53 protein-coding genes, 1 pseudogene and 1 other annotated feature (1 of these 55 cut by a window edge) are annotated in these 52,275 nt (G+C 36.4%); of the genes and pseudogenes, 23 read left to right on the top strand and 31 right to left on the bottom strand.

What is annotated here, in order from left to right; translation table 11 throughout:
• The 7 genes from DET63_RS30740 to DET63_RS20450 all read left to right on the top strand — a co-directional run.
• Positions 1-574 (top strand): BclA C-terminal domain-containing protein (locus tag DET63_RS30740; protein ID WP_483861226.1); only part of this gene is annotated, 574 nt, incomplete at its 5' end.
• Between the two features lie 123 nt (positions 575-697).
• Positions 698-1,543, top strand: coding sequence for a TylF/MycF family methyltransferase (locus DET63_RS20475; protein WP_113937689.1), 846 nt, complete (start codon positions 698-700; stop codon positions 1,541-1,543).
• A gap of 224 nt (positions 1,544-1,767) precedes the next feature.
• Complete coding sequence (locus DET63_RS20470; protein ID WP_002134979.1) at positions 1,768-2,526, top strand: class I SAM-dependent methyltransferase; 759 nt, start codon at positions 1,768-1,770, stop codon at positions 2,524-2,526.
• 6 nt (positions 2,527-2,532) lie between these two features.
• Positions 2,533-3,459 carry a glycosyltransferase family 2 protein gene (locus DET63_RS20465; RefSeq protein WP_002134977.1) on the top strand — a complete coding sequence of 309 codons (927 nt, stop codon included), beginning with the start codon at positions 2,533-2,535 and terminating at the stop codon, positions 3,457-3,459.
• Between the two features lie 130 nt (positions 3,460-3,589).
• Complete coding sequence (locus tag DET63_RS20460) at positions 3,590-4,750, top strand: FtsW/RodA/SpoVE family cell cycle protein (RefSeq protein ID WP_113937688.1); 1,161 nt, start codon at positions 3,590-3,592, stop codon at positions 4,748-4,750.
• Positions 4,751-4,829: 79 nt separating this feature from the next.
• The gene (gene prpE, locus DET63_RS20455; protein WP_113937687.1) at positions 4,830-5,570 is read left to right on the top strand and encodes a bis(5'-nucleosyl)-tetraphosphatase PrpE; all 741 of its coding nucleotides are present in this window, start codon (positions 4,830-4,832) and stop codon (positions 5,568-5,570) included.
• A 223-nt stretch (positions 5,571-5,793) separates the two neighbouring features.
• Positions 5,794-7,188 (top strand): peptidase G2 autoproteolytic cleavage domain-containing protein, encoded by a 1,395-nt coding sequence (locus DET63_RS20450; protein ID WP_113937686.1) that lies wholly within the window; start codon positions 5,794-5,796, stop codon positions 7,186-7,188.
• A 45-nt stretch (positions 7,189-7,233) separates the two neighbouring features.
• Here DET63_RS20450 and DET63_RS20445 read toward each other — a convergent pair whose 3' ends face one another.
• Genes DET63_RS20445 through DET63_RS20430 form a run of 4 tightly spaced genes read right to left on the bottom strand, consistent with a single transcriptional unit; the run spans position 7,234 to position 9,999 of the window.
• A complete protein-coding gene (locus tag DET63_RS20445) occupies positions 7,234-8,127 on the bottom strand; it encodes an RluA family pseudouridine synthase (RefSeq protein ID WP_113937685.1) in 894 nt (297 codons plus the stop codon).
• 15 nt (positions 8,128-8,142) lie between these two features.
• Entirely contained in the window at positions 8,143-8,940 is a 798-nt protein-coding gene (locus DET63_RS20440; protein ID WP_002011365.1) for an NAD kinase, read from the bottom strand.
• 18 nt (positions 8,941-8,958) lie between these two features.
• Complete coding sequence (gene yjbM, locus DET63_RS20435) at positions 8,959-9,597, bottom strand: GTP diphosphokinase (protein WP_002125951.1); 639 nt, start codon at positions 9,595-9,597, stop codon at positions 8,959-8,961.
• Between the two features lie 30 nt (positions 9,598-9,627).
• Positions 9,628-9,999, bottom strand: coding sequence for a UPF0738 family protein (locus DET63_RS20430; protein WP_002149812.1), 372 nt, complete (start codon positions 9,997-9,999; stop codon positions 9,628-9,630).
• 144 nt (positions 10,000-10,143) lie between these two features.
• Between DET63_RS20430 and DET63_RS20425 the strand changes: the two genes are divergently transcribed.
• From DET63_RS20425 to DET63_RS30340, 4 genes are all read left to right on the top strand, one after another.
• Positions 10,144-10,722 carry a CYTH domain-containing protein gene (locus DET63_RS20425; protein ID WP_002064261.1) on the top strand — a complete coding sequence of 193 codons (579 nt, stop codon included), beginning with the start codon at positions 10,144-10,146 and terminating at the stop codon, positions 10,720-10,722.
• 185 nt (positions 10,723-10,907) lie between these two features.
• Positions 10,908-11,306, top strand: coding sequence for a globin domain-containing protein (locus DET63_RS20420; RefSeq protein ID WP_113937684.1), 399 nt, complete (start codon positions 10,908-10,910; stop codon positions 11,304-11,306).
• Entirely contained in the window at positions 11,306-12,199 is an 894-nt protein-coding gene (locus DET63_RS20415; RefSeq protein WP_113937683.1) for a ClpXP adapter SpxH family protein, read from the top strand. The genes DET63_RS20420 and DET63_RS20415 overlap by 1 nt, the downstream gene beginning before the upstream one ends.
• 230 nt (positions 12,200-12,429) lie before the next feature.
• Positions 12,430-12,603 carry a hypothetical protein gene (locus DET63_RS30340; protein WP_002086970.1) on the top strand — a complete coding sequence of 58 codons (174 nt, stop codon included), beginning with the start codon at positions 12,430-12,432 and terminating at the stop codon, positions 12,601-12,603.
• 146 nt (positions 12,604-12,749) lie between these two features.
• Here the strand turns inward: DET63_RS30340 and pepF are convergent, their stop codons facing one another.
• The 4 genes from pepF to mecA form a co-directional block, all read right to left on the bottom strand.
• The gene (gene pepF / locus DET63_RS20410; protein WP_002134970.1) at positions 12,750-14,576 is read right to left on the bottom strand and encodes an oligoendopeptidase F; all 1,827 of its coding nucleotides are present in this window, start codon (positions 14,574-14,576) and stop codon (positions 12,750-12,752) included.
• A 50-nt stretch (positions 14,577-14,626) separates the two neighbouring features.
• The gene (locus tag DET63_RS20405) at positions 14,627-15,862 is read right to left on the bottom strand and encodes a competence protein CoiA (RefSeq protein WP_113937682.1); all 1,236 of its coding nucleotides are present in this window, start codon (positions 15,860-15,862) and stop codon (positions 14,627-14,629) included.
• A gap of 90 nt (positions 15,863-15,952) precedes the next feature.
• Positions 15,953-17,497 carry a cardiolipin synthase gene (locus DET63_RS20400; RefSeq protein WP_113937681.1) on the bottom strand — a complete coding sequence of 515 codons (1,545 nt, stop codon included), beginning with the start codon at positions 17,495-17,497 and terminating at the stop codon, positions 15,953-15,955.
• A 71-nt stretch (positions 17,498-17,568) separates the two neighbouring features.
• Positions 17,569-18,252 (bottom strand): adaptor protein MecA, encoded by a 684-nt coding sequence (gene mecA / locus DET63_RS20395; protein ID WP_002149820.1) that lies wholly within the window; start codon positions 18,250-18,252, stop codon positions 17,569-17,571.
• Positions 18,253-18,688: 436 nt separating this feature from the next.
• Here mecA and DET63_RS20390 point away from each other — a divergent pair, with 436 nt between their 5' ends.
• Positions 18,689-19,363, top strand: a complete 675-nt coding sequence (locus DET63_RS20390; RefSeq protein WP_002011349.1) for a TerC family protein — start codon at positions 18,689-18,691, stop codon at positions 19,361-19,363.
• 50 nt (positions 19,364-19,413) lie between these two features.
• Here the strand turns inward: DET63_RS20390 and spx are convergent, their stop codons facing one another.
• Positions 19,414-19,809 carry a transcriptional regulator Spx gene (gene spx, locus DET63_RS20385; protein ID WP_002011348.1) on the bottom strand — a complete coding sequence of 132 codons (396 nt, stop codon included), beginning with the start codon at positions 19,807-19,809 and terminating at the stop codon, positions 19,414-19,416.
• A gap of 579 nt (positions 19,810-20,388) precedes the next feature.
• On the opposite strand from spx, the gene DET63_RS20375 reads away from it, so the two are divergent.
• A complete protein-coding gene (locus DET63_RS20375) occupies positions 20,389-20,592 on the top strand; it encodes a hypothetical protein (RefSeq protein ID WP_000559981.1) in 204 nt (67 codons plus the stop codon).
• Between the two features lie 29 nt (positions 20,593-20,621).
• Here the strand turns inward: DET63_RS20375 and DET63_RS20370 are convergent, their stop codons facing one another.
• Positions 20,622-22,268, bottom strand: coding sequence for a peptide ABC transporter substrate-binding protein (locus DET63_RS20370; protein WP_113937680.1), 1,647 nt, complete (start codon positions 22,266-22,268; stop codon positions 20,622-20,624).
• A 353-nt stretch (positions 22,269-22,621) separates the two neighbouring features.
• Between DET63_RS20370 and DET63_RS20365 the strand changes: the two genes are divergently transcribed.
• Positions 22,622-24,067, top strand: a complete 1,446-nt coding sequence (locus tag DET63_RS20365; protein ID WP_113937679.1) for an MATE family efflux transporter — start codon at positions 22,622-22,624, stop codon at positions 24,065-24,067.
• 190 nt (positions 24,068-24,257) lie between these two features.
• Here the strand turns inward: DET63_RS20365 and DET63_RS20360 are convergent, their stop codons facing one another.
• The 5 genes from DET63_RS20360 to DET63_RS20340 form a co-directional block, all read right to left on the bottom strand.
• Entirely contained in the window at positions 24,258-25,193 is a 936-nt protein-coding gene (locus tag DET63_RS20360) for an ABC transporter ATP-binding protein (RefSeq protein WP_113937678.1), read from the bottom strand.
• Positions 25,186-26,229: an ABC transporter ATP-binding protein gene (locus DET63_RS20355; RefSeq protein WP_113937677.1), complete on the bottom strand. Its 1,044-nt coding sequence runs from the start codon at positions 26,227-26,229 to the stop codon at positions 25,186-25,188. The genes DET63_RS20360 and DET63_RS20355 overlap by 8 nt, the downstream gene beginning before the upstream one ends.
• Positions 26,230-26,249: 20 nt before the next feature.
• Positions 26,250-27,266 (bottom strand): oligopeptide ABC transporter permease, encoded by a 1,017-nt coding sequence (gene opp3C / locus DET63_RS20350; protein WP_113937676.1) that lies wholly within the window; start codon positions 27,264-27,266, stop codon positions 26,250-26,252.
• A complete protein-coding gene (gene opp3b, locus DET63_RS20345; protein WP_000534164.1) occupies positions 27,263-28,192 on the bottom strand; it encodes an oligopeptide ABC transporter permease in 930 nt (309 codons plus the stop codon). The genes opp3C and opp3b overlap by 4 nt, the downstream gene beginning before the upstream one ends.
• Before the next feature lie 127 nt (positions 28,193-28,319).
• Positions 28,320-29,951 carry a peptide ABC transporter substrate-binding protein gene (locus DET63_RS20340; RefSeq protein ID WP_113937675.1) on the bottom strand — a complete coding sequence of 544 codons (1,632 nt, stop codon included), beginning with the start codon at positions 29,949-29,951 and terminating at the stop codon, positions 28,320-28,322.
• A gap of 319 nt (positions 29,952-30,270) precedes the next feature.
• Between DET63_RS20340 and DET63_RS20330 the strand changes: the two genes are divergently transcribed.
• Both DET63_RS20330 and trpS read left to right on the top strand, forming a co-directional pair.
• The gene (locus DET63_RS20330; RefSeq protein ID WP_002125921.1) at positions 30,271-30,651 is read left to right on the top strand and encodes a DUF3899 domain-containing protein; all 381 of its coding nucleotides are present in this window, start codon (positions 30,271-30,273) and stop codon (positions 30,649-30,651) included.
• Between the two features lie 105 nt (positions 30,652-30,756).
• Positions 30,757-30,974: a binding site (T-box leader), on the top strand.
• Between the two features lie 74 nt (positions 30,975-31,048).
• Positions 31,049-32,038: a tryptophan--tRNA ligase gene (trpS, locus tag DET63_RS20325; RefSeq protein WP_000110999.1), complete on the top strand. Its 990-nt coding sequence runs from the start codon at positions 31,049-31,051 to the stop codon at positions 32,036-32,038.
• 388 nt (positions 32,039-32,426) lie between these two features.
• On the opposite strand, the gene DET63_RS20315 is transcribed toward trpS, so the two are convergent.
• The 7 genes from DET63_RS20315 to DET63_RS20285 form a co-directional block, all read right to left on the bottom strand.
• Complete coding sequence (locus DET63_RS20315) at positions 32,427-33,173, bottom strand: YjbA family protein (protein ID WP_002030367.1); 747 nt, start codon at positions 33,171-33,173, stop codon at positions 32,427-32,429.
• A gap of 141 nt (positions 33,174-33,314) precedes the next feature.
• Positions 33,315-34,106, bottom strand: a complete 792-nt coding sequence (locus DET63_RS20310) for a DUF2268 domain-containing putative Zn-dependent protease (protein WP_113937674.1) — start codon at positions 34,104-34,106, stop codon at positions 33,315-33,317.
• Between the two features lie 114 nt (positions 34,107-34,220).
• Positions 34,221-35,459 carry a beta-ketoacyl-ACP synthase II gene (gene fabF, locus DET63_RS20305; protein WP_113937673.1) on the bottom strand — a complete coding sequence of 413 codons (1,239 nt, stop codon included), beginning with the start codon at positions 35,457-35,459 and terminating at the stop codon, positions 34,221-34,223.
• A 31-nt stretch (positions 35,460-35,490) separates the two neighbouring features.
• Entirely contained in the window at positions 35,491-36,423 is a 933-nt protein-coding gene (gene fabH / locus DET63_RS20300; protein ID WP_001100550.1) for a beta-ketoacyl-ACP synthase III, read from the bottom strand.
• 603 nt (positions 36,424-37,026) lie between these two features.
• Positions 37,027-37,203 (bottom strand): ComZ family protein, encoded by a 177-nt coding sequence (locus DET63_RS20295; protein ID WP_002011319.1) that lies wholly within the window; start codon positions 37,201-37,203, stop codon positions 37,027-37,029.
• Positions 37,204-37,267: 64 nt separating this feature from the next.
• Positions 37,268-38,140 (bottom strand): NAD-dependent epimerase/dehydratase family protein, encoded by an 873-nt coding sequence (locus tag DET63_RS20290; RefSeq protein ID WP_113937672.1) that lies wholly within the window; start codon positions 38,138-38,140, stop codon positions 37,268-37,270.
• A gap of 29 nt (positions 38,141-38,169) precedes the next feature.
• The gene (locus DET63_RS20285) at positions 38,170-38,904 is read right to left on the bottom strand and encodes a lipase family protein (protein ID WP_113937671.1); all 735 of its coding nucleotides are present in this window, start codon (positions 38,902-38,904) and stop codon (positions 38,170-38,172) included.
• A gap of 156 nt (positions 38,905-39,060) precedes the next feature.
• On the opposite strand from DET63_RS20285, the gene DET63_RS20280 reads away from it, so the two are divergent.
• The gene (locus tag DET63_RS20280) at positions 39,061-39,243 is read left to right on the top strand and encodes a YjzD family protein (RefSeq protein ID WP_001211111.1); all 183 of its coding nucleotides are present in this window, start codon (positions 39,061-39,063) and stop codon (positions 39,241-39,243) included.
• A 31-nt stretch (positions 39,244-39,274) separates the two neighbouring features.
• On the opposite strand, the gene clpB is transcribed toward DET63_RS20280, so the two are convergent.
• Together clpB and DET63_RS20270 are read right to left on the bottom strand one after the other, a co-directional pair.
• Positions 39,275-41,875, bottom strand: coding sequence for an ATP-dependent chaperone ClpB (clpB, locus tag DET63_RS20275; RefSeq protein WP_113937670.1), 2,601 nt, complete (start codon positions 41,873-41,875; stop codon positions 39,275-39,277).
• Between the two features lie 172 nt (positions 41,876-42,047).
• Positions 42,048-42,227 (bottom strand): YjzC family protein, encoded by a 180-nt coding sequence (locus DET63_RS20270; RefSeq protein WP_002086997.1) that lies wholly within the window; start codon positions 42,225-42,227, stop codon positions 42,048-42,050.
• Between the two features lie 490 nt (positions 42,228-42,717).
• On the opposite strand from DET63_RS20270, the gene DET63_RS20265 reads away from it, so the two are divergent.
• From DET63_RS20265 to DET63_RS20255, 3 genes are all read left to right on the top strand, one after another.
• Positions 42,718-43,527 carry a Cof-type HAD-IIB family hydrolase gene (locus DET63_RS20265; protein WP_002011310.1) on the top strand — a complete coding sequence of 270 codons (810 nt, stop codon included), beginning with the start codon at positions 42,718-42,720 and terminating at the stop codon, positions 43,525-43,527.
• 105 nt (positions 43,528-43,632) lie between these two features.
• A complete protein-coding gene (locus DET63_RS20260) occupies positions 43,633-43,773 on the top strand; it encodes a hypothetical protein (protein WP_000516816.1) in 141 nt (46 codons plus the stop codon).
• Entirely contained in the window at positions 43,774-43,971 is a 198-nt protein-coding gene (locus DET63_RS20255) for a DUF3813 domain-containing protein (RefSeq protein ID WP_002011309.1), read from the top strand.
• 26 nt (positions 43,972-43,997) lie between these two features.
• Here the strand turns inward: DET63_RS20255 and DET63_RS20250 are convergent, their stop codons facing one another.
• A complete protein-coding gene (locus tag DET63_RS20250) occupies positions 43,998-44,855 on the bottom strand; it encodes a YitT family protein (protein ID WP_113937669.1) in 858 nt (285 codons plus the stop codon).
• 100 nt (positions 44,856-44,955) lie between these two features.
• On the opposite strand from DET63_RS20250, the gene DET63_RS20245 reads away from it, so the two are divergent.
• Positions 44,956-45,087: a DUF3941 domain-containing protein gene (locus DET63_RS20245; RefSeq protein ID WP_001120851.1), complete on the top strand. Its 132-nt coding sequence runs from the start codon at positions 44,956-44,958 to the stop codon at positions 45,085-45,087.
• Positions 45,088-45,217: 130 nt separating this feature from the next.
• Positions 45,218-46,075, top strand: a complete 858-nt coding sequence (gene prsA, locus DET63_RS20240) for a peptidylprolyl isomerase PrsA (protein ID WP_113937668.1) — start codon at positions 45,218-45,220, stop codon at positions 46,073-46,075.
• A gap of 153 nt (positions 46,076-46,228) precedes the next feature.
• Here the strand turns inward: prsA and DET63_RS20235 are convergent, their stop codons facing one another.
• The 6 genes and pseudogenes from DET63_RS20235 to DET63_RS20205 form a co-directional block, all read right to left on the bottom strand.
• Positions 46,229-46,933, bottom strand: coding sequence for a hypothetical protein (locus DET63_RS20235; protein ID WP_113937667.1), 705 nt, complete (start codon positions 46,931-46,933; stop codon positions 46,229-46,231).
• Between the two features lie 86 nt (positions 46,934-47,019).
• The gene (locus tag DET63_RS20230; RefSeq protein WP_113937666.1) at positions 47,020-47,505 is read right to left on the bottom strand and encodes a hypothetical protein; all 486 of its coding nucleotides are present in this window, start codon (positions 47,503-47,505) and stop codon (positions 47,020-47,022) included.
• Between the two features lie 139 nt (positions 47,506-47,644).
• On the bottom strand, positions 47,645-48,088 hold the full coding sequence (locus tag DET63_RS20225) for a WapI family immunity protein (RefSeq protein ID WP_113937665.1): 444 nt from the start codon (positions 48,086-48,088) through the stop codon (positions 47,645-47,647).
• A gap of 410 nt (positions 48,089-48,498) precedes the next feature.
• Entirely contained in the window at positions 48,499-48,852 is a 354-nt protein-coding gene (locus tag DET63_RS20215) for a hypothetical protein (RefSeq protein WP_078184084.1), read from the bottom strand.
• 194 nt (positions 48,853-49,046) lie between these two features.
• Positions 49,047-50,819, bottom strand: a pseudogene (locus DET63_RS20210) (RHS repeat domain-containing protein); the annotation flags it as partial.
• Between the two features lie 152 nt (positions 50,820-50,971).
• Complete coding sequence (locus DET63_RS20205; RefSeq protein ID WP_113937664.1) at positions 50,972-51,826, bottom strand: CvfB family protein; 855 nt, start codon at positions 51,824-51,826, stop codon at positions 50,972-50,974.
• Positions 51,827-52,110: 284 nt separating this feature from the next.
• Between DET63_RS20205 and DET63_RS20200 the strand changes: the two genes are divergently transcribed.
• On the top strand, positions 52,111-52,275 hold the 5' portion of the coding sequence (locus DET63_RS20200) for a YajQ family cyclic di-GMP-binding protein (protein WP_002030284.1). 327 nt of this gene lie beyond the right edge of the window; the window shows 165 of its 492 coding nt (coding positions 1-165); the start codon lies at positions 52,111-52,113; its stop codon lies beyond the right edge, outside the window.

Here is a 52,275-nt window from a genome sequence, read left to right as displayed (position 1 = left end):
CACTGGACCTACTGGGCCAACTGGAGACACTGGCGCAACTGGACCTACTGGGCCAACTGGAGACACTGGCGCAACTGGACCTACTGGGCCAACTGGAGACACTGGCGCAACTGGACCTACTGGGCCAACTGGTGCCACTGGACCTACTGGGCCGACTGGGCCATCTGGATTAGGACTTCCAGCAGGATTGTATGCATTTAACTCTGCTACAATTAGCGTAGCTCTTGGAGTTAATGAGCCAGTACCATTTAATACTGTTGGATCTCAGTTTGGTACAGCAATTTCTCAATTAGATGCCGATACTTTCATCATAAGTGAAACTGGATTCTACAAAATTACTGTTATCGCATATACTGCATTAGTAAGTGTATTAGGTAGCCTTGCAATTCAAGTGAACGGCGTTAATATACCTGGCGCTGGAACAAGTTTAATCTCACTTGGAGCGCCTCTCGTTATCCAGGCAATTACACAAATTACAATAACGCCATCAATGGTTGAAGCTGTTGTTACAGGACTTGGATTATCTCTAGCTCTTGGTACAAGTGCATCCATTATTATTGAAAAAATCGCTTAATTTTTTTACTTAGCAGTAAAACTGATATCAGTTTTACTGCTTTTTCAATTATGAATTCAATCATGAAACCTTCACTACCTACATAATCATATTGTTGTATGACATTTCGCAGGAGGCATCTATATGGAAAATAAATCTGCTGTCCGGCTTTATCTCGAGTTGTTAAAGAAAACAATTCTGTTTGAAATATGGCTAGAGTATGAGCCATATTTACCTGCTTCGTTACATATATCTAAGGAACTTCCATACGAACCCGTTACAGTTCCACTCCCTTTATTTATTAAACAATATGCAGAAAATCATAATTTAAAAATTATTAAACCTAATGTTTTAAAAAGCGAACGTCAAGACGGAATGGATTGGCCAAGAGCAGCACACAGTATGATCGGCCGGGAACGCATGAATCAATTACATGAAGCATTAGAAACAGTTGTCCGTGAAAATATAGAAGGTGATTTTATTGAAACAGGTGTGTGGCGCGGGGGATCGTGCATTTTTATGAATGGTTTTTTACAAGCAAACAACATTACTGATCGCAATGTATGGGTTGCCGATTCATTTGAGGGCCTCCCAACACCAAATATAGAACAATACCCGAGAGATTTCGGCGATTACTTACACAGCTTTGATTATTTACGTGTTTCTTTAGAACAAGTACAAGAAAACTTTAGAAAATACGATTTATTAAATGACCAGGTAAAGTTTTTAAAAGGTTGGTTTAAAGATACTTTACCGTCAGCACCGATAGAAAAAATTGCGATTGCTCGCCTTGACGGTGATATGTATGAATCAACGATGGATGGTCTCGTAAACTTATACGATAAAGTTTCTAAGGGCGGCTATATAATTATCGATGACTATGGGCTACCACCATGTGCTGAGGCTGTGACAGACTTTAGAAATCAAAGAAACTTAAAAGCTCCTATTACTAAAATTGATGTATTCGGGGTTTATTGGCGAAAAGAATAGGGCGAAACTTTATTCAGTTAGGGTTTCTCCATCTCACACTAATTATTAGCCTTCGCCAATAGCATGATAAATAAAAACAAAAGCTCCCATTACTATTTCCAGTTGTTCTAGGGAGCTTTTTACATATCACAACAGTTCTAATATCGTTTCCCCTCCCACTATAAAATGTTAGCTGCAGATTAAAAATGTTGGTTCCCTATTTACTACAAGGAAGGAGTGAAATTATGAGCGAGCTTGAAAAAAAAATCGCATTAATCCCACCTCCCGAACTCGTCCAATATGTAGGTGGCGACTTTCAAAAGGTTGGAAAAGAATTCATAAAGCATTTTATTCAAATTGGTAGTTTAAAATCCAATGAAACAGTGTTAGATGTAGGTTGTGGTGTCGGTCGAATGGCGGTTCCATTAATGAATTACTTAGGTGATGATGGAGCTTATTATGGATTTGATTTATTTAAAGATGGCATTACATGGTGCAAAAATAATATTTCAGCTGCCCGTAGCAATTTTCATTTTGAACACGTTGATATATATAATCAATTCTACAACCCAGAAGGAAAAGAAGATGCTTCTCAATACAAATTTCCATATGAAGACGATTCATTCGATTTTGTTTTTTTAACTTCTGTATTTACCCATCTCCTTCCGAAAGAATTAGAACATTACGTATCTGAGATTGTACGTGTTCTAAAAAAAGATGGGAGATGTTTTATTACCTTCTTTCTCATTAACCCTGAATCATCCTATTACTTAAATTCAGGGCTAAGTACATTAGGTTTTTATCATCAAATTGAAAATTGTTATGTTGTGAATAAAGATATTCCTAATTTTGCAGTTGCCTATCCTGAAGAAGATATCCGCATCTTATTAAATAAATATGGCTTAGAGGTAATTAATAAACCGCATTATGGTTTATGGTGCGGCAGAAATGAGTATACAAGTTATCAAGATATCGTTCTTACAAAAAAAGCTTCTGAAAGGTAGTTTCGTATGAATAATGAAAAAAAGCCACCTCTCGTTTCCATCCTTATTCCCACTTATAATCGACCACATTATTTCAAAATCGCTCTAGAAAGTGCATTAGCACAAACTTATCCAAACATTGAAATTATTATAGGAGACGATAGTACAAATGATGAAACAGAAATCTTAATAAATGAACAGTATTTACCTAATTATAAAAACATAACATACATTCGAAATACCACTACTTTAGGACAATTTCATAACGATCTTATGCTCTTAGAGAAATCTAATGGGGAGTATATAAATTTTTTAATGGACGATGATGTGTTTTATAATCATAAAATACAAAAAATGATGGCTTATTTTGAGCAAGACACAAATAAAAATCTCGCTCTTATAACTTCTTATCGAGTACGTATTGATGATCACGGAAATTTAATTGGAGATGCTCATCCAACACAAAGATTATATAGCGAAGACATTCAATTAAACGGAATATTTTTAGGCGACTGGATGTTAAAAGGTGGACATAACATTATCGGTGAGCCTACAACTATTCTGTTTAGAAAACAGTTACTCACTGAACCTTTCGGCACGCTAAAAGGAAGGCACTATTCTTGTAGTGTCGATATGGCATCATGGATTTCCTTACTTTCTAAAGGAAACGCAGTATACATATCCGAACCTTTAAGCCAATTTCGCTACCATACTGGGCAACAAATACACAGCAAGCTCCTTGAAGGATCTGAGGATTTTACGCACCTCGTTATAACTTCAAAAGAATACGGATTTTTACAAGATAATACAGATTATAGACTAGGTCTAATTAGCGCTTATAAATGGTGTAAAAATTCCTTAGAATATTATAGCCAGCTACCAAACCTCATTCCAGATACACATGTACGTCTTTCCCATTGTTTGGACATAATTATAAAAGAGCTACATCATTAGTCTATTCTGCGAAAATAAAATGTGTGAGCTTTACGTGAATAATGCGTATAGTTCATACATTCTTTTTAAACTATGTGATGCACCAACTAAAACCCACTAATATAGAGAGCAGTAGAAAGGAATTCATACAGTGAAAGATCCGAACACTCAATATCAAATAGACTACATATTAATATTCATTTTATTTGCCATTGGGATTGTTAGCTGCTTTGCTATCGCAAGTGCACAAGCTTCTTTACCACCATTTTTACAAAACGTAAATTTTGTATTAAAACAAATCCAATGGTATGCCATTGGATTTATCGCCATTGGTGTTATTATGTTTATTGATTTCGATCGCTATAAACAAATTGCTTGGTATTTATATAGCTTTGCACTCATACTTCTAATTGGCCTAGAACTTCAAGTTCCTGGCGCCGTTACAATTAAAGGGGCTACCGCGTGGTACAGACTTCCAGGCATCGGAAACTTTCAGCCTTCTGAAATTATGAAATTATTTTTGATTATCGTCGTTGGACGAATTATAGCGAATCATAATGAAAAATACCTTTTTCGGACAACTCGTGAAGATTTCATTTTACTTTTAAAAATATTTGCAGCTAGTTTACCTCCACTACTTCTAATCGCAAAAGAACCTGATTTAGGAAACACAATGGTCATTTCAGCGATGCTTGCAACAATGGTTTTAGTTTCTGGTATACGTTGGCGCTTTATCCTCGGATTAACCTCCGGTATTTTCGCCATAGGCTCTACCTTAACATATATTTATTTCACGCATCCAGAGTTCTTTAAAGAGCACATTCTAAAAGAATATCAATTAAATCGCTTCTATGGTTGGCTTGCACCTTATGAATATGACGCACAAGGATACCAATTAAGACAAGCATTTTTAGCTACTGGATCAGGAGAGATGCAAGGAAAAGGATGGGAAAATAGACAAGTATATTTTCCAGAGCCACATACAGATTTTATTTTTACAAATATCGCTGAACAATTCGGTTTTTTAGGAGCAAGTGTTATTATTTCATTTTTTTTCTTACTCATTTACCGAATGATCCATATTGCTTTAGAAAGCAATGAACCTTTCGGTAGTTATATTTGCGCTGGTACAATTGGAATGTTTACGTTCCAAGTATTCCAAAATATTGGGATGACAATTGGTTTACTCCCTATTACAGGAATAACGTTACCGCTTATGAGCTACGGCGGGAGTTCACTGCTCACATATATGGTTGCTATTGGATTTATTTTAAACGTACGCTCAAGAACTAAAATCTTTATGTTTAAATGAACCATATCGAAAAACGGTATGGTTTTTTTCTATGTCCATTTTAGATATACTAATGAAAAAATGAGCTGGAGGTTTAAATATGAAATATGACATTATAGGTGATATTCACGGATGCTTCCAAGAGTTTCAAGATTTAACAACGAAACTAGGGTATAGCTGGGATAGTGGTATCCCAATTCATAACGCAAAACGAAGGCTTGCATTCGTTGGTGATATTACAGACCGAGGTCCTCATTCATTACGGATGATTGAAATTGTATGGGAGCTCGTAATAAATAGAAAAGATGCTTACTATGCTCCAGGGAATCACTGTAATAAACTGTATCGTTTCTTCCTTGGACGTAATGTTACAATCGCTCATGGGCTCGAAACAACTGTTGCAGAATATGAAGTATTGTCTTCTAATAAGCAACAAATAATAAAAGAAAAATTCATTACTCTTTACGAACAATCACCGCTATATCACATACTGGATGAAAAAAAATTAACCGTCTGTCACGCTGGTATTCGGCAAGATTACATAGGAAGACAAGATAAAAAAGTACAAACCTTTGTACTATATGGTGATATTACAGGCGAAAAACACCCTGACGGCTCACCTGTCCGCCGAGATTGGGCGAAAGAGTATAAGGGTGAAACATGGATTGTTTATGGACATACACCTGTCAATGAACCTCGCTTTGTGAATCATACAGTCAATATTGATACTGGTGCTGTATTTGGTGGTAAACTAACTGGACTACGTTACCCTGAGTTGGAGACCGTTTCTGTCCCTTCTTCCCTACCTTTTGTCCCTGAAAAGTTCCGCCCAATTTCATAAAGTGAAACTTTAATCAGTGGGGGTTTTGTTCATCCCCCACTGATTATGAGCCCGCACCAATCGGGATAAATACCTCTACTTAATACAATTCACGATTTGCAGAGGATCATGGTGTTTTCTAGACATATTCCACACTAAAACTAGATAAAGCAATTAAAAAAAGATGCAATAAAGTGCATCTTTTTTTAATTGCACGGCATATACTGTCGCAGGAGGTGACGGAATGAAGAAAAAATCTTCTAAACAAAAAAGAAAATTCCACCCTTTATACCATCCCATGTATGGAATTAACAACTGGTGCAGTATTCGAGCTGCAGCTATAGAAGAAATAGAAGAACAAGAGTCATCAAAAAAAAGCAAACCGAGAGAAAAATATATCTCTTTAGAAAATGCTGTTATGAGGCGAATTATAGATAGCAGGAAAATAAAAGCAAAACAAAAAAAGAAGCTCGCTTCTAATAATGATGAACCTGTGCTTAATTCGGAAAAGATACAAGAAAATATAGAAGAAAACATTCCTGCAGCAATAAAGGAAAAAGTACAACCAGAAATTCCAGCTACTATTATAAATCAAGTAAAAAAAATAAAAGAAGCATTAATCTCGGGCAACGATGTACAAATAGAAGGATCCGCCCCTATTCAGGCTCCTGTACCTACACCTATAAAAAAAGAAAATAACAAAGGAGCTCGTCACGCATATAAAGAAGGACTTCACTCTAAAGCTGATGGAATCGCTTCACATGCAGAAGGGCTTCTTACACATGCAACGGGTCCCTTTTCTCATGCAGAAGGGACAAAAACAAAGGCAACTGGACATAGTTCGCATAGCGAAGGAAGTGAAACGACAGCAGGCGGCTCTTATTCTCATGCAGAAGGAAAACATGCAATTGCTTTGGGAGAAGCAGCACATGCAGAAGGAACCGCAACTATCGCTAACGGATTCTCATCTCATGCGGAAGGAAATCATACATCAACAGCTAATTTTGCAGGCAGCCATATTATGGGGAAATTTGGTACAGCAGAAGAAGCTTATTCCTGGTTTATCGCAAATGGGACAAATGACACTGATTATAATATAGGTGCCAAATGGCTTGCCCATAACGGAGAAATGTATATCGATGGTGCTTCTTACAATGCAGGTGGTACTGATTTTGCACAAATGTTTGAGGCAGCAGATCATAGCCCTATTGATATCGGCTATTTCATTACATTTAGTAGCGAAGAAAAAATTCGAAAAGCTACTTCAAATGATACATTCATATTAGGCATATCCAGCGCTACTCCTGCTCTCATAGGAAATAGCGGTGCCTTAAGTTGGCAAAAACGCTATGAAACAGACAGGTTCGGAAAACGTCAATATACACGTACTAACAAACAAGAAATACAACCCCTTTTAAATACAGAATGGGATCCAGCTTGTAAGTATATATCAAGAAGAGACCGTACTGAGTGGCTTCCTGTCGGATTAATTGGACAAATGTTAGTACGTGATGACGGCACTTGCGAAACACACGGATATTGTCGTCCAAATGATGACGGCATTGCCACAAAAGCTGAAAGTGGCTTTTTCGTTATAAAACGTACTGGTGAAAATCAAATTTTAATATTATTTCGCTAAAAAAAGGGAACAAAATTCTTTTTATGATAAGAATTTTGTTCCCTTTTAATTGTTATGTAAAGCGTATTGCATATCCTCTGGGATACTTACGGTAAAAGTCATTCCCTTTTCTAAAATAGGATGATAAAACGTCAAAGATGTACTATGCAGCGCTTGACGTTTTATCACATCTCTTCGGCCACCGTATAGATCATCCCCAAGTAGCGGATGTCCTATATATGCCATATGTACACGAATTTGATGCGTTCTTCCCGTCTCGAGCTCAAGCGCTACATGCGTCTTATCGGAAGAACTCTCCATCACTCTAAAATGAGTAACAGCTCTTTGACCATCTTCACAGACAGTTCGCTCGATAATACTATCCGATTTTCGTCCGATTGGCGCGTCAATCGCTCCTGCTTCTTCTAAAATAGTCCCATGAACGATTGCCTCATACGTTCGTTTCACCCCTTTTTGTTGATGCTGCTTCGATAAAAGGTGGTGAACGAATCTATTTTTCGCAATTAACATAAGCCCTGAAGTATCACGGTCTAACCTCGTCACAATGTGCACCGTACTTGCAAGATTTTGTTTATCATAATGATATAAAAGAGCGTTTGCAATACTTCCTGACGGGTGCTCCCTAGACGGAATCGTCGACATATTTGCTTCTTTATTTATAACAAGAACCGCATCATCTTCATATACGATACATAAAGGGATCTCTTCCACTTCCATCCCTTCACTTCTTTCCTCCACTGGAAAAAAGATTTGTAACTCTTCACCAGCTTGTAACTTGTGACGAACACTTGTGTGTTGACCGTTTACTTCAATTGCTCCCCCGCGGAACTTTATATCCGTTAAAGCAGCTTTCGAAATCCCTTTTGTTTTCAAAAATTCTCTAACTAAAGTTCCCTCTTCAGCCAGCCCTATATCCCATTTCAATGTAAATCTGTTCAAATATATAAACCCTCTCTATTTATCTGCAACAAACGAGTCACGAACACGTTTCCAGAATGGGAACGGACGGAAACGAACAAATCGTACTTTCTCGTTTGCAACGCGATACTGAATTGATTTCACATCTTGATGAACCATCGTCAAATGATCCACCGTAATTTGCATGTTCATTCCTGCAGCCGGCTTTAAAACGCATGTATGATGCTTCGGCAGTACGAGCGGTGAACCTACCGTACGAAATACACGATTGTTGATAGATGCCATTTCTGCAATTTGAATCGCTTCAATAGAAGGGTGAATAATTGCTCCGCCAAGCGCCTTATTATAAGCGGTACTTCCTGAAGGAGTAGAAATACAAAGACCATCTCCGCGAAACGTTTCGAAATACTCTCCGCGTATTTCCACTTCTGTTACTAATGTACCTTCTGCACTTTTTACAGTCGCTTCATTCATCGCCAAATACTGCGACTCTTTACTACCATTCACATAGCGAATAATCACTTCTAAAAGTGGATATTCAACCACTTGGAACGGTGTTTTAGCGATTGCAATCACCAACTTCTCTACTTCCGTGGGTAACCAATCTGCATAGAAACCTAAATGCCCTGTATGTACACCAACAAATGCGGTTTCATCTAATCGATTATAGTAACGATGGAATGCATATAAAAGCGTTCCATCTCCCCCAACAGAAATTACAATATCAGGTTCCTTTTCATCCATTGTAAACCCAAAATCTAACAAGTATTCTTTCATCGTACTTGCTAGTGTATCTGATGATTGATCTCCCTTTGACATAATTGTAAATTTCATCGCCCAACACCCTTTAGTTTATGATTCAGAATCTTTCGTTTCCTGCTTTCGTGAAAAGACCTTTTGCGCTTCTTGAATTTCAAGACGAATGGAAGACATTTCTTCATCTAATAAAAACGCCGCTTCCGCTGCACGTTGTAAGCGTATTTTAATATCTTCAGGAAAACGTCCACTATATTTGTAATTTAAAGAATGCTCAATCGTTGCCCAAAAATTCATTGCTAACGTGCGAATTTGAATTTCAACTAACACTTTTTTCTCCCCCTGTATCGTTTGAACAGGATAACTAATGACAACGTGGTAAGAGCGATAGCCGCTATCTTTCTTTTGCGTTACATAATCACGTTCTTCTACAATGTCAAAATCATTTCGTTTTCGAAGATATTCTACAACAGGCTTAATCTCATCTACGAATTGACACATCATTCGAAGGCCCGCGATGTCCTGCATATCTTCTCTAATTCGGTCTAGCGGTACATTTCTCTTCTCCGCTTTATCAATAATACTTGCAACCGACTTTACCCTTCCTGTTACAAACTCAATTGGAGAATGCTCCGTTAACATTGCAAATTGAGTACGCATTCCTTTTAGTTTCACTTTCAGCTCCGCCACCGCTTGGTGATACGGTGCTAAAAATTCTTCCCAATTACGATTCATTTCAACCACCACCAAAATCAATCCATTTGCTTATAGAAACACTTTTTCTACAGCAGTTACTAGTTCTTCTCCGTAATTTGCATTACCTTCAATATTTTCAACTAAATATTCTACTTCTTCTTTTAATCCTTCTAATTCTATTTCAACATCATTCACGCGAATAAACATCGCTGTATCTTTATTCATCGCTTCATGCATTGCTTCCCAGCATGTATGCGGAATACTTACATAAATGAAAGATGATTCATTTTCTAAGATATATAAAAATGATAAATTGTCTGAGTCTACAAGTACGTGATTACGCGCACTTAACTCCTTTACCTCTATTTCAGTATTTTCCGCACAAAAAATAAGCGCATTCTCTCTCATTTCTACGCTCTTAACTTGAATTTTATTTTGCATACTCGAACTCCTCCATCTCAACTTCCTGTCTTACTTAACAGTATTATTGTATCATAACATGGACGCAAACAAATAAAACATTGAACCAAATTTGCGAAAAAGCGATAATGTGGAAAGAATTATTTTTCAAAAGGAGCGCATACAATGACACAAGAAATTGAAATTGAATTTAAAAATATGGTTACAGAGGAAGAATTCCAAACATTATGCAAATCTTTTTCTATTGAAGCATTTACAAAACAAGTAAATCACTACTTTGAAACGCCTCACTTCTCTTTAAAAGATACGGGCTCTGCACTTCGTATTCGTCATAAAGATGGAACTTATACATTAACATTAAAACAACCTGCTGAAATTGGTTTATTAGAAACTCATCAGTCTGTAACAGAAAAAGAAGCACAACTTATGATGGAAACAAACACAATCATTCAAGGAACTGTAATGGATCAGCTACACAAATTACAAATTCCCGTTTCCTCTTTAACTTATATGGGTAGTTTAACAACAGAAAGAGCTGAAATATTATTTGAAGGCGGAACGCTTGTCTTTGATCATAGTTTCTATTACAATCACGATGATTATGAAATTGAATACGAAGTGCAAGATGAAAAGACCGGTAAAGCAGCATTTATAAGGTTATTAAAGCAACATAACGTACCAGTTCGTCATACAAACAACAAAGTAAAACGCTTTTTCCTTGCCAAACAAAACGAAGAGCGCTAAAGTAAAATTTCCATCAGTGAAGAAGAGCTGTACTTACGGCTACATTTCACCTTTTTGAAAAGCAAAAGATTTATTAGCAACATATAGAATAAGCAAAGAATGTTATGAAGGCTGTTTAGTTGCTCTTCATAACATTCCATTGCTACAATAGATATACATTTCATGGAAAAAGGAGTTTATAAAGGATGAGCAAGCAACCGATGACACCATTTGAAGCAATTGGCGGTGAACAATGCATTGCAACATTAGTGGATACATTTTATTCCTATGTCAGTGAACACCCTGACTTATCTCCGATCTTCCCGGATGATTTAACAGAAACTGCTAGGAAGCAGAAACAATTTTTAACACAATATTTAGGTGGTCCTAATTTATACACTGAAGAACATGGGCATCCTATGCTAAGAGCACGCCATCTTCCGTTTGAGATTACTCCAAAACGCGCAGAAGCTTGGCTGTCATGTATGGAGCAAGCAATGGATGATACAGGAGTGCACGGTCATATAAGAGAGTTTGTTTTTGAACGTTTAGCATTAACTGCTCAACATATGGTCAATACTCAAAATGAAACAGGTGAAGTGTAATGGATAAGCAGGAAGCAAAGCATATAAATATGCCTTCTCCTTCCACATGCGAGCATAAATCTGTAGAAGCATATTTATTTATTGATCCACTTTGTAAAGATTGCTGGGATATCGAGCCATTTATTATTAAACTATGGCTTGAGTATGGGAAATACTTCTCTATTCGTCATATCGTAACAGGAAAAGTGGACGGAGCAAACGCTTCCTCACACAAATGGAATAAACCTGCTAATATTCGATTTGTGTGGGAAAAAACAACAAGTTTACAAGGTTTTTCATGTGATGGAAAAGTACATATGCAAGAGGCATCGTCAACACCATATTTAGTTTCGATGGCAATTAAGGCGGCGGAATTGCAAGGCCGAAAAGCAGGTTCGAAATTTTTGCGAAAACTCCAAGAATACATTCTTCTTGAAAATGTATCAAACCCTGACTGTGAATTATTGCTTACATGCGCTAAAGATAGTGGCATTGATGTAGAGGAATTTAAAAAAGACCTACACTCAGTTAGCGCAAAAAAAGCTTTCCAATGCGACCTAAAATTCACAAATGAGATGCATATTACAGAAATACCTTCCCTCCTATTTTTTCATGCAAATTCAGATGAGGAAGGTATTAAAATCGCGGGAATTTATTCCTATGATGTATACGTACAGTTATTAAAAGAACTTATAAAGTGCGAGATTGAGCCAGAACCATTACCTCCTTTAGAAGTATTACTAGAAGCAACACAATTTATTTCTTCAAAGGAAATCTCATTTATATATGACTGCCCTCAACAAGAAATAGAGCGTGAACTAAAGAAATTACAACTAAAACGAAAAGTACAAATGATTGAAGTGAAGTGCGAGCGTTATTGGAAATGGATAGCAAAAGAAAAAGACCCGGTGTAAACACCAGGTCTTTTTCTTTACGGCTTATAAAAATATTAAAGGGGATGGGAGAAATTTTCACGTTCAAACAAAGGGGTATATGTTTGTATGTGAATTCGTTCACGCTTATTATATTACAAGATTCGACGTCAGATGACAACCCCTTTTGTCGAATTTCACATTTTTGTCACATTCTAAACGTTTTCATTTTTGAATAAGCTATAAAAAAGAACATTTAGGAGGTTTTATTAATGAAAAAGTCTCATATCGCTCTAATTTTTCTAGCTTTCATTGTTTCTTTTTTCTTGTACATCCTTTCTCTACTACAAGCTTTTCCTAAAATTATTGCCTTCCCTCTTTTATTCGGAGTTATCGTCATCGCTGTCTCTTATTTCAACTATAGAAAACGATTTAAAGGATTTTAACTACAAAAATAAGTCATGAAAATTCCTTCTAATATAGAAAAAGTAAAGAAAATCACCTTAATAATTCGACAAATATCGACATTATGTACTTTTGAGAAAATGTTTCAAACAAAAAAGACGAGGATAAAATCCCTCGTCTTTTCTCATTACTTCTCTTCAAACAATAGCGCTTCTAATTCATTTAACTTCTCTTCAAATACTTGTAATGCTTCTTTTACAGGTTCTGGTGATGCCATATCTACTCCTGCTTTTTTCAACACTTCAATTGGGTAATCAGAGCTTCCAGCTTTTAAGAATTCGTTAATGTAACGTTCTACTGCTGGTTGTCCCTCTTCTAAAATTTGTTTTGACAAAGCTGTCGCTGCACTAAATCCTGTTGCGTATTGATATACGTAATAGTTGTAATAGAAGTGCGGAATACGAGACCATTCTAAACCGATTTCTTTATCGATTACTAAAGCGTCCCCGAAATATTTCTTATTTAAATCGTAGTAGATCTCCGTTAACATATCTGGCGTAACAGCATGTCCTTCTTGTACTTTCTTATGAATGATATGCTCGAACTCTGCAAACATTGTTTGACGGAATACAGTACCACGGAATCCTTCTAAATAATGATTTAATAAATATAGACGCTCTTTTTTATCTTCTGTCGTTTTTAATAAATAATCATTTAGAAGCGCTTCATTACAAGTTGATGCTACCTCTGCAACGAAGATTGAATAATCACCGTATACGTGTGGCTGTGTCTTCCTTGTATAGTAACTATGCACCGAATGACCAAACTCATGAGCAAGTGTATATAAATTATTTACATTATCATGCCAATTCATTAAAATATACGGATTTGTTCCGTATGCACCAGATGAATACGCTCCACTTCGTTTGCCTTTATTCTCGTACACATCTACCCAGCGATTTTCATATGCTTCTTTTAAAATTTCAACATATTCATCACCAAGTACGTTTAAAGATTTTAATAACAGGTCTTGCGCTTCTTCATACTTCACATTCATTTTCACTTCTTGTACAAGTGGTGTATATAAATCGTACATATGAAGCTCATCAAGTCCTAGTGCACGCTTACGAATATCAATGTAACGGTGTAATAAATGTAAGTTGTCATTTACCGTTTCAACGAGTTGATCGTATACTGCTTCAGGAATATTATTATTACTTAATGCTGCTTGGCGAGCAGAGTCATATTTACGAATACGTGCATTGAAATTATTACGTTTCACTGCCCCGCTTAACGTACTTGCAAATGTGTTCTTAAATTTCCCATACGTTTCAAATACAGCTTTGAATGCATCTTCGCGAACACGACGATCATCACTTTCTAAAAACTGAATGTAACGGCCATGTGTTATTTCTACCTCTTCTCCATCCTCACCTTTAATAGATGGGAATTTCAAATCCGCATTATTCAACATACCGAATGTATTACTTGATGCACTCATCACTTCAGATGCTTCTGCTAATAACGCTTCCTCTGCCTCAGATAATACGTGCGGGCGTTGACGTGTAATTTCTTCTAATGCATGCTCATATACACTTAGTTCTCGATTTTCTTGTAAGAATGTTTGCAATGTATCTTCTGAAATAGATAAAATTTCAGGTACGATATACGCTGTGCTACTAGATACTTGTGAGTATAAATTTGTTGCGCGATCATTCAGTGCTTGATACACAGAGTTTGTTGTATCTTGATCGTAACGCATATGTGCATATGTATATAGCTTACCTAATCGCATTGAAATTTCATCTTCATATTGCAATGCCTCAAGCAAATTGTCTGCAGAGTCGCCAAGCTTCCCTTTAAATTCAGTTAACTTTGGCAATAGCTCTTTAATAGCTTGGAATTCTTTTTCCCATTCTGCATCTGTTTGGAAAATATCTTCTAATCGCCATGTGCTTGCTTCTTCAATCTCATTGCGATCTGGTAATGTTTTTGCTTTATTTTGTTCAGACATTCTGTAAGCCCTCCTTTAAATATCTCTACTTAAGTACAATTCTGTTTTTCTTATGTAATTCCTTCACGTTCATTCTTTATTATATCCCCTTTTTCTTCTCTCATGTTGAACTTTGTCTCAAATAGAGATAGTGCGTGCGCTAAGCCAATTTCATCATATTTCATAATTTCTCCCTCTGTTTTTACCAACACAACATCTCTTATTTTTCGATACTTATTACTACCTATTTTTATTAATACACCTGCATAACATAAAAATGTCATATACTCCGCAACTGCTACCTTCCATATATGTTGTGCAAAATACGGAAGTAGACGCCTCTTCGTATATTTTGCTACATAGTTACATGCGTATTGCAGAGAAATATACTCCCCTACCTTAAGCATACCTATACACTTCATATAAAGAGAAGCTTGCCATATAAATGGATTTGTTTGAAAAGCAAACGCGGATGGGAGCGGAACACCGATTTCAGAAGGAAAACTCGCTGGGGTACATTTATATTGATATAAGAGGCGGAGTAGTGACTTATGATTATAATTCCAGATAGATAGAGCGTTTTGCCGAAAATGGTTCTTTTTTCTCTTCCATTCTTGTCCTAATACCTCTTTTTGGAAAGGAACGGGGGAAAAGAGCATGTCAACAGTAGTCGTATCAGTTGGTAAATAAATAGTATGTGAGAAAGAGACGTTTGTAGAAAACGGAGTGATAAAGGCGCATTTCATAAATGATTTTTGTTTCGGACAGAAGAAAATAAGAAATGGCTGAGGATAAGATTGTAAGGAGAAAGCCAGAAGTGAGGAAAATTTCATCCAATATGCAGATTGCTTTTTTAATTGATTTCCACCAATGATCCAGATGACCTGTATACCAGCTTGCCAATACGAGTATGTTCGTTTAGAAAGCTGTTCTATGGAGAGATTGGCGCATTGATATTCAATCGCAATTTCCCTACCTGCTCTCTCTACGAAAACATCTGGTCTTTGCTGGATTTTTGGAAGGTAATGCTCTATATCCACATGAAAATTTTGACGTTTCAACCATCTATATAACAATTCTTTACCGTGCATATGATACATAGATTCTGCTTCATAAAAGGTAAGACATGAATCCACTTTCTTATGAGCAAAATGCCAGCTCTTTTGTTTTCCTAATTTCATTTGCACTTCTTTTCCGCAAGCTGTACAAAATAATTTTTCTCGTTTACGCATTTCGCGTAAAAGCTCTTCATCCCGGTTATATAATAGATGAATTCTCTCTCCGTTTTCTCTCCTTGCAATAAACATCACCATCACACCCTTTCAACTTCTTGTATTCTACAATTTACTACAAATTCCTCTCAAAAAAAGAGATGTCCTAAATTAGGACATCTCTTTCTATAATAAAGGTGATAATAACCGGTACGTCGATTCAACAATCCGCCTATGAAGACGTCTCTTATGAAATCGGTCAACATGAATTTCACTGGATTCTTCTAAATCGTCTTTAAAATCTTGAACGAGCTTTCTAATGCTACCTGTATCATATAAAAAGGCATTTACTTCAAAGTTTAAATGAAAACTTCTCATATCCATATTAGCTGTCCCAATTGATGCGAGATCAGAATCCACGATGACAACTTTACTATGAAGAAACCCTTTTTCATATTCATATATTTTTACTCCTGCATCTAATAACTCCGGAAAGTACGATCTTGATGCATAAAAGACAGTCCGCTTATCTGGCTTACTTGGCATTAACAAACGAACATCGATACCAGCAAGTGCAGCTACTTTTAATGCAGATAAAATATCATCATCTGGAATAAAGTATGGTGTTGCAATCCAAATCGATTTCCTAGCTGAAGCAATCATTGCAAAATATAAATGTTTAATTGTTTCCCATTTATTATCCGGTCCACCTCCAACAAGTTGGACTCCGCCCCAATGATCACCCTCAACTGCTTCCGCTTGTAAATATTCAGGTGCTAATACCGCCTCACCAGTCATATAAAACCAGTCTTGAAGGAAAATTAGCTGTAAACTTTGAACTGCTTCACCGCGTAAATATAAATGCGTGTCTCGCCAAAAACCGAAATATTTATCCTTCCCTAAATACTCATCACCAATATTTAATCCACCTACAAACCCCTCATTTCCATCTATAATAACGATTTTTCGGTGGTTTCGATAATTAATTTTATCGTTTAAAATTGGAAAGCGCACAGGGAAAAATGGAATCATTTCTACTCCTGCATCATTCAATTCTGCAATATACGAATTTGATAATTTAAAGCTTCCAACCGCGTCGTATAAAAAACGAACGACAACGCCTTCTTTTGATTTTTTTATTAAAATATCTTTAATTTCTGTACCGAGCTTGTCATCACGTACAATGTAATACTCCATATGAATGTGGTGTTTCGCTCGATTTAACCCATCTAAAATTGCCTGAAACGTTTCGTCTCCATTTGTTAATGTCCTCGTTTCAGTTTGAAATGAAATATTTAAAGCACCCAATCGATCTGCTAAACGAAATAACAATTCTTGATGCTTATGATTTCGTAAAATCCGTTCTTCGTAATCTTCGTGTCCCTTATATTGTAAAAACGCCTGTTCATCGAGTAATGCCTTCTTTTGGAACATTCTTTTTCTACGAAAGTTTTGTCCAAATAAAAGATAAGCAAAGAAACCGAACACTGGAAAAATACCTAGTACGATTAACCACGTAAGTGTTTTTGACGGATGGCGATTTTCTAAGAAAATAACACATCCAATTAAAAATGCGGAAACCGTAAATAAAATACTAATAATACCTAAAATCGAAACATCCTTTATCCCCATGACATCCGAATAAAATGCTACATCAATAAACATGCGTAATGAAACAAATAATGCGAACAGTAGTAGAAAAAAGAAAAGTAGTTTTAGTGTATTTTTCATCTCTTCCCCCCTAATAAGAAAGCCTTCCTATTCTTCATAAAAAAAGCCGATTTCATACTATAGAAATCGGCCTACGTTTTAGGAGGGAAATTGTTGCGAATTGTCTCAAGCGCACGCTCTTTCACAACCTGTTTCCCATACTCACTTACACGGTGAATCGTTAAAGTAGATTCTTCTCCATATTCTAAAACAATACTTAAAATACGATCAATCTCTTCTTCATCATGTAGCACTTCATCGAATTCCACATATACATAATAGCGGTCCTCAAATGAATGTAATTCATCTTTTATATCTTCAAAGATAAGACGATGACTTAATGAAATAACATCTTCAAAATCATTAAACTTAATTAAAAAGCCAAACGTACCATCTTCATTAAAGTTTGTTCCTACTTGTTCTTCTACCTCTTCCACTAATTCTTGCTGGAATAATGATTCGATGCCTTCATCTAGAGGAATGTCTATAATTTTGTCTACACCTATTGGTAATTCCAGCTTTTGTCCATCCTTTGAAAGCTCCGCTTTCGTTACAAGTACTTCAATCCCTTTATCGACTGCTTGCACTTGGATCCATAACGGCCCATCGATAAAGAAATCATCATGATCACGAGCTTCGTCCATCATCTCCCAAAAGAGCTCTTCACTTCGTTCGCGATCATACCAAATTTCTTCACGATTAAACCCTCTGTCCTCTATATCAATGTACGTAATAAAAAATTTCATCGTATGGTCATTAATTCTTTCAATATCCAAAATACAACGCTCCCTTCCTGCTTAGAATTGTTATGAAGGGATTCCCCACTCATATGACAAAACAATAGATTCTTGTACTCTCATTTTATGATAAGATTCTCCAGAAGGGAAATAAAATCGATTTATTTTACAAAAATAGTTATATACCTATCTGTATTCGACTTTTTACATAAAGTGAAACAATAATCAGTATTTTTTTCATCCTCCACTGATTATTAGCTCGCACTAATCGGAATAAATATACCATTATACCAATTCACTGCTCGCAAAAAATTTGGACATACATTCCCATATTCCCTCGTACACTGTAATAAAGTGAAACTTCTATTAGAGGTGATTATTTTTTCCCCAGGCGCGCGGGATCAAAACTAGACAAACTTTCTTCACCACATACATATATTTCGCTTATTAAAACATCATAAATGGAGGCAGACGAATGGACTTAGAGTTTTTAACATCTGTACTAATGATTGTCGGTATCGATGTTGTACTAGGTGGCGATAACGCAATTGTCATCGCACTAGCTAGCCGAAATTTACCTGAAGCAAAACGAAATAAAGCCATTTTGATTGGTACTATGTTAGCAATTGTGCTACGAATTCTCCTCACGATACTAGCTGTCTATTTACTTGATATCCCATTTTTACAACTCACCGGCGGAATTTTACTCACATTAATTGCGGTCAATTTACTCACTGATAATAACAACGACCTTTCTTCTATCAAAGGAAAAACGACTTTATTCCAAGCTGTGCGTACAATTGTATTCGCGGATCTCGTTATGGGGTTTGACAATGTTATTGCCATTGCAGGAGCAGCTCACGGAAGACTTTCACTCGTAATTATCGGTTTATTCATTTCTATCCCGATTATCATTTGGGGAAGCAAACTTATTTTAATACTCATGGAACGCTTTCCATTTCTCATTTATTGCGGAGCAGCAGTTCTCGCCTATACAGCAGGAAAAATGATTACACACGAAGACAGACTTGCAACGTTTTTTCATCATAATCCTAGTTTTGCCACAAGTATCCCTTATTTGTTCATTTTCACCATTTTATGCATAGGCTTTATCGTTCAACAAGTGCGATTACGTAATGTTAAACAGTAAAAAAAAACCTTCTACTCTATAATAGGTAGAAGGTTTTCATATTATTATAATTAATTTACAAGACGCTGTGCTTCACGTAATTGGAACGTTCTTACTGTACGTGGTAAGAAACGACGGATTTCATCTTCGTTGTAACCTACTTGAAGGCGTTTTTCGTCAATCATAATTGGACGACGTAAAATACCTGGATAATCACGAATCATCTTATATAAATCTTGAAGTGGTAAAGACTCTAAGTTCACATTCAATTCTTGGAAAACTTTTGAACGAGTAGAAATAATCTCATCCGTTCCGCTTTCTGTCATACGTAAAATCTCTTTAATCTCATCAATCGTTAATGGATCTGAGAAAATATTACGTTCTGTATAAGGAATATGATTTTCCTCTAGCCATAATTTCGCCTTTCTACAAGACGTACAGCTTGGAGAACTATATAATGTTACCATACAAAGCTCACTCTCCTTAAAGAGTACAAATTCTGTACTAATTACAGTTTAAATTTCTAACTTCCGCAATTTTTCGCGATAACTTGTCTTATAGCAAAGTAAAAAATCGCAATTCATGTAAGCAACAATAATTACTTTTAATAAGTAACTTCTATAATCATTATACAATAGTTTTTGCAAGAAATATACAGTGAATTTACTGCTAGTTGAGAAAATTTCTCCGTGTACTCCACTGCTATGCAACATGATTATACTGAGTAAAACTGTCCTTTAACAACGGTCTTCAACCCTTTTGATACTTACTTTCTACAATAATCTTCACTTGATATACAATTACAGTTTCATAATCTTCCTCGTTAAAAAGAGAGCGTTTTCTTACCTTTTCCCGACAAAACAATTGAGAAATGTAAGACTCTAAAGGTTAGAAATAAAAGGAACATTTGTTCTTATTTTAACAAATCTCTCCGCTCATGTCTATATGCTTTCTAAAGTAAATCGAATATTTTTCTGACATTTCTTTCTTTTTTACCATTTATCTCATACAATAAAAATACAGACAGACAAAGGGGGAATTTGCATATGATCGCTTTTTTTACTGATTTTATCATTGTTGCTACCCTCATCATCGGAATAACAGCATTGATTGGTGTCATTACAAATAGCATCGGTGAAAAACTCTTTGGTGGGAAAGAAAAAATGAAGTTTGTTAACAAAAGTTTAGATGTACAATCTGGCTGGAACCAAGTTGGCGGGAAAGGCATTTATAAAAAACGTACGTATTAAAAAAAAGCAGGTCATCACCTGCTTTTTTCTTATTTTCCTACTGATGCCCATTTAAAGCTTACATCGGGGCCATATTTATGGTTGTACATATCTTTAATTGTTTCTCTTTGTAAATATGCTCTACCACGTTGATATACCGGAACAATCGCAGCGTCATCAAGTAGCATTTTTTCTGCTTCAAGTAAGTTTTTCCAGCGAGCATTTACATCGCTTCCATCTTTCTTCGCTTTCATAATAATCTCATCGTACTTCGGATTAGAATACTTCATTTTGTTTTGGGCTCCGTCAGTTACAAACATATCAAGATATGTAACTGGATCTGGGAAGTCTGCCCCCCATCCAGAGAATGACATTACATAATCGCCTGCATCTTCTAATTTTAGTTTTTGTGCGAATGGTTGTTGTTTAATTTTCACTGTTAAGCCTGGTAAATTCTTTTCTAACTCACCTTTTAAATATTCACCAGTTTTCTTCGATAATTCAACGTCTTCATTTAACATCTCTAATTCAATTTCATTTTTACCAAGCTCTTTTTTACCAGCTTCCCAATACTTTTTCGCTTCTTTTACATTTGGTTTTATAATATCTCCATTTTCAGCACGGAAATCTTTTTTATCCGGACCTTTAATGAAATTATCAGGAATTAATCCTGTCGCTGGCCTAGAACCGTTATTTAATAATGTATCAACGAATGGTTTACGATCAAAGCCAAGTGAAATTGCTTTACGAATATTTTTATTTGCTAAAGATGGGTCTTTTTGATTTAAACGAAGGAAGAATACAGATGTCTCTTCTACTGTTTTGAAATCTGGTTTTCCTTTATATTTATCGATGAACTCTGCTAATAACGTCGCTCGATCGACTGCGTTTGTTTCATATAAATTAATTGGCGTAGACGTATCTTTTACAATATTAAAGTTTACTTCCTCAAGTTTCACTTCTTTATTGTCCCAATACGATGGGCTCTTTGTCATTTTGAAACTACGTTCATGTTGCCAATCACTTAATGTAAATGGACCGTTGTAAAGTGTTGTATTTGCTTCTAAACCAAACTTCGTCCCTTGCTCTTTCACATACTTTTCATTAACAGGATAGAAGATCGGATAGACCATTAAATCAATAAGATATGGGATAGAATTATCTAATTCTACTTCTAATGTATGATCATCAATCGCTTTCACGCCTAATTGGTCTGGACTCATCTCTTTTTTATTAATTTTCTCAGCATTTTTTATATCGTACATAATGTACGCCGATTTCGCAGCTGTATCTGGATTAATTGCTCTTTGCCATGCATACACGAAATCTTTCGCCGTTACAGGTTCACCATTTGACCATTTTGCATCTTCACGTAATTTAAATGTATACTTTTTACCGTCTTCTGACTTTTGGAATTCTTTCGCTACACCTGGAACTAATTTATCGTCTTTCCCAAGGCGGTATAGACCTTCCATCGTATTGTTCATTACTTTTGAAGAAACTGCATCAGCTGATAACGCAGGGTCCATCGTTGGAATTTCTTGCGTTTCAATTAAGTTTATAACTTGCTTCGCACCGCTTTTCCCGCTATCCCCTTTTGCGTTCGCTTGCGGTTCATCTTTTTGGTAGCCACATGCCCCTAAAATCATGCTCATTGCTACTGTTGATGCTACAAAAACTGGTATCTTTTTTTTCATACTTCCACCCTCCAAAAAAATGTTAGCCCTTTCATTTTCAAACAGAAAGAAATATATATATGTTCTAATAATTCATATTATACACACAAATATATTCTTTGTATATTTATATTTCTATTTTATTAAAATTTTCTGTTAACACTTTGTGTATTTGTAAACGTTTCATACTGCGTTTTTATTGAATTAAAGTGTTGAAAATGACGATTTTTATACTTTTCTAAATTATCAGAGAAAAATAAATTTTATATTCTATAATATCTTACGCATAATTATTCCTCCTTTTTTGTCATAAAATGAAGGTTTATTCATATTGAAAATATGTAGGCTAAAATAAGTGCAAAGGATATGAAAGTGTGTTACGATACACTTTGCTAAAAATAGATATCGGTAAAGAGGGGACGGACATGACAGCAATTCGCTCAAAAAACGGGCCAACAGAGAAATTAAGTTTATTCTTATTAACATGGCCTATTTTTCTAGAAGTTTTTCTTTTTATGCTGATGGGGATCGCTGATACTTTCATGTTAAGTGCATTATCAGACGATGCTGTATCTGGGGTTGGTGCAGCGAATCAATACCTTCATATCGCGATTTTAGTACTAGAAGTCATCGGGAATGGTGCAGCTATCGTTGTATCCCAATACCTCGGTTCTAAACGCTTTATGGAAGCATCAAAAATATCAGCATTAGCCGTCACATTAAATTTAGTGGTCGGACTCATTATAAGCGCTGGTTTTCTTTTATTTTCAAAACATATGATGACGGCAATGAATTTACAAGGCGATGTACTAACGTATGCACAAAGCTATCTATCCATCGTCGGAGGAGCTATTTTCCTTCAAGCTATTATTAACTCATTAGCCGCAATTATCCGCGTTCACGGCTTTACAAAGCAAGCGATGTTTGTTTCGCTTGGAATGAATATTATTCATATCGCCGGAAACTACGTACTTATTTTCGGGAAATTCGGTTTCCCTGAACTTGGTGTGCAAGGGGCCGCGATTTCTTCCGCTGTCAGCCGGTTAATCGCACTTATCATTTTCTTCTGGTTACTATACCGCGTTATGGAATACCGTGTGAAATTACAATATTACTTCACTTTATCAAAAGAATATGTTGGCAAAATTTTGAAGATTGGCATTCCATCTGCATTCGAACAAGTCATGTATCAAGCTTGTCAAATTGTCTTCTTATATTACGCAACATACTTAGGTACGGAATCGTTAGCTGCAAGACAATACGCTACTAACATTTCCATGTTCACTTATTTATTCGCCATTGCTATCGGTATGGGAACAGCTATTATCGTTGGACGCCTAGTTGGCGGAAATGAAAAGGATGAAGCTTACACACGCGTATGGAAAAGTGTACAATGGGCGATTGGTGTAACTTTATTTATGGTCATGCTCGTTGTTACATTCCGCACACAATTAATGGGACTATTTACGGATAATCCTCATATTATCGCTCTAGGGGCAAGCGTTCTTTTACTAAGTGTACTACTTGAAACAGGACGGACGATGAACATCGTCATCATTAATTCACTTCGTGCAGCTGGCGATGCAAAATATCCTGTTTTAATCGGCGCATTCTCCATGGTGTTAATGAGCTTACCACTCGGTTACTTTTTCGCCTTCCATTTAGACATGGGGCTCGTTGGTATTTGGCTAGCGATTGCTATTGATGAATGGACGCGGGCGATTATTATGTTCTTCCGATGGAGAAGTAGATCGTGGGAAAATTATGCACTTGTTAAACCTGATGAACAAGAAGATAGTGCTTCTGTTCAAGCGCAATAAAATAAAAGTGTTTCTAAATGAAAAAAAGGCGGCTGATTTCAGTCGCCTTTTTCTTCATTCTCGGAAACTCTTACTTCGCTGTCTTTAAACAGAAAAAGAACTTGGATAAAATCTCTTTATACTAACTTAAGTTTAACTAGTATAAAAAAGTAGAGCCATCCTTCTGTAATAGAAGAATGGCTCTACTTTTTTATTGATAAATCTCTTTATATTTCTTATACTCCGCTTCAGAACATAATACGAAATGTCCTGGGCGAATTTCACGCATTGTTGGTACTTCGCTACCATAATCATGCTGAGTTGGATCGTATACGATACGTTTACGATTGCGCTCATAATCTGGATCTGGAAGCGGAATTGCAGATAGTAGTGATTTTGTATATGGATGCATTGGATTCGCATATAACTCTTCACTTGTTGTCAACTCAACGATTTGACCACGGTACATTACACCAATGCGATCACTAATGTATTTTACCATTGATAAATCATGGGCGATGAATAAGTATGTTAAACCTTTTTCTCTTTGTAACTGTTTCAGTAAGTTTACAACTTGCGCCTGAATCGATACGTCAAGTGCTGAGATTGGTTCATCAGCAATGATAAATTCAGGTTCTACAGCTAGCGCACGAGCGATACCGATACGTTGACGTTGTCCGCCTGAGAATTCATGCGGGAAACGGTTCGCGTGCTCTTTATTTAAACCAACTGTATTTAACAGCTCGTGAACACGGTCCATACGCTCTTTTTTGCCTTTTGCTAGTCCGTGAATATCAATACCTTCTGCGATAATATCCCCTACTGTCATACGAGGATTTAATGATGCATATGGATCTTGGAAAATCATTTGCATTTTACGGTTGAACTTCTTAAGTTCTGCGCGTGATTTTTTCCCATGTACATTTTCACCATCGAACAACACTTCACCGGCAGTTGCATCGTATAAACGAATGATCGTTCTTCCAGTTGTTGACTTACCACAACCAGATTCTCCTACAAGTCCAAATGTTTCACCGCGGTAAATATCAAATGAAATATCATTAACTGCTTTAACAACACCACCACTCACATCAAAGTGTTGTTTCACATTTTTCACTTCAATTAATTTCTCACGTTGTTTAGTCATGTTGTTCACCTGCTTTCATTTGAAGAATACGTTTTTCAACAACTGCTGGTGGTTTTACTTCTGGCGCTTGCTCATGAAGTAACCAAGTTGCCGCATAATGTGTATCACTTACTTTAAATAAAGGTGGTTCCATTTCAAAATCAATTTTCAGCGCCTGCGGGTTACGTGGTGCAAAAGCATCACCCTTTGGCGGTTTTAATAAGTCTGGAGGCGTTCCTGGAATCGCATATAGCTCGTCCTCTGAACCATCTAAGCTTGGCATAGATGCGATTAAGCCCCATGTGTATGGATGTTTTGGATTGTAGAAAATTTCATCAACCGTTCCAATTTCAACAACTTTACCAGCGTACATAACCGCAACTCGGTCTGCAACGTTTGCCACTACACCTAAGTCATGCGTAATGAAAATGATTGCTGCTTCTGTTTTTTGCTGAATGTCCTTCATAAGTTCTAAAATTTGCGCTTGAATTGTAACGTCTAGCGCTGTTGTCGGCTCATCGGCAATTAATAATTTCGGATTACAAGCTAACGCCATCGCAATAACTACACGTTGTCTCATACCACCTGAGAATTGGTGAGGATATTGTTTTAAGCGCGCTTCTGGATTTGGAATACCTACAAGGTCGATTAATTCTAAAGCAACTTTACGTGCATCTGCTCTACTCATCCCTTGGTGTTTAATAAGACCTTCCATAATCTGATTACCAATTGTCATCGTTGGGTTTAATGATGTCATTGGATCTTGGAAAATCATCGCAATGTCTTTACCGCGTACTTGCTGCATTTCTTTTTCTGTTAGTTTCGTTAAATCACGACCGTCAAATACAATCTCTCCATTTTTAATACGGCCTGGAGGATTCGGGATTAATCCCATTAGCGCTTTAGAAGTAACTGATTTCCCAGAACCAGACTCTCCTACAATCGCTAATGTTTCCCCTTTTTTCAAATCAAAAGTAACTCCGCGCACTGCTTGTACTTCACCTGCATGTGTATCAAAGGAGACTTGTAAATCTTTTACCTCTAACAATGTTTTCATTTTTACTTCTCCCTCCTCGTTTACTTACGCATTTTTGGATCTAACGCATCGCGTAATCCATCTGCCATTAAGTTGAATGCTAGAATTAACATACTGATGACAACCGCAGGGATGAACATCATGTGTGGATACGTTTGAATTGATTTATATCCATCATTTACAAGAGAACCAAGTGATGCGAATGGTGGCTGAATGCCTAAACCGATGAAGCTTAAGAATGCCTCACCAAACACCGCTGATGGAATTGTAAACATTGTCATTACGATAATTGGTCCCATAACGTTTGGAATTAAGTGTTTCACAATTAATTGTGTATTTGTTGCACCTAATGTACGAGACGCTAATACATACTCTTGGTTTTTTAACTTTAAGATTTGTCCACGAACAATCCGCGACATCCCTATCCAACCTGTAATCGCCATCGCGAGTGTGATCGACCAAATACCTGACCCCATAATGATTACCATTAAAATAACGATGATTAAGTATGGAATACCGTTAATAATCTCCATAATCCGTTGCATAATATTATCTACTCTGCCGCCGTAGAACGCTGAAATACCTCCGTATGCAACCCCAATTACTAAGTCAATTGCTGCTGCTAAAAGAGCGATATATAATGATACACGCGTACCTTCCCAAGTTCTTGTCCATAAATCACGGCCAAGATCATCTGTACCAAACCAGAAGTACTCTTTAATATCACGTTTTTCATATTGGTCAACACCATATTGATCTGTACCGTCAAATGGTAACCAATGAACATTTTCAATCACTGGAATTTTCGGTGGCATTTTCGCACGACCTAAGTCTTGCTCTTTATACGAGTGTTTACTTATCATCGGTCCAAAAATTGCTAGTAATATAATAAGCGCTAATAAAATGAAACCAAACATTGCTCCTTTATGTTGGAACAATCGTCTTCTTACATCTTGCCAAAACGTTAAGCTTGGACGGGCAATGACTTCATTATCAACATTATTTTGATTGGCTTGTTGAAATAAATCTGGAGATAATTTTTGTACATCTTTCATCATTTTTTCCCTCCCGCTAAACGAATACGAGGATCAATAATTCCGTATAAAATATCGACAATGAAAATAACTAAAATGAAGATTGCACTATAGAAAATCGTAGTTCCCATAATAATTGTATAGTCATTTACTGTAATAGATTTAACGAATTGTTCCCCAAGTCCTGGTACAGCATAAATTTGCTCAATAACAAGTGTCCCTGTAATTAATGCAGCAACCATTGGCCCTAAAATTGTTACAACTGGAATTAACGCGTTACGAAGTGCGTGTTTTACAATGATAACGCCTTGACTAATCCCTTTTGCTTTCGCTGTTAAAATGTAGTCAGCTTGCATAACTTCAATTAATTCTGCACGAGAGAAACGTGCGATTGTTGCGATAACTCCCATCGATAGTGCAATTGTAGGCATTACAGTAAACTCCGGTCCTTTCCAGAATGCTACTGGGAACCAACCAAGTTTTACCCCTACGAAATATTGTAGTAATGCGGCGAATACGAATGATGGTACCGACATCCCGAGTACGGAAATAATTGTCGCCCCATAATCGACCCACGTATTGTTACGAAGTGCCGCAATGATTCCTAAAATTAAACCGATAAATGTTCCTAATATAATCGCTTGTAAACCAAGTTGTGCTGATGGTCCAATACGATCCACAATCATATCTGTTACCGGACGGTTATCATATTGGAATGATACCCCTAAATCACCTTTTGCTAAGTTACCTAAGTAACGTGCATATTGAACTGGTACCGGATCATTTAAACCATATTTTTCAAGAATGATTTCTTTTTGTGCCGGTGATAACTTCTCCTGGTTTTTCAGCGGAGAACCCGGAAGTAATTTCATCAAGAAGAAAGTCAGTGTAGTAATTAAAAATAATGTCAAAGCCATGTACACGAAACGTTTTAATACATAACGTCCCATAGTCAAGCACCTCCCCGTTTTTCTCAAAAGCAATAAGATAGTTTAAAATATTCTTACTTTTATTTTTTTAAAATAAGAGCATATGCCCATCATAGGCATATACCCTTATTCATGATGGAAACCATTTTTAGTTTTTGAGTTCAACCCACTTATAGCTAAATTCTCCGCCATATTTATGTTCTAATAGGCCTGTAATTGAACTACGTTGTAAATATGCCTTTCCAGGTTGATATACTGGAGCAATCGCTGCATCTTCAAGCAGTTGTTGTTCTGCTTTTAATAGAGCATCCCAACGAGCTTGTACATCTACTTCTGTTTTGGCTTTCTTAATTAGTTCATCATAAGCTGGATTTGCGTAATTCACTTTATTTTGTGAATTACCTGTTGTATACATTTCAAGGAATGACATTGGATCCATATAATCTGGACTCCATCCCGCATATGACATCGCATAATCTCCACTTGCTTCAAGTTTTAATTTTTGTGCAAATGGCTGCATTTTTGTTGAAACTGTTAAACCTGGTAAGTTCTTTTCGAATTGTCCTTTTAAATACTCTCCGATTTTTTTGGCATCATCAGTATCAAAGTTTAATAACTCTAACTCTACTTTGTCTACACCAAGTTCTTTTTTACCAGCTTCCCAATATTTTTGAGCTTCTTTAACATCCTCTTTTATAAGCTTTCCGTTCTCTTCACGGAAGTCTTTTCCGTTAGGTCCTTTTGCCAAACCCTTCGGAACAAAACCATACATTCCTTCTGAACCATCGTTTAAGATAACTTTCCCGATATTTTCACGTTCAAAGGACATCGCAATTGCTTTTCGGATATTTTTATTTGCTAAAAACTTATTTTTTTCATTTAAGCGAATGAATTGTGTAGATGGTCTCTTAATTGTTTTAAAATCAGCATCTGATTTGTATTTATCTACAAACTCTGATGTTAATACTACACGATCAATTGCTTTTGTTTCATATAAATTTATAGCCGTTGAACGATCCTTAACAATATTGAAGTTTACTTCCTCAAGTTTTACTACTTTATTTTCCCAATACGTCGGGTTCTTCGTCAATTTGAAACTTTGTTCATGCTTCCATTCATTTAAAACGAATGGGCCATTATAAAGTGTCGTATTGGATTCTAATCCGAATTTATCTCCTTGTTCTTTTACAAACTTCTCATTCAAAGGATAAAATGTTGGATAGACTGTTAAACTTACAAAATAAGGAACAGGGTTGTCTAATTCCACTTCAAGTGTGTGATCATCAACGGCCTTTACACCAAGTTCTTCAACTGGTAACTCTTTTTTGTTAACTTTCTCCGCATTTTTAACATCAAATAGTATGTAAGCAAACTTGGCACCCGTATTTGAATCTACAGCTCTTCTCCAAGAATAAACGAAGTCTTTAGCTGTTACAGGATCACCGTTAGACCATTTCGCATCTTCACGTAATTTAAATACGTACTTTTTACCATCCTCTGATTTCTCATAGGATTTAGCGACACCTGGAACGAGTTTATCATCTTTCCCCAGACGATATAATCCTTCCATTGTATTATTCATGATGTTAGAAGATGCTGCATCTGTTGATAACGTCGTATCCATTGTTGGAATCTCAGCTGTTTCAGTTAGGTTTAACACTTGTTTATTTGAGGCTTTTTCCTTTGCGCCTGCTTTGTTATCTTCTTTTTGATAACTACAAGCTCCTAACATACTCACTGTCAACGTTGATGCAATTAATAACGGTATCTTTTTCTTCATGTTGTGTTACCTCCCCTAATTGCACTTACTGTACCCTCACTTGTAGAAAAGCAGAATTGAAAGAATAATCTCCAAGTTTCTACAATTTTCATTATACATATAATATGACGATTGTGAATATAGTTTTTTGTTTTTTTGTTAAAATTTTTAATAAAATGTTTATATTTTTAATTTTTTGTAAAGGGATACGTTAACATTGCTACCATCATCTTGAAATTAGAACCTCAATTGCGTATAATTTTCAAAAAATTATTTATATTACTTATTATAACTTTTATAGTATAATAATTCTAGTAATATTTTGACGGAGGGGAATATTTTGAATAAAGTTTTTTTTCATACTTGTATACTATTTTTGGTTGCGATAATCGCTTCTAGTGTGGGCGCATTCCTCGTTTCATCTCATTTTTTGTTGAATTTTGTCAACATCTCATTCTATATTGCATTGTTTTTTATTCTTATAGGTGGTTTTTTATTCATATTTCAAAACGGATTTTTTAACGTAACAATTTACGCATTCCAAAGAGTATTTGGTACGAATAAAAAAATTGACTCTTTAATTGAAGAAGCAGAGGAACCTATCGATAAGAAAGAACGTATTTATAAAACATATTCATTCAAATGGACGTATCCGATTTGTATTACCGGTATCGTACTTGGGTTGTTCTCGATCCTCATTAGCTTTACTATTTTGATGTAGTTTGCAAACACTATTCCATATGATATAATAATCAGCAAAACATTTTGTTATAAAACTTTAGTTCTTTCATATTAAAAGAGCTTAGGTAACAATAAATAAATTTATATGTATGCGATGATAAAGAAGAGTACATATTGAGGCAATTTCAGAGAGCTTGTGGCTGGTGTGAACAAGTAATTGCGCAGTATGGAATGGGCTTTTGAGCACCAAACCGAACCGAAAGTAGTAGGCTTTGGCGTTATATCCAAACGTTATTATGGATCTTGAGAGATTTCACAGTTGTGAAATAATTAGGGTGGTACCGCGGTCCATTCGTCCCTATGTAATTTGGGATGAATGGGCTTTTTTGAATGCCTTCTCTTCCCCATCACGCATTCAAATTTAGGAGGAATTACTTATGTCAGTTATCTTTTCTGGTATTCAGCCGAGTGGAACGATTACACTTGGAAACTATTTAGGAGCTATGAAGCAATTTACAGAGCTTCAAAATGAACACGACTGTTATTTCTGTATTGTAAACCAACATGCGATTACAGTACCTCAAGATCCCGTACAACTTCGTAAAAACATTCGCAGTCTTGCTGCACTTTATGTAGCATGCGGCATCGATCCTGAAAAAGCTACTTTATTTGTACAATCAGAAGTACCAGCACACGCTCAACTAGGATGGATTATGCAATCAGTTGCTTACGTTGGAGAATTAGAGCGTATGACGCAATATAAAGATAAATCTTCTGGTAGAGATTCAGTTCCAGCTGGATTACTAACGTATCCACCATTAATGGCTGCTGATATTTTACTTTACAACACTGAAATCGTACCTGTTGGTGATGATCAAAAACAACATATGGAATTAACACGCGACCTAGCAGAGCGTTTCAACAAACGCTTCCGTGAAGTGTTCACTGTTCCTGAAATTCGTATTCCAAAAGTAGGAGCTCGCGTTATGTCATTAACAGAACCTACGAAAAAAATGAGTAAATCTGATCCGAATCCAAAAGCAATGATCAGTATGCTTGATGAACCAAAAACAATTGAAAAGAAAATTAAAAGTGCTGTAACTGATTCTGAAGGTATCGTGAAATTTGATAAAGAAAACAAACCTGGAATCTCTAACTTATTAACAATCTACTCTTCATTCTCTGGAAAAACAGTTGAAGAAATAGAAGCAATGTACGAAGGAAAAGGATACGGAGACTTCAAAGGCGACCTAGCACAAGTAGTCGTAGAAGCAATTCGTCCAATCCAAGACAAATATAACGAACTAATCAACTCCCCAGAACTAGACGAAATTCTAGACAAAGGTGCCGAAAAAGCGAACCGCGTTGCATTCAAACAACTACGCAAAGTAGAAAACGCAATGGGATTAAGTAGAAAGCGTAGGTAATATATAAAGCGGAAGCGGCTCGTTCAGCTCTGACTGGCTAAGGTTCTTTCGCATAAAAGGCGCTTTTTGCCTTCTTATGTGGAAGGTTCTTAGACACGAAGAGCTTGCCGCTGGAGCTGGATTTCATAAAAGGCGGAAGCGGCTCGTTCAGAATGTGAGGGGGATGGAGCTCCTGACGTAGAGGCGGGTTCTGCCTCGCAGGAAGGCGCGAAGCCACCGAACATTCTTGCCGCTGGAGCTGGATTTCACATAAAGCGGAAGCGGCTCGCTTAGAATGTGAGGGGGATGGAGCTCCTGACGTAGAGGCACTTTTTGCCTCGCAGGAAGGCGCGAAGCCACCGAACATTCTTGTCACCTCCATAAAAAAAACCGCCAATTGGCGGTTTTTTTAATTTACCTTCTGCTCATTTTCCATTTCCCATAACTTTTCAAAAAACGGCTGTCCTTTTACAAGGCGCTCACATAATTGCTCGTGCTTCTCAGACCATCCAGTTTTCGCTTCATCATAAAGTTTAGCCCAAACATCTTCAAACTCCATATGTTGGACCATTCCGTACGCTGATGGATCCCACTCTGTGAACCAATAGCGAATTTCAGCTGGATTTTTCGTTGTATGTAATTGATCTAATGCCATAAATAATAATTGTTTTAACTGTCTTTCTTTACGAGTTAGGCCATTCATAATGAAAGGCGACGGCGATAAAATATGATGTTCTTTTTCAATCTCTTCCACTTGGAACTCATACTTTTCTGCTTGCACATTCTCTACCATCTCATATACCATCTGTTCTTGACGCGGTATAAGCCTACTTTTTCTAATTGGCACATTATAGCCGATTGAATCAATCGCAATAATTCCTTTTCCATCTGTAACTACAAAACAATATTCTTGTTGCAAACGTTCGTGATTTTTACGAATATAAGCCTTATGATATACGTCTTCCAATAATTTTTGCGGAAGCTCTAATAATTCGTTCTCGATGTAATGATATAATGTGGCATCTACTTTTAATAATGGCACTTGATCTAATAGCTCAATCGTATCATCTTTCCGCCATTCGTAAAAATGACAAACGTTATACCCATTCTCTTCACCTTCAAACCAATTTACCCATACATCATGTAGATATAACATTCACTACCCCTCACTTCACTACTGTTTGTACCAATCATTATGTTCAGTTTTGCTTAACTTTATTCCACTTGAGGAAATATATTCTAATTATTATTTTTTCTTCTATAATATTAAAAAAACAGGAGATAGCTCCCCTGTTTTTCATGAAACATGAAATGTATTTGCTTTATTCAATATTTCTTTCGCATCTATAGATAATAAAGAAAGTGTATTTTCTCCTTCAAATGCTACACAATCTTTCACAATATGAAATCCAAGTGCATAGCCAAGCATTTTCGGATACGAGTGCAGTCCATTTAATAAAACATCATGCTCCCTCGTACCTCTCTTTACGCCTATTCGTTCTTGTATTGAATTCCTCCAATAATAAATAGCATCTTCTTTTGAAATGTAAGTAGTCCACGGTGCACATCTTTTTTCTGTATACCTTTCATACACAGCTTGCTCAGCTAACCCTTCCATAATCATCGTATCAAGTAATGTATACTCTGTTTCTTTCGTCTCAATTTGATGTAGCCTACATATATGATGGTATTCATGCGTTAATAAAGCTTTTAGTTCCTCTACTGAATTACGTCCACATACGAATAAGAAAATAACGTGACGCATAGATAAGCCAGCCTTCCCGTTATATTCCTCTTGTACAGTTCGATTGTATGAATCTGATAATAAAATAAAGATAGGGACATCTGGACCTTTTAGCCAACCTTTCAATTTTTCATACTCCATGCTAAGTTCTTTCCAAATTTCTTTCTTCTCTAACTCTTTAATTTCCTGCTCCCCCCGCATTACTGGGCGATACATACCTTTAGAGATTAAAAAGCGATACAGTCTCTCTTTTGGCAATGGAATATACTTTGTAAATTTCTCACAAAGCTTCTCTGGACGTCCATAATACAGATGTAACCATTCTGCCGTTTCAATAACCCCCACCTTCATCCCTCCTTTTCTTATGTATATGCAAAAAAGAATGGAACGTAAAGGTGATAAAAAATAAATAAGGTGTCTTTTCGTAGTACTTTACGAAAAGACACCTTATTGTACATATTATTTATATGCTTTAAATACTAATACTGCGTTATGACCACCGAATCCTAATGAATTACTTAATACAGCTCGCACTTCTTGATGTCTCGCTGTATTTGGTACGTAATCTAAATCACATTCTGGATCTGGTGTTTCATAGTTAATCGTCGGAGGAATTACTCCGTCTGTGATTGATTTAATAGAGAAGATCGCTTCAACAGCACCAGCTGCTCCTAATAAGTGACCTGTCATTGATTTCGTCGAGCTAATTGCTACTTTATATGCATGCTCACCAAACGTTTCTTTAATTGCCATCGTTTCATACTTTTCATTTGCATCTGTACTTGTACCATGCGCATTAATGTAATCAATATCTTCTGGCTCTAGACCTGCATCAGCTAAAGCTTGACGCATCGCACGAACTCCACCTTCACCACCAGGAGCAGGCATTGTAATATGGAATGCATCACCAGTTGCACCATAGCCGACAATTTCCGCGTAAATATGAGCACCACGCGCTAACGCATGCTCTAATTCTTCAAGAATAAGAATTCCTGATCCTTCACCCATTACGAAACCGCTACGATTTTTATCGAATGGGCGGCAAGCCGTTGCTGGATCTTCATTGAATGTTAATGCTTTCGCTGAGCTAAACCCAGCGAATGCCATACTTGTTAATGGTGCTTCTGCTCCGCCTGTTATCATCGCATCAGCATCACCGCGCTGGATTACTTTAAACGCATCACCAATTGAGTTTGCTCCAGATGCACAAGCTGTTACAGAGCAAGTATTAATTCCTTTCGCTCCTGTAGCGATTGACACTTGACCTGCTGCCATATCTGGAATCATCATTGGTACGAAGAATGGACTCACGCGGCGCGGACCTTTTTCAGTAAAAATCTTAAATTGTTCTTCGTATGTTTCCATACCACCAATACCAGAACCAACCCATACACCAATGCGTGGTGCATTTTCTTCTGTAATTTCAAGCTTCGCATCCGCAACTGCCATTTTCGCTGCTGCTACTGCATATTGCGTAAAGCGGTCCATACGGCGCGCTTCTTTTTTATCTATATATTTTTCGACTTCAAAGTCGTTAATTTCTGCTGCTACTTTTGCAGGAATTTGTTCTGAATCTATTCTTGTAAGTCGTCCGATTCCGGATACACCGTTTTTAATGTTTTCCCAAGCTGTTTCAACATCTGTTCCGATCGGTGTAACAGCTCCTAGCCCTGTAATTACGACCCTCTTTTTTTCCATACAAAATACACTCCTTTTTTTCTCTCAGTCCTTATTTACCCCAACGAAGAGCTACTGCTCCCCATGTTAACCCGCCGCCAAAACCGACTAGTATAATTAAATCACCATCTTGAATACGTCCATTTTGCAATTCCTCTACCATTGCAATTGGAATTGAAGAAGCCGATGTATTACCGAACTTTTCAATTGTCATACTCATTTTTTCTTTCGGTAAATTTAATCTTTCTCTTGCAGATTCCATAATACGAATATTCGCTTGATGTGGTACTAAGAAGTCCACATCCTCTTTCGTAAGTCCCGCTTTTTCTAACACGCGAAGACAGGAATCACCAAGTTGGCGAACAGCAAATTTAAAGACTTCTCTGCCGTTCATCATAACATACTCGTCTTGATAAAGATGCTTACCGCCACTTCCGTCCGCTCCTAATTCAAAAGAAAGTACACCTTTCCCTTCCGAAACAGCTCCCATTACGATAGCACCTGCTCCGTCCCCAAATAGTACTGCTGTATTTCGATCGTTCCAGTCTACAATTTTAGATAGTTTGTCACTACCAACTACTAATACATTTTTATAAGTTCCCGTTTGAATAAATTGCTGCGCTGTAATCATTCCGTACATAAAGCCAGCACACGCTGCACTTAAATCCATTGCGGCTGCGTGTTTTGCGCCAATTGCTTCTTGGATTACACAAGCTACTGCTGGGAATGCGCGATCTGGCGTTACTGTTGCCACTAAAATAAGATCGATATCCTCTCCGCTAATCCCGGCATCTTCAAGTGCTTTTTTAGAAGCCTCTACCGCCATATATGAAGTATCTATTGTATCATCGGCAATGCGTCTTTCTGCAATTCCCGTTCTCGTACGAATCCATTCATCAGATGTATCTACGATTTTCTCTAAATCGTGATTTGTGACTACTTTTTCTGGCACATACCTTCCGATCCCTAAAATGCCCACGTTCACATCGCAGCCCTCCGTTTTATATCAATTATTATGACTTGGTACTAATTTTAAAACATAAATGTACTTTTGTCTAGAATATATTTCAGCTAAAAAAATAAGACAGCGTATTACGAACTTTATTTTTCATTAAAAGAAACAGAAAAATTCCTATCCTTTCAAAAGATAAACTTCCCAATACTTTTGACCTTACTCCGCTCGAAGCAAAAAAAGGCCCTAACCGCTTCTATCCACAGCTCGAGCCTCTCTCCCATCAAAAAAGAAGTTTTTTTTTATTCTTTATCTGCTTTCCCTTCAAAACTAAGACCTTCTCCTCATAACCTTCCCCTTTAGCCTCATCATCTCTCTGGTTTCACTCCGCTCGAAACAAAAAAAGGCCCAACCGCTTCTATCCACGGCTCGAGCCTCTCTCCCATCAAAAAAGAAGGGGGTGGTTTTATTCTTTATCTGCTTTCCCTTCAAAACTAAGACCTTCTCCTCATAACATTCTCCCTTAACTACCTCATCACTCTGGTTTCACTCCGCTCGAAACAAAAAAAGGCCCTTACCGCTTCTATCCACGGTTCGAGCCTCTCTCCCATCAAAAAAGAAGGGTTTTGTTTGGTTTTATTCTTTATCCGCTTTCCCAAGCTCATATGCTTCGCCCATTACTTTCATCAATAGCTCTAACACCGGCTGTGCTTTCTCCATATCAAGTGCAATTCCATTAGAATCTAAAATTGCCTTTGCTTCTGGTAAATGCTTCATTGCGATTTGTAAAAATTGCATACTTTTTTCGTTCATGTAATCTCTTCCTCTCCATTAAAGCTTTTCAATCAATTATCCATACAATAGTGTAACACGCGTGCTACCCTTCGTATAACTCTTTATATTTTTTCATATGTGCCAATTGTTTATTTAAACCGAATTCTACTGGTGTATTTTTTTGAATAGAAATAACCTCTACAGCTTCATCTCTTACTTCCACATTTTTTTTATTTACTTTATCATCTGCATGCAGCAAGGTCATACCTTTTTCCCATAACTCTTCTTTTCCACTAAGTAAATTATATATACCGAGGTGTTTTACATTCATTCCATTTTCCCATAAATATTCACATACATCTTCAACGTAAAGTAAATCACTTCCTTTTTCTCCATTTATACAAAGGCACTCTTTTTCATCAAGTTCTGATAAAATAAGCTGATGATACATCATAAACGACGGTTGCCACGGCCCATATAATGTAGGAACTCGATATGCACTATATTGTAATTCGCCTTTTTTCAACCCTTCTTCCACTTTCGAAAATAGATGTTTGTTTTCGGATTCTTCAGTGCTTCCTATTTCAATAGAAGAAATTAGATTTAACTTTACTTTATTTTTTTCACACATCCTTACGATTCGTTTTAAATATTGTAATATGACCCTTTCATTCCGAAATCCACTTTGCTGATTCGGCTCATACAAGCAAAAATAAACTGTATCGAAACTCTCTTCCTCTACCGATCGCCATCCGTCTTCATCCCTTATAGAATAGTACGTAAATAACGCATTCCGCCCAATCAGCAATAATTTCTCTTCATTAATTTTTGTCATACTATCAAATTCATCAAAATCAAGACCATATACTTCTACTTCTTCTGCAATCATTTTATTCACAAGGTGATAACCTACAAACGTAAGTGCACCTATAATCAGCACGCGTTTCATACCACCAACCCTTTCCCCTTGAAACAAATAGCTCCTCATTTATGTATATGGGAGCTTCACAATTCTTCTTCATATTTTTTAAAGAAATCAGTCGTTTGTCTAACCATTTTATATTTCACATCTTGCAGATGGAATAAAACAGAAGTATCGCATTGATTGAATTGCCTCATTTTCTCGTATTTACGTAACAATTGTTTTCTTCCTCTTTTTTCCTGTGTTGAGACAAAAATTTTAACAGGTACACAAGACGGCAGCAGCGCAAATGATTTCTGATTTATTTTTGATTCTAATTCTTCTTCTTTGGAATCATAAGCCAAACTTAATTCCTTCACTAATCTTTTGTAAAAAAACTTATGCTCTTTCTCAAAATCCACATATTCTGGTAAATCTAAACACGGATTTAACATAACGACAGAACGTATACATTCAGGGTATTTGTTCATCATCTCCAGCGCTACAAGCGCTCCCATACCATCTGCCATAATGTGCATTTTCGCATTCAATGTCTCTTTTCTTAGAACGACATCATACAAACGTTTTGCAAGACGAACAGCTCGGTCGTTCCCCCAATGCCTTCCATATAAGTTAGATGAAAAGACCGTATAGCCTTTTTCAATAAGGCCCTGTAAAAAATAAGCTCTCCCTGCATGCTGTGTCCATAAACTTGTACCATTCTCAATAAAATAGTTATAATCTCCTAGGAGCATAACAGAAAATCCATTTGGCTTTTCCGGTAAATAAATTACACATGGTTCTTTTTCTAAGTAAAAAAAACGTTCCGTAATACTCATTTTTCTCCCGCCTTATTTTCTAAACGTATAAAAGTACTCTTTTATAATGTATGAACAGAATGCAAATTTGCGTTGAAAAATCTACAAATATTTTTCTATATTCTTTTTTCAATTGTGTTACAATAAGGACAGATTGAACGAATAGAGGTGTAAAATATGCGTTTCATTTGGGCATTAATTTGGTCGTTCGCGCTTGTACATATGATGAGCTACGTAATCGGCTCTATGACTGGCGGTACATACGATTTTAACCAAGCGTCTATTTTCTCAGTTGTTCTTGCGGTATTAGTATTAGCGATTGCAGCTGCGATTCCAAACGAGCCAGTAGAACAACACTAAAAAGAGTCCGGATTTTATCCGAACTCTTTTTTTACTTTACATGAACGACTAATTCGTTATTTTCTACATCAACCACTACGTGACTATTGTCAGTAATCGTTCCTGCAATTAATTCTCTCGCTAATTTCGTCTCAACTTGACGCTGTACGTATCGTTTTAACGGACGAGCTCCGTACAGCGGATCGAATCCAGCTTCTACAACAAATTCTTTTGCAGATTCCGTCAATTCTAATGATATGTGGCGATCTGCTAAACGCCCTTGCAATTCTTGTACAATCTTATCAACAATACCTTTAATTTCATTCCTTGTAAGAGGTTTGAATAAAATAATTTCATCGACACGGTTTAAGAATTCTGGTCGGAAATGTCCTCTTAATTGTCCCATTACAAGTTCTCTTGACTCTTCTTTAATAGAACCATCTTCTTCTAGCCCTTCTAATAAGTGAGCAGATCCAATATTTGAAGTCATAATAATAACCGTGTTTTTAAAGTCTACTGTACGTCCTTGCGAATCTGTAATGCGTCCATCGTCTAACATTTGTAATAAAATGTTGAATACTTCTGGATGTGCTTTTTCGATTTCGTCTAACAAAATAACTGAATATGGTTTACGTCTTACTGCTTCTGTTAATTGTCCGCCTTCTTCATATCCAACATATCCAGGAGGCGCACCAATTAAGCGTGACACTGCGTGTTTCTCCATATACTCAGACATATCGATACGAATCATTTGCTCTTCACTGTCAAATAACGTTTGTGCTAGCGTTTTTGCAAGCTCAGTTTTACCAACACCTGTAGGGCCTAAGAAAATGAATGAACCAATTGGACGATTCGGATCTTTAATGCCAGCGCGCGCACGAAGAACTGCGTCTGATACAAGGCTTACCGCTTCCTCTTGACCGATAACACGCTCTGATAAAATTTGTTCAAGACGTAATAATTTCTCACGTTCACCTTCAACAAGTTTTGCGACAGGAATACCAGTCCACCTTGAAACAATGTCTGCAATTTCTTCTTCACTTACTTCCTCGCGTAATAAGCGATTCTCTTGTTTATTATGTGCACCCATCTCTTCCGCTTCTTTTAACTCTTTTTCGATAGCTGGAATTTTCCCGTGGCGAAGCTCAGCTGCTTTATTTAAATCGTAATTTCCTTCTGCTTCTTCTAACTCACGGCGCAAGCGCTCTAAATGCTCACGTAAGTCACGCACTTTGTGAATGTCTTCTTTTTCTTTCTCCCATTTCGCTCTCATACTACTTGCAACTTCTTTTAAATCCGATAATTCACGTTGCAATGTTTTTAGGCGCTCTTGACTACCTAAATCTTTTTCTTTCCCAAGAGCAGCTTCTTCAATTTCCAGCTGCATAATGCGGCGCGTTACTTCATCTAATTCTGTTGGCATAGAATCAATTTCTGTTCGAATTGTTGCACAAGCTTCATCAACAAGATCAATTGCTTTATCGGGCAAGAAACGATCTGAAATATATCGATCTGATAAAACAGATGCCGCTACAATCGCCCGGTCATGAATATTTACACCGTGATAAATTTCAAAACGCTCTTTTAAACCACGTAAAATGGAAATTGTATCCTCAACAGTTGGCTCTTCTGCTAACACTTGTTGGAAACGTCTTTCTAACGCTGGATCTTTCTCAATATATTTACGGTATTCATCTAATGTCGTTGCCCCGATACAATGCAGTTCACCACGCGCTAGCATTGGTTTTAACATATTTCCCGCATCCATCGCTCCTTCTGTTTTACCAGCGCCGACGATTGTATGAAGTTCATCAATGAATAATAAAATACGGCCTTCACTCTTTTTAATTTCATTTAATACAGCTTGCAGACGTTCTTCAAACTCACCGCGGAATTTTGCTCCGGCCACAAGTGCACTCATATCTAAAGCGAAAATTGTTCTATCTTTTAATCCTTCTGGGACATCTTTTTTCACAATACGCTGCGCTAATCCTTCAACGATTGCTGTTTTACCAACACCTGGCTCTCCGATTAAAACGGGGTTATTTTTCGTTTTGCGTGAAAGAATGCGGATCACGCGGCGAATTTCACTATCTCTGCCAATTACAGGATCAATTTTCCCCGCTCTTACTTCAGCCACTAAATCACGGCCATATTTTTCTAACGCTTCATAAGTTACTTCTGGATTTTGACTAGTCACTCTTTGATTCCCCCGAACTGTCATTAAAGACTGTAATAAGTTATCTTTCGTAATATAAAATTTTTCAAATAATCGATTTATATCGCCTTTCTCTTCAGAAAAAGCAAGTAATACATGTTCGATTGAAATGTAGTCATCTTGCAATTTCTCCGCTTCTTTTCCCGCTTTTACAAGCAGTTGTTGCAAAGCACCTGTTACATATAATTTCCCTGCCTCTGCCCCGCTTCCAGTTACAGAAGGCTTTTTCTTAATTAAACTTTCGGCGCCTTGCTTTAACGCTTCTATATCGACATTCATTTTTTGAAAAATACGTACCGTTAATCCGTCTTGTTGCTCTAATAACGTAAGCAATAGATGAACAGTATCTACTTCTTGATGATGATGAGATACCGCTAAAGATTGAGCACTCATAATCGCTTCCTGTGTTTTCGTTGTCATTTGATTTAAGTCCATCTTTACAGCCCTCCAAATGTTTGACTTTCTTTGACCTTTGATTTGATTATACGCCAACTGACTTTTTTATACAATAATTTTGCTTATGTAGTTCAAACTTATTATTGGAAAAAGAAAAAAGTAACATTCATTTTCCTAATCAAAAAAGCCGCAATAATGATTGCGGCTTCTGTTACGGTTTTCTTTTATATGTCCACTGACGGTTATGATTTGCGTTCTCTGGAAACTTTTCACCGGCAGTTAATTGTACCATTTGCGGATTTTTCACCATACTTCCCGTTTCACCAATTTCTACGTAAATGCCATCATTTGGCGCTTTTTGCCCTGAACGAAACCTGCGATTTTGTCCCATTTTCATTCTCCTTCCATGACGTCTTGCCTCATTAGTATATCCATTTTAAAAGAAAGCCTTTCTGTCATGTTTAGGAAACAAGTACTACCGTTTACCCATGTACATATATATAATTACACAAGCTTAAGCAGGAATTATTGGCATATTTGTTGAAAAAAAAGAAACCAACCTACTTTAGGCCAGTTTCAAAGGAGAGTCAAACATATACGAGAAGATTACATGTTCATTATAAGTCGCATCATTCAAACAATGTAACCCTTTTCACAAATTGTACATAATGAAAGAAACATTGTTTGAACTTTCTAAAAAGATATTGACTTTTCCTAATTTCCAACGAGAAATAGTAGACACCACAGCGCTTCGCGACGTAAGATGGATATATAGTGAAACTTTCATTTACAGTAGTTTCACCCAGTCTAACCTCTTATTTCTGCATATTAAAAACGGAAATACAGATAGAATCAAAAAATTTATTATAAGAGGTGAAATTATGAACAAACAACATTTAATCGCATTAGACTTAGACGGAACTTTATTAACAGACAACAAAATAATTTCTCCAAGAACGAAAAACACAATTGCAAAAGCAAAAGAACAAGGACATATTGTCGTTATTTCAACAGGACGTCCATTCCGCGCTAGTTACGATTATTATAAAGAACTTAGCCTTAACACACCAATCGTAAACTTTAATGGAGCTTACGTGCATCACCCTCTTGATTCAAGTTGGGGAACACATCACTCTCCTCTTGAACTTTCAACAGCGCAGGAAATCGTCCGAGCTTGCTTTGATTTCGGCGTGAAAAATGTCTACGCTGAAGTCATCGATGATGTGTATGTCCGTGAAATTGATGAAGATAAAAAACATATTTTTGAATTCGGTTCTCCAAGGATTTTCACAGGAGATTTATTAAATATTTTAAACGACCATCCAACTTGCTTATTAATCGATGCACATGACGAGCATTCTGCTGCAATTCGCCAACATTTAACAGATATGCATGCTGAAGTCATCGACCATAGAAAATGGGGTGCGCCTTGGCCAATTATTGAAATTGTAAAAAGCGGATTAAATAAAGCTGTCGGATTACAAAAAATTTCAGGCCATTATAATATTCCTAAAGAGCGAATTATCGCTTTTGGTGATGAGGATAACGACTTTGAAATGATCGAATTTGCTGGTCATGGAATCGCAATGGGTAATGCAATTCCTGAATTAAAATCACTCGCAAATCATACGACATTAACGAATGAAGAAGATGGTATCGCTCTATATTTAGAAGAGGTTCTTGGATTGTAATCTAAAAATTCCCTGCTTATAGTTTCTCGCCAAACGCTCATACTATTATTAGACGCAAAAGTCAGCGCGTCAATTGTTTTCAGCTAAATAAAGGGGGTTTTTCGAATGGGTAAAAAGAACAAATCAAAACGTTTTATCCAGCAAGGAGCCGATGCTGTTATGAAGCATGATGCAAGATTCCCGTACAGAGGTACATTAGCTGAGGCAGAAAAAGCGAGAAGTAACTCTTCATTTGGAGGGGTTTAAATGGGGAACTTACTATTCCAACAAGCTAGAGACGCTGTTTCAAGTGCCGTTTCTTGTTCAAGTGGCGCTGAACAACAGGAACTCGTTTATAGAGCAAAAAACTCTTTGCACTCTGCTTATGCAAACTCTTCAACTGCTGAAAAAGTTCAGCTACGTGAAATGCAGGAGCAATTGCAAAACATTACGAATTCGCATTAAAAAAGGAGGACCAGCTTTGGTCCTCTTTAATCTTTTCTAAACAATCCAAACACACCGACCGTTTGCAGTATATTTGTAAATGCACTTGGGTCCACTTGTTTAATAACCCTCTCTAATTCGTACAACTCATAACGAGTAATAACAATCATTAACATTTCTTTATTTTCATTTGTATAAGCACCTGTTGCTGGTATAGTTGTAATCCCTCTCACTAAGCGAGAGTGAATCGCTTTTCGCACATCTGCCCCGTTCTTTGTAACAATTAATGCCGTAATCTTCACATGACGGGTATGAATCGCATCAATAATTCTCGTTGATACATACAAAGTGACTAAAGTATATAATGCCTTTTCCCATCCATATACGTAGCCAGCAGCGATAATGATAAGTGCATTAAAGAAGAAAAAATACGTGCCGACAGGCTTATCTTTTATTTTTGATAAAATCATAGCAATAATATCTAGACCACCTGTAGAAGCCCCCCACTTTAAAGCAACCCCTACCCCAATCGCTGAAATAATACCACCAAAAATCGCATTCAATATAATATCGTGCGAAACCGCTCTAACTGGGATAATTTCTAAAAACAAAGTCATAAATACAACGCAAAGAAAACTAAAAAATGTAAAGGCCTTCCCAACCTTTTTCCACGCTAAAATAACGACAGGAATATTAAACAAACTAAACAATACCCCCGTAGATATATGAATAGATAAAAAGTCACCTAATATTTGTGACAATAATTGAGACAATCCAGCAAAACCACTCGCATACACTTTCGCTGGTGTTAAAAATAAATTCATCCCAATCGCATTTAATAAACCCGCAATAATTACAACGACTAACTTCTTAATAAGTTCAGTATAATTCAGCTTCAAATCCATTTCTAATCCACCTTTAGTATTCATGAATGCACCGCTATACATAGTCTTTACGAAAAAGGAAATGATAAACATACAACGTTTAGAAATGGAGTTGATACATATGCCACATACTAGCGATAACGACAAAAAAGCACGCGACAATAATGCAAAGCGCACTCAAAAAAATGAACAAGAGCAAAAAAATATTCAGCAAGGAAAACGTGCATATTCTAAGAAAACCGATCACCTTTGATTACATCGTACATCAACTTTAATGTTGATGTACTTTTTTTACATTTTACAGGGAAAAAACATTAAAAATTCACTTCATGTTCACTTCTATATTCTACAATAGCGATAACATATTCGGATGAGGTGTTAGCATGAAAGGAAAAAGTACATTCATTATCACTGCACTAATAAGTATATTAATACTATCTGCTTGCGGACAAAAAAATGACTCGGCCACAATCGCTACAACAACAAACTCAACCATTACGAAGAGCGATTTCGAAAAACAATTGAAAGATCGATACGGAAAAGACACGCTATACGAAATGGTAGCACAAGATGTTATTACTAAAAAATATAAAGTATCTAATGATGCAGTAGATAAAGAAGTAGAAAAAGCAAAAGATCAATATGGAGAACAATTCAAAGCAACACTAGAAAATAATCGTTTAAAAGATGAGGAAGATTTCAAAAATCAAATTAAATTCAAACTTGCATTGAATGAAGCGATTAAACAAAGCGTTACAGAAAAAGATGTGAAAGACCACTATAAACCAGAAATTAAAGCTAGTCACATTTTAGTAAGTAACGAAAATGAAGCGAAAGAGATAAAGAAGAAATTAGATACCGGCACTTCATTTGAAGAATTAGCAAAACAAGAATCTCAAGATTTAGCATCAAAAGATAATGGCGGAGACCTCGGATACTTCGGGGCAGGCAAAATGACACCTGAATTTGAAAAAGCTGCCTACAAATTAAAGCCCGGCCAAATTAGCAATCCCGTAAAATCACCAAACGGCTATCACATTATTAAACTAACTGATAAAAAAGATTTACAACCTTACGATAAAGTGAAAGACTCTATACGTAAAGACTTAGAAGAAGAACGTCTTGCCGACCCTTCCTTCGGTCAAAAATTATTACAAGATGAATTAAAAAAGGCGGATATTAAAATAAATGATAGTGATTTGAAAGATACATTTTCTCATCTTTTCGGGAAAGGGAACTAAAATAAAGCACGATCTTATTTTTTCAAATAAGGTCGTGCTTTTATTCTTTCATTAATACTTTCAGCTTTTTCTTCAAGCTTTTATAATGCCAATTGATGTGATCTAGTTCTATCTCCATTTTAATCCGGTGCTTATACCTCTTTCTTTAAAAGATTATATGCATTTCAAAATTAACCACGGATACCACAATACCTCTTCTGCCTCAATTTCCCCATCATCAATTAAATGGATAATCTGCTTTGCATCTTCATACTTATCAACAAGTGATAATTCATTTAATTTCTTGCCAAACGCTTTAAAGTCCACTTGCAAATTATTATAAATAAATGAGTAAAACCAATCGGGCTCGTAGCCGCATATATCAAATCCTAATATTTCATCATTTTTAACATCAGCAGGTAATGAACTTTCGAGAAAGTCATATATAGAAACTTTAAAGTCATTTTCTTCTCGCTCATTCATTAAAAAATCCGTCCGATACTCTTCTGAAAGATGCAAACTAATAATCTCTAAATTTTCTATCCCTTTTAAATAATTTCGCTTAAAGAATCTCGCATCTTCTAAATTTTTAAAAGCATTCGGCCACGAGAACTTTTCTTCTTCCATTAGTGTATCTAAAAAAGATTGTCCACTTTCATGTTCCTCTTTACTAATCTTCAATCTTCCATTTATCATCTGAGCAATAGGATCATTTTTATTTGAATTGCACCAAGTGAAAAACCAATAATCCGGAAATGTAGGTCGAATCCCATTACATATCGTTAAAATCGTTTGTGATAGTCCCTCAATATTGCATTCTTTATAGATAAGTTCCCTATCGTAGGAAATTATGAGGTATCCGGCGTTATAAAATTTCATATGCATATCTCCTTTTCAAAGGGTTGCTAAACATTCATTACAAATGTGGAATCCTCATACTTCCGGTTAGCTATACAGTTTCTACTTTACGGATGCTCTCTAGTTTCTTTATACTCATCAATAATATATCCTGAATAAGCAGTAGCCTGCCTCTCATATCCAATTCTCGTTAGTTTTATATCATTAATCCATTGGAAATAATGCGTTAGCTCATGCGCAATAGTAACCAGATAGCACCCTAAAGCGTTATCTTTTCCATTTTTCTGCACCGTATCATAATAATCCCCTGTCGAAATACGAATATACGGCTCAACATTTCGATCAAACGGCCCAAAGAAAGTACCATAGACTAGCTCTCCATCCATTGCCTTTATTTTATATGAAGTTTTCACATAAATAGGTACTCTAATTGGGAAAAAGTATTCTTGGCGCAGCCATTTACAAAATTCCTTAATGGCTCTTCTTACTTCAGGATCAACATCTGTATCAAATTTCAATCGTAATCCAGTACGGTGACTCTCCTCTTCTAAATTATAATATTCTTCCCAATTCGTCAGCGTCCAAATATGCATATTATCAGCCTCATTACTTCATATTTCCTAAAGAAGGAAGGTTCATTTCGATTATTTGATTGGCTCCCCTAATTTTTCACCATTTTTAGTTTTAATACTAAAACTTTCCTACCTTCTAAAAAGTATAGAATAGTTAATCCTATAACTTTTTGATGTTATAACATACCTCTTCTATACTTTTTACATCCGCTTCAAATGATACTTCATACTCCCATTTTTCACTCTTTAAATCATTTTTAGAAAAAGTAAAGTATACGAAAAATCGATTTCTTTTGAGCTTCACTTTAAGCTCCATTTCCTCTTCATCGGCACTCAATACAGCTTCCTTACTTTCTTTTCGCAGTAATGCTTCTAGTTTTTTCCCAAACCCAATTATTTCACTTATTAAAAACATGGGCCCTTTATACTCATAATGGAAATTATTTGTGGATATAGCTAAGAAATTCAGTTGTAAATCACGTAAATACAGCTCATCATCATTTGGATACAAATATCCAAATGATGCAATAGTTATCTTTTTTTCGCCCCCTAAAAATACCATCTCAAGTTCTTTTCTTCTTTCCACCATATGACCTTCTTCCATTGTTTATCCTTCTGCGAACAATACCTTAGAGTAATAGCCTCATATTCGTAACTTGCAATCACATTTCCTTCTCCATCTGTTTCGTATAGCGGATTACTTTGTATCAAAAAAGTGCATCCCAAAATTAAACTATTTGTTTAGATTTTGAGATACACCGAATCGACTTTACTTTTCTTTTTCAAAAATACCAGCTAAGAACAAACTAATTCCTAGAAAAATGAATATCAATATGTTAATTTTGCAACTCAAGAGCGACATATAGGAAGTAAAACTTATTAAAATGGCATATATTAGACTCACTACTAACACCGTTACCACTTTATATTGTCTTTTTTAACATAATCGCTAATACAACTGCAATTAAACCAACATTATATACACCCATATTTTCTACATTTTACAAACTTCTTCTACACTGTCATAGCATACATAATATGAAAATAACAGCTAAGACCATAAATAATAAGTGCAATCATTGTAATATACCACTTTCCCCCGCACTTCTTTACATACTGCATAAGCCCCCAAAGGCAAAGTAATATAACTGATTGAACTACTAAGATTTTTAATGTCCCCAATAGTGTAGCTATCATAGAATAGGTAATCCATATACTCAAAAATGAACGTATAACTATAACCGCAGCAGCGATTTTTTGATAATAAAATAGTTTTATACTACCCGCATAGTAATCTTGCAAAAGAATAACAGACGCTATTAAAATATTTAAAACAAGAATCACAATAAATTCCAAAACCGCTATCAATTCTTCAGTTCTCCTTCTTTAAATTTATTTACGCTTTCCTATCGCATTAGAAATACGCATTAACTTTGCTTTTGCAGAATTCTTCTTCGCTTTAGCTATACTCTCTAACCTCGCTCCTGGAAGCCTTCCAAAATGTTTTTTCGGATTTTTAGCCAATCGGGATACATTACGACCCACCTGTTTAAACGGGACAGTCACTCTTCCTTGGATAGTTTTCCCCAGAAGTCTTGCCCCCCTTTCATAGGAGTTATAAAACCTAAAACTCTCCCTACTCCTCCGAAAGCCAAATCACGTAAAGCACCTGTCCCTGTGGCTTTTAAAGCACCTTTCCAACTATATCCACTCTTCCTGTTTTTGTATAAATAAGAAGCTAATCCAAAACCAGCACCCATTGCTGCACTTGCAACCCACCATGGAGCACGCCCATCAGGATCCACCATCATCACCGGATTATTATCACCATACGTATACCCATTCATTGTAATCGGATCATCTTCATCACCTGGATCAGGATCCACCGATAAGAACACACCATGATCTGGATTATAATAACGTGCCATCAGATAATACGTGCCAATTTCTTTATCATACATGTATCCCGCATATCCAAATGGATTGTCTGCTGCGATACCTTTTACTTCACTCTTTAATACGTTACCCCACGAATCATATTCATACGTTGCGACAACTCCTCTATTTTGATCTGTCATCGCGACTACATCACCACGAGGGTTGTAGTGGTAGTATACTGTTTGTCCTTGCGATTTCATTGCTAGACGTGTACCACTTGTAGAATATACATATTGACGAAGTACAGTTCCACTTCCATCTGTTTCATACAATGGATTGATACTGTCTCCATCATAGAAGTAGCGTGTTACTGTTCCACTTATATTCTTTTCAATACGCCGATTATCCTCATCATACTTATATGTTGCGAATGCATTGCTCTCACCTTGTTTTGTAATCGCTACAATCTGGTCATCTTCATTCCATGTATACTTGTACTTTCCATCAGATGTACGATTTCCATTCGCATCATACGTCAGAGATTCATCTCCGAATTTAACAAGCTGATTTCCTTCATTAAATGTTGCCGCTATAGATTTTGTTTCTTTTCCATTCTCTACAACTTTCACACTTGTACGGTTTCTAAATCCATCATATGTGTAAGATTTACTTGTCCCGTTTGGTAATGTCTCGTTTAATAGTTGGTTAATCGGGTCATATATAAAGTTTGTTTCTGTTACTTTTCCGCCTGCACCTTCATGTTTAATCTTCGTACGGTTCCCCGCTTGATCATATTCATATCGTTCAGAAAGAAGAATACTGTTTGACGTACCTACTACTAAATCTTTAATTTTGTTCGTATGATCATAGTTGAAGGTAGAACCTGAACCATTTCCGGCTGTATACGTACGAATATTTCCTTGATCATCATAATCAAATCGATACGTTTGAGAACCGTCTGTCACACGGATGTTTTGATCTAACGTGTTGTAGTCATACGATACTTTATTTGTGTATCCACCTTGCGTTACTGTTTGTTCTTTTAATTTTTCTGTCTTACTGTTTGCTTTGTCGTGATATGCCCAGTCAACTTTTCCGCCTCGGCTATCCGTTGCACTTGTGGCGCGATCTGCCTTATCGTATGTTTTCGTACGTTCTACACCATTAACATGATCTTTTACTTTCGTAACTTGTCCATTCTCATCACGTTCGAATGTAAATGAATCTTTTCCATTTCGCTTTTCACCAATGAGGCGATCTGCTGAATCATAAACAGATTCTAAAATTGAGCCGTTTGGCATTTTTGTTTTAATCTTGTTTGCACTTTCATCATATGTGTGTTCAATACGACGATTTAACGCATCGACATACACTGTATTTTTATTATCTACATCATATTCAAATTTGTGTGTTTGCGTTTTCCCATCAAACATGACAGATTTCTCTGTTGTATTTCCTTAAAAAAATAATCCCCTAACATTTTAAACATCAATAATAATAAATAATAACATGAATATTCAATTAATTTATCGTATTTTTTAGAAAATGGCAAAACAAAAAAGACCCATTCCCTAACAAACTAGAGAAAAATAGATCTTTTTCATTCACTTTATTTCTTAAAGTAAGTCCAACCTTCTTCTTGGTAAATCTTTTCTTCTTTCATCAGTTTACCAAGTGCACGCTTAAATGCAGCCTTACTCATATTGAAACGTTCTTTAATGTCTTCTGGGTTGCTCTTATCCCAAAACGGCATCGCTCCGCCTCGTTCTTCCATATATGCATAAAGTACTGCTGCATCATCTTCCATTCCTTCTTCTTTACGAGGAAGAAGTGAAATGTTGATTGTACCATCGTCTTTCACATCAATGATACGGCCTGTTACGCGCTCACCGATGCGGACTTGTTCTTTTCTTTCTGTATGGTGTAAGAAAGCACGGAAATGCTCGTCAGTTAGTATGAATGAACCAACTTGAAGTGAGCGATATACACGTCCATTTACGTTTTTATTACGCATAGATGGCGTTGCATCTACGATAATTTCTTGCATATCACTGTCTCTTGCCGGAAGAGCAATTAAACGATCACGATTCGTTAATTTTAACGTACAATATAATTCGTCGCCTTCCACAGGCCATACTGGCATATAAATTGGAAACTCATCAAGTGGAATTAGTATATCTTTTGATACACCAATATCAACAAACACACCTAAACTAGGAATAACTTCTACAACCTTTACCCAATTCCAATCATGTGTTGTAATAATTGGTTCCTTCATTGTTGCTGAAATACGATTTTGGTGATCAAGGTATAAGAATACATCAATCGTATCGCCTTCTGCAATTTCTCCAGCTAATTCGTTTTTATGTAGGAAGATTTCTTCCTCTTCGTTTCCAACCATATATCCGATTTCCGTTTCGCGTAAAACAGTTACCTGTTCAATCGATCCTAATTGCAAATACATATTTTTTAATTCCCTTCTATATATATAAAATTATCTTTTTTATCATTCCAAACAAAAGTTAATTATAACACGATTTTTCCTTTATTTGTCCAACTGCCCAAAATTCACTATAATTAAATAAAGACTGTATCTATAGGACTATATTCCCCTACGGATGATCCGTCAAAACACTTAAGTTGCAACACTCTATCTAATCGATGTATTTTCCGCTATACTTTAATATGTATATTACATAGCCTATTTAGGTGCATGAAAAGATAGAAATTTATTTGGAGGTGCTAACTATGGCAAAAGAGAGTTCTTTTGACATCGTTTCGAAAGTAGAATTACCTGAAGTAACAAACGCAATTAACATCGCATTAAAGGAAATCCAAAACCGATATGACTTTAAAGGTAGTAAAAGTGATATTAAATTAGAAAAAGAAGTACTTGTTTTAACTTCTGATGAC

This window comes from Bacillus sp. DB-2 (genome assembly GCF_003315125.1).
GTDB classification, from domain to species: domain Bacteria; phylum Bacillota; class Bacilli; order Bacillales; family Bacillaceae_G; genus Bacillus_A; species Bacillus_A mycoides.
This window is presented reverse-complemented; position numbering and strand designations above follow the sequence as displayed.

What these genes read in the sequence shown, in the direction of transcription:
- DET63_RS20475 (WP_113937689.1), top strand. Translation starts at nt 698, where the DNA reads ATGGAAAATAAATCTGCTGTCCGGCTTTATCTCGAGTTGTTAAAGAAA.
- DET63_RS20470 (WP_002134979.1), top strand. Translation starts at nt 1,768, where the DNA reads ATGAGCGAGCTTGAAAAAAAAATCGCATTAATCCCACCTCCCGAACTC.
- DET63_RS20465 (WP_002134977.1), top strand. Translation starts at nt 2,533, where the DNA reads ATGAATAATGAAAAAAAGCCACCTCTCGTTTCCATCCTTATTCCCACT.
- prpE (WP_113937687.1), top strand. Translation starts at nt 4,830, where the DNA reads ATGAAATATGACATTATAGGTGATATTCACGGATGCTTCCAAGAGTTT.
- DET63_RS20450 (WP_113937686.1), top strand. Translation starts at nt 5,794, where the DNA reads ATGAAGAAAAAATCTTCTAAACAAAAAAGAAAATTCCACCCTTTATAC.
- DET63_RS20440 (WP_002011365.1), bottom strand. Translation starts at nt 8,940, where the DNA reads ATGAAATTTACAATTATGTCAAAGGGAGATCAATCATCAGATACACTA.
- yjbM (WP_002125951.1), bottom strand. Translation starts at nt 9,597, where the DNA reads ATGAATCGTAATTGGGAAGAATTTTTAGCACCGTATCACCAAGCGGTG.
- DET63_RS20430 (WP_002149812.1), bottom strand. Translation starts at nt 9,999, where the DNA reads ATGCAAAATAAAATTCAAGTTAAGAGCGTAGAAATGAGAGAGAATGCG.
- DET63_RS20425 (WP_002064261.1), top strand. Translation starts at nt 10,144, where the DNA reads ATGACACAAGAAATTGAAATTGAATTTAAAAATATGGTTACAGAGGAA.
- DET63_RS20420 (WP_113937684.1), top strand. Translation starts at nt 10,908, where the DNA reads ATGAGCAAGCAACCGATGACACCATTTGAAGCAATTGGCGGTGAACAA.
- DET63_RS20415 (WP_113937683.1), top strand. Translation starts at nt 11,306, where the DNA reads ATGGATAAGCAGGAAGCAAAGCATATAAATATGCCTTCTCCTTCCACA.
- DET63_RS30340 (WP_002086970.1), top strand. Translation starts at nt 12,430, where the DNA reads ATGAAAAAGTCTCATATCGCTCTAATTTTTCTAGCTTTCATTGTTTCT.
- pepF (WP_002134970.1), bottom strand. Translation starts at nt 14,576, where the DNA reads ATGTCTGAACAAAATAAAGCAAAAACATTACCAGATCGCAATGAGATT.
- DET63_RS20405 (WP_113937682.1), bottom strand. Translation starts at nt 15,862, where the DNA reads ATGTTTATTGCAAGGAGAGAAAACGGAGAGAGAATTCATCTATTATAT.
- DET63_RS20400 (WP_113937681.1), bottom strand. Translation starts at nt 17,497, where the DNA reads ATGAAAAATACACTAAAACTACTTTTCTTTTTTCTACTACTGTTCGCA.
- DET63_RS20390 (WP_002011349.1), top strand. Translation starts at nt 18,689, where the DNA reads ATGGACTTAGAGTTTTTAACATCTGTACTAATGATTGTCGGTATCGAT.
- spx (WP_002011348.1), bottom strand. Translation starts at nt 19,809, where the DNA reads ATGGTAACATTATATAGTTCTCCAAGCTGTACGTCTTGTAGAAAGGCG.
- DET63_RS20375 (WP_000559981.1), top strand. Translation starts at nt 20,389, where the DNA reads ATGATCGCTTTTTTTACTGATTTTATCATTGTTGCTACCCTCATCATC.
- DET63_RS20370 (WP_113937680.1), bottom strand. Translation starts at nt 22,268, where the DNA reads ATGAAAAAAAAGATACCAGTTTTTGTAGCATCAACAGTAGCAATGAGC.
- DET63_RS20360 (WP_113937678.1), bottom strand. Translation starts at nt 25,193, where the DNA reads ATGACTAAACAACGTGAGAAATTAATTGAAGTGAAAAATGTGAAACAA.
- DET63_RS20355 (WP_113937677.1), bottom strand. Translation starts at nt 26,229, where the DNA reads ATGAAAACATTGTTAGAGGTAAAAGATTTACAAGTCTCCTTTGATACA.
- opp3C (WP_113937676.1), bottom strand. Translation starts at nt 27,266, where the DNA reads ATGATGAAAGATGTACAAAAATTATCTCCAGATTTATTTCAACAAGCC.
- opp3b (WP_000534164.1), bottom strand. Translation starts at nt 28,192, where the DNA reads ATGGGACGTTATGTATTAAAACGTTTCGTGTACATGGCTTTGACATTA.
- DET63_RS20340 (WP_113937675.1), bottom strand. Translation starts at nt 29,951, where the DNA reads ATGAAGAAAAAGATACCGTTATTAATTGCATCAACGTTGACAGTGAGT.
- trpS (WP_000110999.1), top strand. Translation starts at nt 31,049, where the DNA reads ATGTCAGTTATCTTTTCTGGTATTCAGCCGAGTGGAACGATTACACTT.
- DET63_RS20315 (WP_002030367.1), bottom strand. Translation starts at nt 33,173, where the DNA reads ATGTTATATCTACATGATGTATGGGTAAATTGGTTTGAAGGTGAAGAG.
- fabF (WP_113937673.1), bottom strand. Translation starts at nt 35,459, where the DNA reads ATGGAAAAAAAGAGGGTCGTAATTACAGGGCTAGGAGCTGTTACACCG.
- DET63_RS20295 (WP_002011319.1), bottom strand. Translation starts at nt 37,203, where the DNA reads ATGAACGAAAAAAGTATGCAATTTTTACAAATCGCAATGAAGCATTTA.
- DET63_RS20285 (WP_113937671.1), bottom strand. Translation starts at nt 38,904, where the DNA reads ATGAGTATTACGGAACGTTTTTTTTACTTAGAAAAAGAACCATGTGTA.
- DET63_RS20280 (WP_001211111.1), top strand. Translation starts at nt 39,061, where the DNA reads ATGCGTTTCATTTGGGCATTAATTTGGTCGTTCGCGCTTGTACATATG.
- clpB (WP_113937670.1), bottom strand. Translation starts at nt 41,875, where the DNA reads ATGGACTTAAATCAAATGACAACGAAAACACAGGAAGCGATTATGAGT.
- DET63_RS20270 (WP_002086997.1), bottom strand. Translation starts at nt 42,227, where the DNA reads ATGGGACAAAATCGCAGGTTTCGTTCAGGGCAAAAAGCGCCAAATGAT.
- DET63_RS20265 (WP_002011310.1), top strand. Translation starts at nt 42,718, where the DNA reads ATGAACAAACAACATTTAATCGCATTAGACTTAGACGGAACTTTATTA.
- DET63_RS20260 (WP_000516816.1), top strand. Translation starts at nt 43,633, where the DNA reads ATGGGTAAAAAGAACAAATCAAAACGTTTTATCCAGCAAGGAGCCGAT.
- DET63_RS20255 (WP_002011309.1), top strand. Translation starts at nt 43,774, where the DNA reads ATGGGGAACTTACTATTCCAACAAGCTAGAGACGCTGTTTCAAGTGCC.
- DET63_RS20250 (WP_113937669.1), bottom strand. Translation starts at nt 44,855, where the DNA reads ATGGATTTGAAGCTGAATTATACTGAACTTATTAAGAAGTTAGTCGTT.
- DET63_RS20245 (WP_001120851.1), top strand. Translation starts at nt 44,956, where the DNA reads ATGCCACATACTAGCGATAACGACAAAAAAGCACGCGACAATAATGCA.
- prsA (WP_113937668.1), top strand. Translation starts at nt 45,218, where the DNA reads ATGAAAGGAAAAAGTACATTCATTATCACTGCACTAATAAGTATATTA.
- DET63_RS20235 (WP_113937667.1), bottom strand. Translation starts at nt 46,933, where the DNA reads ATGAAATTTTATAACGCCGGATACCTCATAATTTCCTACGATAGGGAA.
- DET63_RS20230 (WP_113937666.1), bottom strand. Translation starts at nt 47,505, where the DNA reads ATGCATATTTGGACGCTGACGAATTGGGAAGAATATTATAATTTAGAA.
- DET63_RS20225 (WP_113937665.1), bottom strand. Translation starts at nt 48,088, where the DNA reads ATGGAAGAAGGTCATATGGTGGAAAGAAGAAAAGAACTTGAGATGGTA.
- DET63_RS20205 (WP_113937664.1), bottom strand. Translation starts at nt 51,826, where the DNA reads ATGTATTTGCAATTAGGATCGATTGAACAGGTAACTGTTTTACGCGAA.